Origin of the sequence: Mesorhizobium sp. M0571 (assembly GCF_040320985.1) — a bacterium.
GTDB lineage: Bacteria > Pseudomonadota > Alphaproteobacteria > Rhizobiales > Rhizobiaceae > Mesorhizobium.
Genome location: NZ_JAMYQT010000009.1, coordinates 115344 through 172478, shown reverse-complemented (window position 1 = coordinate 172478; position 57135 = coordinate 115344). Strand labels below are relative to the sequence as shown.

54 protein-coding genes and 5 pseudogenes (2 of these 59 running past the window's edge) are annotated in these 57135 nt (G+C 61.5%); 23 read left to right on the top strand and 36 right to left on the bottom strand.

Features of this window, described 5'->3' with window-relative positions:
- On the bottom strand, window positions 1-655 hold the 5' portion of the coding sequence (locus NKI85_RS13725) for an aldo/keto reductase (protein ID WP_352527355.1). It extends 173 nt beyond the left edge of the window; the window shows 655 of its 828 coding nt (coding positions 1-655); it begins with the start codon at window positions 653-655; the stop codon falls past the left edge of the window.
- Between the two features lie 146 nt (window positions 656-801).
- On the opposite strand from NKI85_RS13725, the gene NKI85_RS13720 reads away from it, so the two are divergent.
- On the top strand, window positions 802-981 hold the full coding sequence (locus tag NKI85_RS13720) for a hypothetical protein (protein ID WP_352527354.1): 180 nt from the start codon (window positions 802-804) through the stop codon (window positions 979-981).
- A 57-nt stretch (window positions 982-1038) separates the two neighbouring features.
- Window positions 1039-1497: a nuclear transport factor 2 family protein gene (locus tag NKI85_RS13715; RefSeq protein WP_352527353.1), complete on the top strand. Its 459-nt coding sequence runs from the start codon at window positions 1039-1041 to the stop codon at window positions 1495-1497.
- A 71-nt stretch (window positions 1498-1568) separates the two neighbouring features.
- Here the strand turns inward: NKI85_RS13715 and NKI85_RS13710 are convergent, their stop codons facing one another.
- Window positions 1569-2531, bottom strand: a complete 963-nt coding sequence (locus NKI85_RS13710) for a LysR family transcriptional regulator (protein ID WP_352527352.1) — start codon at window positions 2529-2531, stop codon at window positions 1569-1571.
- A 35-nt stretch (window positions 2532-2566) separates the two neighbouring features.
- Between NKI85_RS13710 and NKI85_RS13705 the strand changes: the two genes are divergently transcribed.
- The gene (locus NKI85_RS13705) at window positions 2567-3085 is read left to right on the top strand and encodes a YybH family protein (protein WP_352776820.1); all 519 of its coding nucleotides are present in this window, start codon (window positions 2567-2569) and stop codon (window positions 3083-3085) included.
- Window positions 3031-4293: an NADPH:quinone reductase gene (locus NKI85_RS13700; protein WP_352776819.1), complete on the top strand. Its 1263-nt coding sequence runs from the start codon at window positions 3031-3033 to the stop codon at window positions 4291-4293. The genes NKI85_RS13705 and NKI85_RS13700 overlap by 55 nt, the downstream gene beginning before the upstream one ends.
- Window positions 4294-4440: 147 nt before the next feature.
- Here the strand turns inward: NKI85_RS13700 and NKI85_RS13695 are convergent.
- Window positions 4441-5377: pseudogene (locus tag NKI85_RS13695) on the bottom strand (IS630 family transposase).
- Between the two features lie 653 nt (window positions 5378-6030).
- Between NKI85_RS13695 and NKI85_RS13690 the strand changes: the two are divergent.
- The gene (locus NKI85_RS13690) at window positions 6031-6834 is read left to right on the top strand and encodes a fumarylacetoacetate hydrolase family protein (RefSeq protein WP_352527349.1); all 804 of its coding nucleotides are present in this window, start codon (window positions 6031-6033) and stop codon (window positions 6832-6834) included.
- A 626-nt stretch (window positions 6835-7460) separates the two neighbouring features.
- On the opposite strand, the gene NKI85_RS13685 is transcribed toward NKI85_RS13690, so the two are convergent.
- Complete coding sequence (locus tag NKI85_RS13685; protein WP_352527348.1) at window positions 7461-8162, bottom strand: alpha/beta hydrolase; 702 nt, start codon at window positions 8160-8162, stop codon at window positions 7461-7463.
- Between the two features lie 189 nt (window positions 8163-8351).
- On the opposite strand from NKI85_RS13685, the gene NKI85_RS13680 reads away from it, so the two are divergent.
- Complete coding sequence (locus NKI85_RS13680) at window positions 8352-9902, top strand: winged helix-turn-helix domain-containing protein (RefSeq protein ID WP_352527347.1); 1551 nt, start codon at window positions 8352-8354, stop codon at window positions 9900-9902.
- Between the two features lie 671 nt (window positions 9903-10573).
- Here NKI85_RS13680 and NKI85_RS13675 read toward each other — a convergent pair.
- The 8 genes and pseudogenes from NKI85_RS13675 to iolG form a co-directional block, all read right to left on the bottom strand.
- Window positions 10574-11700 (bottom strand): annotated as a pseudogene (locus NKI85_RS13675) (Gfo/Idh/MocA family protein).
- An 82-nt stretch (window positions 11701-11782) separates the two neighbouring features.
- On the bottom strand, window positions 11783-12787 hold the full coding sequence (locus NKI85_RS13670; RefSeq protein ID WP_352527346.1) for a substrate-binding domain-containing protein: 1005 nt from the start codon (window positions 12785-12787) through the stop codon (window positions 11783-11785).
- 62 nt (window positions 12788-12849) lie between these two features.
- A complete protein-coding gene (locus NKI85_RS13665; RefSeq protein ID WP_352527345.1) occupies window positions 12850-13941 on the bottom strand; it encodes an ABC transporter permease in 1092 nt (363 codons plus the stop codon).
- Window positions 13931-14671 (bottom strand): ATP-binding cassette domain-containing protein, encoded by a 741-nt coding sequence (locus NKI85_RS13660; protein WP_352527344.1) that lies wholly within the window; start codon window positions 14669-14671, stop codon window positions 13931-13933. Before NKI85_RS13660 ends, NKI85_RS13665 begins: the two co-directional genes overlap by 11 nt.
- Window positions 14672-14946: 275 nt before the next feature.
- Window positions 14947-15933 (bottom strand): hydroxyacid dehydrogenase, encoded by a 987-nt coding sequence (locus NKI85_RS13655; RefSeq protein ID WP_352776818.1) that lies wholly within the window; start codon window positions 15931-15933, stop codon window positions 14947-14949.
- On the bottom strand, window positions 15933-16745 hold the full coding sequence (locus NKI85_RS13650) for an HpcH/HpaI aldolase family protein (RefSeq protein ID WP_352527342.1): 813 nt from the start codon (window positions 16743-16745) through the stop codon (window positions 15933-15935). The genes NKI85_RS13655 and NKI85_RS13650 overlap by 1 nt, the downstream gene beginning before the upstream one ends.
- 12 nt (window positions 16746-16757) lie before the next feature.
- Window positions 16758-18194 carry an NAD-dependent succinate-semialdehyde dehydrogenase gene (locus NKI85_RS13645; protein WP_352527341.1) on the bottom strand — a complete coding sequence of 479 codons (1437 nt, stop codon included), beginning with the start codon at window positions 18192-18194 and terminating at the stop codon, window positions 16758-16760.
- Window positions 18187-19206, bottom strand: coding sequence for an inositol 2-dehydrogenase (gene iolG / locus NKI85_RS13640; RefSeq protein ID WP_352527340.1), 1020 nt, complete (start codon window positions 19204-19206; stop codon window positions 18187-18189). Before iolG ends, NKI85_RS13645 begins: the two co-directional genes overlap by 8 nt.
- Before the next feature lie 108 nt (window positions 19207-19314).
- On the opposite strand from iolG, the gene iolD reads away from it, so the two are divergent.
- The 6 genes and pseudogenes from iolD (at window position 19315) to NKI85_RS13610 (ending at window position 26472) form a co-directional block, all read left to right on the top strand.
- On the top strand, window positions 19315-21159 hold the full coding sequence (gene iolD, locus NKI85_RS13635; RefSeq protein WP_502896094.1) for a 3D-(3,5/4)-trihydroxycyclohexane-1,2-dione acylhydrolase (decyclizing): 1845 nt from the start codon (window positions 19315-19317) through the stop codon (window positions 21157-21159).
- 127 nt (window positions 21160-21286) lie between these two features.
- Window positions 21287-22192, top strand: coding sequence for a myo-inosose-2 dehydratase (iolE, locus tag NKI85_RS13630; RefSeq protein ID WP_352527338.1), 906 nt, complete (start codon window positions 21287-21289; stop codon window positions 22190-22192).
- Window positions 22189-23004 (top strand): SDR family oxidoreductase, encoded by an 816-nt coding sequence (locus tag NKI85_RS13625; RefSeq protein WP_352494519.1) that lies wholly within the window; start codon window positions 22189-22191, stop codon window positions 23002-23004. The genes iolE and NKI85_RS13625 overlap by 4 nt, the downstream gene beginning before the upstream one ends.
- Before the next feature lie 125 nt (window positions 23005-23129).
- A complete protein-coding gene (locus tag NKI85_RS13620) occupies window positions 23130-24200 on the top strand; it encodes a sugar phosphate isomerase/epimerase family protein (protein WP_031193888.1) in 1071 nt (356 codons plus the stop codon).
- A 32-nt stretch (window positions 24201-24232) separates the two neighbouring features.
- Entirely contained in the window at window positions 24233-25366 is a 1134-nt protein-coding gene (locus NKI85_RS13615) for a Gfo/Idh/MocA family protein (protein ID WP_352527394.1), read from the top strand.
- Between the two features lie 97 nt (window positions 25367-25463).
- Window positions 25464-26472, top strand: a pseudogene (locus tag NKI85_RS13610) (Gfo/Idh/MocA family oxidoreductase).
- 237 nt (window positions 26473-26709) lie between these two features.
- Here NKI85_RS13610 and NKI85_RS13605 read toward each other — a convergent pair.
- From NKI85_RS13605 to otnC, 14 genes are all read right to left on the bottom strand, one after another.
- Window positions 26710-27912: a sugar ABC transporter permease gene (locus NKI85_RS13605; RefSeq protein ID WP_352527337.1), complete on the bottom strand. Its 1203-nt coding sequence runs from the start codon at window positions 27910-27912 to the stop codon at window positions 26710-26712.
- A gap of 39 nt (window positions 27913-27951) precedes the next feature.
- Window positions 27952-28767, bottom strand: a complete 816-nt coding sequence (locus NKI85_RS13600; protein WP_352527336.1) for an ATP-binding cassette domain-containing protein — start codon at window positions 28765-28767, stop codon at window positions 27952-27954.
- Window positions 28768-28828: 61 nt separating this feature from the next.
- Complete coding sequence (locus tag NKI85_RS13595) at window positions 28829-29905, bottom strand: ABC transporter substrate-binding protein (protein WP_352527335.1); 1077 nt, start codon at window positions 29903-29905, stop codon at window positions 28829-28831.
- A 270-nt stretch (window positions 29906-30175) separates the two neighbouring features.
- Entirely contained in the window at window positions 30176-31051 is an 876-nt protein-coding gene (locus tag NKI85_RS13590) for a MurR/RpiR family transcriptional regulator (protein WP_031193895.1), read from the bottom strand.
- Window positions 31052-31264: 213 nt separating this feature from the next.
- Window positions 31265-31981 (bottom strand): GntR family transcriptional regulator, encoded by a 717-nt coding sequence (locus NKI85_RS13585; protein WP_352527334.1) that lies wholly within the window; start codon window positions 31979-31981, stop codon window positions 31265-31267.
- A gap of 183 nt (window positions 31982-32164) precedes the next feature.
- A complete protein-coding gene (locus NKI85_RS13580) occupies window positions 32165-32584 on the bottom strand; it encodes a RidA family protein (RefSeq protein WP_352527333.1) in 420 nt (139 codons plus the stop codon).
- An 18-nt stretch (window positions 32585-32602) separates the two neighbouring features.
- Window positions 32603-33364, bottom strand: coding sequence for an SDR family NAD(P)-dependent oxidoreductase (locus tag NKI85_RS13575; protein WP_352527332.1), 762 nt, complete (start codon window positions 33362-33364; stop codon window positions 32603-32605).
- Between the two features lie 36 nt (window positions 33365-33400).
- Window positions 33401-34159 carry an amino acid ABC transporter ATP-binding protein gene (locus tag NKI85_RS13570; protein ID WP_352527331.1) on the bottom strand — a complete coding sequence of 253 codons (759 nt, stop codon included), beginning with the start codon at window positions 34157-34159 and terminating at the stop codon, window positions 33401-33403.
- Window positions 34156-34812 (bottom strand): amino acid ABC transporter permease, encoded by a 657-nt coding sequence (locus NKI85_RS13565; RefSeq protein WP_023718647.1) that lies wholly within the window; start codon window positions 34810-34812, stop codon window positions 34156-34158. The genes NKI85_RS13570 and NKI85_RS13565 overlap by 4 nt, the downstream gene beginning before the upstream one ends.
- A gap of 2 nt (window positions 34813-34814) precedes the next feature.
- The gene (locus NKI85_RS13560; RefSeq protein WP_352527330.1) at window positions 34815-35477 is read right to left on the bottom strand and encodes an amino acid ABC transporter permease; all 663 of its coding nucleotides are present in this window, start codon (window positions 35475-35477) and stop codon (window positions 34815-34817) included.
- Between the two features lie 55 nt (window positions 35478-35532).
- Entirely contained in the window at window positions 35533-36357 is an 825-nt protein-coding gene (locus tag NKI85_RS13555; RefSeq protein ID WP_352527329.1) for an ABC transporter substrate-binding protein, read from the bottom strand.
- Between the two features lie 61 nt (window positions 36358-36418).
- Window positions 36419-37510, bottom strand: a complete 1092-nt coding sequence (locus NKI85_RS13550) for an LLM class flavin-dependent oxidoreductase (protein ID WP_352527328.1) — start codon at window positions 37508-37510, stop codon at window positions 36419-36421.
- Window positions 37511-37562: 52 nt separating this feature from the next.
- Complete coding sequence (locus NKI85_RS13545; RefSeq protein ID WP_352527327.1) at window positions 37563-38072, bottom strand: flavin reductase family protein; 510 nt, start codon at window positions 38070-38072, stop codon at window positions 37563-37565.
- Window positions 38073-38167: 95 nt separating this feature from the next.
- On the bottom strand, window positions 38168-38833 hold the full coding sequence (gene otnC / locus NKI85_RS13540; protein ID WP_352527326.1) for a 3-oxo-tetronate 4-phosphate decarboxylase: 666 nt from the start codon (window positions 38831-38833) through the stop codon (window positions 38168-38170).
- A gap of 126 nt (window positions 38834-38959) precedes the next feature.
- Here otnC and NKI85_RS13535 point away from each other — a divergent pair, with 126 nt between their 5' ends.
- The 3 genes and pseudogenes from NKI85_RS13535 to NKI85_RS13520 all read left to right on the top strand — a co-directional run bounded on the left by NKI85_RS13535 (window position 38960) and on the right by NKI85_RS13520 (window position 40959).
- On the top strand, window positions 38960-39721 hold the full coding sequence (locus NKI85_RS13535; protein ID WP_502896092.1) for an NAD(P)-dependent oxidoreductase: 762 nt from the start codon (window positions 38960-38962) through the stop codon (window positions 39719-39721).
- A pseudogene (locus tag NKI85_RS13525) lies at window positions 39714-40046 on the top strand (NAD/NADP octopine/nopaline dehydrogenase family protein); the annotation flags it as partial. The gene NKI85_RS13535 and the pseudogene NKI85_RS13525, both read left to right, overlap by 8 nt.
- Window positions 40047-40416: 370 nt before the next feature.
- Entirely contained in the window at window positions 40417-40959 is a 543-nt protein-coding gene (locus tag NKI85_RS13520; protein ID WP_352527325.1) for a hypothetical protein, read from the top strand.
- 21 nt (window positions 40960-40980) lie between these two features.
- Here NKI85_RS13520 and NKI85_RS13515 read toward each other — a convergent pair.
- The 3 genes and pseudogenes from NKI85_RS13515 to NKI85_RS13505 form a co-directional block, all read right to left on the bottom strand.
- Window positions 40981-42020, bottom strand: a pseudogene (locus NKI85_RS13515) (MFS transporter); the annotation flags it as partial.
- An 89-nt stretch (window positions 42021-42109) separates the two neighbouring features.
- The gene (gene chrA / locus NKI85_RS13510) at window positions 42110-43519 is read right to left on the bottom strand and encodes a chromate efflux transporter (protein ID WP_352776817.1); all 1410 of its coding nucleotides are present in this window, start codon (window positions 43517-43519) and stop codon (window positions 42110-42112) included.
- Window positions 43520-43529: 10 nt separating this feature from the next.
- The gene (locus tag NKI85_RS13505) at window positions 43530-44510 is read right to left on the bottom strand and encodes a chromate resistance protein ChrB domain-containing protein (RefSeq protein ID WP_352527323.1); all 981 of its coding nucleotides are present in this window, start codon (window positions 44508-44510) and stop codon (window positions 43530-43532) included.
- A 433-nt stretch (window positions 44511-44943) separates the two neighbouring features.
- On the opposite strand from NKI85_RS13505, the gene NKI85_RS13500 reads away from it, so the two are divergent.
- Window positions 44944-45762 carry a DUF1259 domain-containing protein gene (locus NKI85_RS13500; RefSeq protein ID WP_352527322.1) on the top strand — a complete coding sequence of 273 codons (819 nt, stop codon included), beginning with the start codon at window positions 44944-44946 and terminating at the stop codon, window positions 45760-45762.
- Between the two features lie 286 nt (window positions 45763-46048).
- On the opposite strand, the gene NKI85_RS13495 is transcribed toward NKI85_RS13500, so the two are convergent.
- Complete coding sequence (locus NKI85_RS13495; protein WP_352517435.1) at window positions 46049-46222, bottom strand: hypothetical protein; 174 nt, start codon at window positions 46220-46222, stop codon at window positions 46049-46051.
- Between the two features lie 132 nt (window positions 46223-46354).
- Between NKI85_RS13495 and NKI85_RS13490 the strand changes: the two genes are divergently transcribed.
- From NKI85_RS13490 to NKI85_RS13460, 7 genes are all read left to right on the top strand, one after another.
- Entirely contained in the window at window positions 46355-46828 is a 474-nt protein-coding gene (locus NKI85_RS13490) for a chromate resistance protein ChrB domain-containing protein (RefSeq protein ID WP_352517436.1), read from the top strand.
- A 57-nt stretch (window positions 46829-46885) separates the two neighbouring features.
- The gene (locus tag NKI85_RS13485) at window positions 46886-47239 is read left to right on the top strand and encodes a hypothetical protein (RefSeq protein ID WP_023802351.1); all 354 of its coding nucleotides are present in this window, start codon (window positions 46886-46888) and stop codon (window positions 47237-47239) included.
- A gap of 54 nt (window positions 47240-47293) precedes the next feature.
- A complete protein-coding gene (locus NKI85_RS13480) occupies window positions 47294-48187 on the top strand; it encodes a DUF1259 domain-containing protein (protein ID WP_352527320.1) in 894 nt (297 codons plus the stop codon).
- 45 nt (window positions 48188-48232) lie between these two features.
- Window positions 48233-49027 (top strand): ABC transporter ATP-binding protein, encoded by a 795-nt coding sequence (locus NKI85_RS13475; RefSeq protein WP_352517438.1) that lies wholly within the window; start codon window positions 48233-48235, stop codon window positions 49025-49027.
- Window positions 49014-50411, top strand: a complete 1398-nt coding sequence (locus NKI85_RS13470) for an ABC transporter permease subunit (protein ID WP_352527319.1) — start codon at window positions 49014-49016, stop codon at window positions 50409-50411. The genes NKI85_RS13475 and NKI85_RS13470 overlap by 14 nt, the downstream gene beginning before the upstream one ends.
- Window positions 50395-51120, top strand: a complete 726-nt coding sequence (locus NKI85_RS13465; protein WP_352517440.1) for a LamG domain-containing protein — start codon at window positions 50395-50397, stop codon at window positions 51118-51120. Before NKI85_RS13470 ends, NKI85_RS13465 begins: the two co-directional genes overlap by 17 nt.
- Before the next feature lie 181 nt (window positions 51121-51301).
- Window positions 51302-52075: a sulfite exporter TauE/SafE family protein gene (locus NKI85_RS13460; protein WP_352527391.1), complete on the top strand. Its 774-nt coding sequence runs from the start codon at window positions 51302-51304 to the stop codon at window positions 52073-52075.
- A 213-nt stretch (window positions 52076-52288) separates the two neighbouring features.
- Here the strand turns inward: NKI85_RS13460 and NKI85_RS13455 are convergent, their stop codons facing one another.
- The 6 genes in view from NKI85_RS13455 to NKI85_RS13430 are tightly spaced (at most 28 nt apart) and all read right to left on the bottom strand, a layout consistent with a single transcriptional unit that may run on beyond the window.
- Window positions 52289-52438 carry a hypothetical protein gene (locus NKI85_RS13455; protein ID WP_502896090.1) on the bottom strand — a complete coding sequence of 50 codons (150 nt, stop codon included), beginning with the start codon at window positions 52436-52438 and terminating at the stop codon, window positions 52289-52291.
- A gap of 3 nt (window positions 52439-52441) precedes the next feature.
- Window positions 52442-53425 (bottom strand): oligopeptide/dipeptide ABC transporter ATP-binding protein, encoded by a 984-nt coding sequence (locus NKI85_RS13450; protein ID WP_352527318.1) that lies wholly within the window; start codon window positions 53423-53425, stop codon window positions 52442-52444.
- The gene (locus NKI85_RS13445) at window positions 53418-54431 is read right to left on the bottom strand and encodes an ABC transporter ATP-binding protein (RefSeq protein WP_023722128.1); all 1014 of its coding nucleotides are present in this window, start codon (window positions 54429-54431) and stop codon (window positions 53418-53420) included. Before NKI85_RS13445 ends, NKI85_RS13450 begins: the two co-directional genes overlap by 8 nt.
- Entirely contained in the window at window positions 54428-55339 is a 912-nt protein-coding gene (locus NKI85_RS13440; protein ID WP_352527317.1) for an ABC transporter permease, read from the bottom strand. The genes NKI85_RS13445 and NKI85_RS13440 overlap by 4 nt, the downstream gene beginning before the upstream one ends.
- Before the next feature lie 4 nt (window positions 55340-55343).
- Window positions 55344-56285 carry an ABC transporter permease gene (locus tag NKI85_RS13435; protein ID WP_352527316.1) on the bottom strand — a complete coding sequence of 314 codons (942 nt, stop codon included), beginning with the start codon at window positions 56283-56285 and terminating at the stop codon, window positions 55344-55346.
- 28 nt (window positions 56286-56313) lie between these two features.
- Window positions 56314-57135, bottom strand: the 3' portion of a protein-coding gene (locus NKI85_RS13430) for an ABC transporter substrate-binding protein (protein ID WP_352527315.1). 741 nt of this gene lie beyond the right edge of the window; the window shows 822 of its 1563 coding nt (coding positions 742-1563); the start codon falls outside the window, past its right edge; it ends in the stop codon at window positions 56314-56316.

Here is a 57135-nt window from a genome sequence, read left to right as displayed (position 1 = left end):
GATCCAGAAGCCAGGCGATGGCCACCTGCGCGGCGCTGCAGCCATGCTTACGTCCGAGGGCAGCGAGTGTCGCGTCGCTCGCGGCCCGACCCTGAGCGAGCGGTGCGTAGCCCGTCAAGGGGATGTCTTTGCCCCGCAGGTAGGACAGCATCGGGTCCTGCGAAAGGAACGGATGGTATTCGACCTGAACGCTCGCGATAGGCGCACCGATCTCCTCCGCGGCATGGCGGATCATGGGCAGGTTGAAGTTGCACACGCCGATCGTACGCGTAAGGCCGCGCTCTCGCACAGACATCAGCGCCTCAGCGTCGTCGCCATGTCCATGTCTCTCGACGGCCACGTGGCTCATGTAAAGATCGACATGGTCGAGCCGCAGCTTGCCCAGGCTGGCGTCAAAGGCCCGGCGGAGCGCATCCGGCGCAAGCTGGTCGTGCCAGGCCTTCGTCGTGACGAAGAGCTCGTTCCGGTTCACGCCGGACGCCTTGATGGCGGCGCCGACCGCGGCCTCGTTCTCGTACATCGCCGCGGTGTCGATATGCCGGTAGCCGACCGCTATCGCGCTCTCGACGACCGGCTGGGCGTCGCCCCCTGGCACGCGGAACGTGCCGAAGCCAATGCGCGGAATCGCAACGCCCTGTGTGGTGATTGATTCCATGATGGTGTCCTTTCGCGGATGTGGCGGCGGCAGGGCACACGCGCCCGCCGCCGCTTCGCGCCGCCGGCTGGTTCGAAAGTCCATGCGGCAAGTCCTGATCGTGTCAGGCGGCTGCCTTGGCCCGGCTCGCCTCGAGGAGTTCGGCGATGACGCTGTCGAGCGTCGTCGTACCTTTGACCGCCGACCGGCCGTGGTCGCTGAAATCGATCCATCCCTCGTTGAAGCCGTCGAGCCACGAGGACGGGCTGGCTTTCTGGGGGCCGCAGCCACCGTCGGATTTCGTCCATAACTACGAGATGGATCCGGACGCCAGACTGCCCGTCTGAACGGGCAAGCAGACATGTTCGACTTGAGACGTCAGAAAACCCGTAGGAGGAGCCGTTATGGGCATAGTTCACACGACAATGACCGACGAGCAGCGAAAGTCGGTCGCCCTTGAGTACCTCAAGTCTCTCGATCGCGGCTCGACTTCGGACGAGCGACCATTCCTTGAACTGTTTGCCGAGGACGCCGTCGTCTATTTCCCGAAATGGGGCGTAGCCCACGGCCGTAGCGAAATCGGCAAGCTATTCGGTGATGTCGGTGCGACCTTCAAGTCGATCCGTCATCACAGCCAGGACTTCAATTACATCTTCTCCGGGTCCGACACGATCGTCGTCGAGGGCAGAAGCAGCGGCGAACACCGCGACGGCCCGTGGGAGGCCGACCATCCGGCCTGGGGCGCCGGCCGTTGGTGCGACGTGTTCGAAATCCGCGATTTTCTGATCCAGCGTGTGTCCATCTATCTCGACCCAGACTATGCCGGGAAGGACACCGCTCGCTATCCGTGGATCAGTGCGTAACAGCAAATCTCCGATGTTGGTTCACCCCGGTGGGGCCAGCGGGCTCGCTGCTCTGCGTGTACGCGCACAGCTCATGAAATTTTTGCAGCGGGAAGGACAAGAAACTTCGCGACATGATGCCTCTGGCAGAAATCCAGGTAGGCCCGGACGATGCTGGAAGGATTCCGATGCGAAGGATAGAGCAGGTTGACCTGCTGTTCTGGCATCGGGTGGTCGGCAAGCACGGCGCATAGCTGGCGGCTCCGTATGGGTTCGGCGGCCAGGAACGGAGGCAGTTCCGTGACGACCTCGCCGGCCAGCGCCCGGCCCCGAAGCTGCAGATAATCGTTTGTGGTCAGCACCGCCTTCGGCTCGATGATATGCTCGCCGAGCCGCCAGATGCCTTGCGTGTTGGCGTCCCGGCACCAGGTAGCGCAAGGAAAGCGGTGCAGTGCATCGGGAGTAGCGGGCGTTCCCAATCGCTCCAGCAGTGCGGGACTGGCAACCAGCCCGTGGCGATAGGAGAGCAGTCGCCGCGCCACCATCGACTCGTGCAGGACATCTCCAACGCGCAACGCGACGTCGATTCCATCCTGGACGAGGTCGACTCGGCGGCCGGTGGTGTACACGCTCAGCTGAATGTCGGGATGTTGTCGCTGGAAGGCGCCGAGCAGTTCCCACCAAGGTTCGAAGGCCGTCGGCAGGGAGAGCCGAAGTCGTCCCCTTAGACGCGCCTGGTCGCTCCTGACCGCCTGTTCGGCCTCGACGAATGCCTCGACCCCTCTGGTCGCATGCTCATACAAACGCGTTCCGGCGTCTGTCAGCCGGGTGCCTCGAACGGAGCGCTCGAGCAGCTGCACCTTCAGTTCCCGCTCGAGTTCGCGGATCCGGCGGCTGAGCGTCGGCAGCGGAATGCCCGTCTGCTGCGCGGTGGCCGACAGGCTGCCGCGCTGTACGACACTCACGAACATCTGCAGGGCATTTAGGTCCACGGCTCGGTTCCCTATCAAATATGAGAGGGAGATTACCAGATACGTGCATAGCACACCATCCATGAGCGGACTAATTTGCCGATATCCGCAAACGGGATGTGTTCTCGGGCGAGCGGCAACAGGAGAGAATGATGTCTATAATCCTTCGCAAGAACCTAGCAGCGCTGGCACTTGCTGTGCTTCCTCTGATCGTGCTGGCGGCGCCAGCCAAGTCAAACGAACCGGTCAAAGCCGCCATAACGCAACAGCTTCAAAGCTACGAGCAGGCGCTTAACAACTCCGACGCCAAAGCTGTCGTGAAGCTTTACACGGACGATAGTGTGTTGATGCCGCAAGAGACCCCAACCGTCGTGGGCATCAAGGCAGTCGAGCAATTCTACGTTGCGACGTTCCAGGCGATCGACATCAACCTCCATTTCCAGATCGCCGAGATCCAGGTCGTTTCTGATGAATGGGCGTTTTTGCGAACGACATCCGCTGGCACCATGAAGATTCACGCCACCGGCAACGAAGTTCCGTCGCACAATCAGGAACTGTTTGTGTTGCACAAGGAGGTCGGGGCGTGGAAGCTCGCTCGCTACAGCTTCTCTTCCACCCTTCCGCCAGCGCAACGCTGATCGTCGGGAGACTTTCGGTGACTTCGCGAGCGGGTCCGAACAGTCTGTTTGATGAAAGCAGGCTCCTGATCATCGTCGGCGATCAGACACGGATCATCGCCGACGCCCGCGTGGAGAACCGGGCCGCTCGTTCAATCCGGCAGCTCACCGCCAAACGAAACACTACTTCGCGAGGAACGACGATGCGTGCAGCCTGGTATGAAAAGCACGGCTCCGCCCGAGATGTGCTTGTGGTCGGCGAGATGATTGACCCCGAGCCAACCGATGGTGAAGTTCGTATTCGCTTGGCCGTATCGGGGATCAATCCCGGCGATATGAAGAAACGGTCCGGCTGGCAGGGCGCGCCGATGCGCTATGCCCGGGTGATTCCGCACAGCGACGGCGCCGGCGTCATCGACGCCGTCGGCGCGGGCGTGTCACCAGACCGCATCGGACAGCATGTCTGGTGCTATGGCGCCCAATCCTATCGGCCGTTCGGGACGGCGGCCGAGTTGGTTGTGGTGCGTGCGGAGTTCGCAGTGCCCTTGCCATTCTCGGCGCGCAATGCGAGCGAAGTGGAGCTGGCAGAGCAGGCCGCATGTCTGGGGATCGCCGGTATCACCGCGCATAGGGCGATCTTCGCCGACGGCTCCGTCGCGGGACTTAGCGTGCTCGTTCACGGCGCGGCCGGCGGCGTTGGCTCGATCGCTGTGCAACTGGCCCGCCGAGATGGGGCCCAAGTCATCGCGATTGTCCGTGACCAGGCGCAGGTGAACGCGGTCGGCGAAATCGGCGCGCATCATGCGTTCCTCGCCGATGACCCAGACCTTGTCGCCCACATCCGCCAGGCAGCACCCGATGGCGTGCATCGAATAGCGGAGGTCGACCTTGCGTCGCATATTGAGGTCGACGCCGCGGTCATCGCTGTCGGCGGGGTGATCAGCGCCTACTATTCGTCACAGGATCGCCCGGCAATCCCGTACTGGCAGCTCGGCTTCGCCAATGTTACGCTTCGATTGCTCGGCAGCGACGACTTCAACCCGTCGGTCAAAGCGCAGGCCACCCGCGAACTCACCGACGCGCTGATAGACGGATCGCTGCGTGTGAACATCGCGGCCCGATTTCCTCTCGCAGAAATCGCGCATGCACACGAACTCCTTGAACAAGGCGCGGGCGGTCGTGTGCTTATCCAGCTTGCCGAGCGAAATTTCGCAACGTGCGAGCTCTAACAGAATTCCCTATCGCGACAGCGCCTAATCGCAGGACGTGCGCCGTCCCCACCGCAGAGTTGCTCGCGGTTCGCGGACCCGCTCCCATCAACAACGGCTCCGGATCGCCGCTCACGTAGCGATAACCGAGCCGCGGACTAGAGCCTTTCACGTTTTGATGGAAGCGTAGCCGGCGTTTGCGAAGTAGTTGTTGCATTCGGTTGCCTCGATCGTTTCAACGAGGTGGCCGATGTGGCGCCAAGTGTCCTCGACGGTACGTTTCTGAGCTTGGCGCATCCAGTGTTTGATTTTGGCAAAGGCCTGCTCGATCGGATTGAGGTCTGGGGAGTAGGGCGGTAGGTACCAAAGCCTGGCGCCGGCCGCCTTGATCATCTGCCTGATGGCCGCCGACTTATGACTTCCCAGATTATCCATGACGACGATGTCGCCGGGTTTCAGCACGGTGATGAGCTGCTGCTCGACATAGGCGCGGAAGCATTGGCCGTTGATTGGCCCGTCGAAGACGCAAGGTGCCGCGAGCCTATCGCAGCGCAGCGCGCCGAGGAAGCGTGCGCCAGTGGCCGTGCGGGGCCAAGCCGCGCAGCCGTTCGCCCTTCGGCCCCCAACCGCGCAGCGGAGCCATGTTGGTCTTGATCCAGGTCTCGTCGATGAAGACCAGATGCTGCGGATCGAGGCCGGCCTGCCAAGAGCGCCATCGCTGACGCCTGCGGGCAATATCAGCGCGCGCCTGCTCAAGGGCGAACAGCGTTTTTTTTGAAGCTCAGGCCCTCGCGCCTCAAGAACATCCAGACCGCGTTGTGCGAGACCTTGACCCCGCGTGCGGCCAACTCATCCTTCAGACCATGCAGTGTCAGATGCGGCGTCTCACGCACACGCGCCTCGATGAAGGCACGGTGCGGCTCCAGCACCCTCTTGCGATGTCCGCCCATCTTGCCAGGCGCAACCGAGCCAGTCGCCCGATGGCGCTGCAACAACTTCACCGCCGCGAAATGCCGAACCGTTTCGCGGCCGACCGGCGGCTCTCGCCACCCAAAACCGCCGCTACAACACGTTCGCGAAGATCATCCGAAAGAGGTCGCGTCATCCGATGCTGGCCTCCACTCCAGCCAGCATCTTGAATCACAAAACCGACTGATCCGGAATCCCCTTCGATTCCGTCAAATCAGGAACCGCTCTAAGCCAGGATACAATCGGACACCGTAGTTCGGCTGGCGAGCGCCGCCTGCCAGCGGCGGCTCACGAGACCTGTCGGCGGCCCCATCGCAAGAATGAAAATGGAAGTGAAGCAGAACTTTCGTGTGCAGTTTTGCACACGCACTCCAATAACTGATTGAGTTTATTCGCTTATATGTCCAATCCACCAATAGACGCGGTTAAGCTGTGTTAGACTGGACCGGCTTGCCCGAGCCTCGGTCAAGCCCTGCGTTCTTGGTTGGGCGGACTCTCCGATTTCTATCCGGCCATATCCTCAAACACTACTCACCATGGTTGACGCCTTCCATCTTCGGGCAACTGATCCCATCATTTCCGTATGGCCGCATGTTTGAGAATTCGGGAGCGTTGTCATGCATGATTGGATCGCTTGGATCGCATCGCCAAGCGGATCTGCCCCAAGAGCGCTACACTCGGAGGCACGCACGGTGGCGATAGCTGGCGATATGGATGGAGAACTCGACGGATGAGAGAAATGCCTAACTGCCGAGGAAGTCTCTGACCGTTATCGCGGGGGCGTCTCGGTTGGAACACTGCGAAAGACGCGCTCAGCTCAATCGCAGCGCCCATGTCACCGACATTGCCGGCAAGGCGCTTGACCCGGCATCGCTCGAGACATTGTCGAAGCTCGATCCGAAATCGCTGCCGGCGGTTTCCGGCAAGCCGCGGATCGGCGCCTGCGTTGCCGGCACCGGCAAGTTCATCTGCATCGGCCTGAACTATTCCGACCATGCCGCCGAGACCGGCGCCACCGTGCCGCCGGAGCCGATCATCTTCATGAAGGCAAGCTCGGCTATTGTCGGGCCGAATGACGACGTGCTGATCCCGCGCGGCTCGGTCAAGACCGACTGGGAAGTCGAACTCGGCGTGGTCATCGGCAGAAAAGCCAAATATGTCGGCGAGGCCGAGGCGCTGGATTATGTTGCCGGCTATTGCGTCTCGCACGACGTCTCCGAGCGCGCCTTCCAGGCCGAGCGCCAAGGCCAGTGGACCAAGGGCAAGTCCTGCGACACGTTCGGGCCGATCGGCCCGTGGCTGGTGACCAAGGACGAGGTCAAGGACCCGCAGAACATCCCGATGTGGCTGACGGTCAACGGCAAGACGATGCAGAACGGCTCGACCAAGACCATGGTCTTCGGCGTCGCTTATCTCGTCTCCTATCTCAGCCAGTTCATGTCGCTGCACCCGGGCGACATCATCTCGACCGGCACGCCGCCCGGCGTCGGCCTCGGCATGAAGCCGCCGGTCTTCCTGAAGCCCGGCGACGTGGTCGAGCTCGGCATTGAAGGGCTTGGCCAGCAGAAGCAGACGTTCCGGGGGGACGTGTAGAGGCTCTCCCCGTTTTTGAGACCTTGCGTCATTCGACGAGAGCAGATCATCCGATGCTGGCGTTCGCAGGGCTCTGTCGCTTTCAGCTCATATTCTCAACCGGGCAAGTTCTTAGCCGGCCAAGTGTCGGAAACCTCATAGCCGGTGGAGAACGGATCGGTTGGATCAAGCATGTGCTGGCCATGATGGACGGCAACGTCATCACAGCGCGGCGGACAGTGGCGACCTCGGCGCTCGCGGCGCGTGCCTTTCGCGCGAGGACTCGCGAAAACCGCTCGTCCTCGGCTCAGGCCGCGTCGCCAGCCCTATACCGGAGGCATATCGCGCCGTTCGTCCAATTGCCGAGGGATAGGATATCAATCCGGAGAGTGCGGACTGCATGGTTGCCGATTTGATCAACCGGGGCATGGCGCATGGCTCTCCCCTGGGATCCATGTTGACCTGATTGGAGGCTTCACACCAGCCGTCGGCTCGGGCCTTGCGGATCTTGTCGCAGCAAAATTGGTGCATTGCTCGCTCTGATGCAGCCAACAGCTGTCAGGTCCTGGTGCATCCGGTCGTTCGGCCGGCCTAGCGGTCCCAGGCGCCGCCAGGCGCCCAGGCAGCCCATCAAGGGTGATGCGCGTTCAGTGTTTGCCGACGCCGGCGGCCGCCTGTTTGATGAGGCTTGCGACAGCTGCAGGATCGGAGACGTAGACGGCGTGACTGCCAGGCGCCTCCACCGTCGTTGCCTGCGCCCGGTTCGCCATGTTGCGCTGCGCCGGCGGCGGGATCATCCTGTCGTCGGTGGCGACAAGGTACCAGCTGGGCTTTACCCTCCAGGCCGGAGCAGTGACCTTGCCTTCGAGCGCCGCCACGCCCCACGGAACCTGCGAATCCGCCATGAAGGAGGCGAGCCCGGGCCGGACATCGGCTGCGAACGAGGCTGCAAACTTGGCCTTGTCGAGCATCAGGAAGCCGTCGACGGGCGGCAGGATCGGCGGCACCGACGCTCCGGGCGGCGGGTTGGCGATCAAGGTCGAGACCGACTCGCCGGCGTCCGGCGCGAAGGCTGCGATATAAACGACACCTGCCACCTTCGCATCTGTGCCGGCCTCAGACACCACGACGCCGCCATAGGAGTGGCCGACCAGGATGACATCGCCCGGAGCGGCGGCGATGGCACGCTTGGTGACGGCGACATCGTCGGCGAGCGAAGTGGTCGGGTTCTGGACGATGGTCACGTCATAGCCGTCCTTCTTGAGGATCTGATAGACCCCGTCCCAGCCGGATCCATCGACGAAGCCGCCATGCACGAGGACGACGGACTTTGCTGCAGTGTTCGACATTTGAGTTCTCCTTTTTCGAAAACATTGGTTGAAGAGTTTGTTGCAAGAGGACTATGCGGCAAGGCGAAGTGGCGCGCTTTGACGCGGCCTTCAGGACCTCTTGATTTTGCATTGAGATCGCTTTGATTTTGCGTCAACGACGCGGTTAGAGTGTACGTCTGTTTGCAGCGTGGTCTGGAGCGAGTAATTTTGCCGTATCTTTTTGAGGATTTTGCTCTGGACTGCGATCGGCGCGAACTGCGTCGCGGCAACGACCTGATCGCCGTCGAGCCGCAAGTGTTCGACCTGCTGCAATATCTCATCCGCAATCGCGAACGGGTGGTCAGCAAGGATGACCTGGTCGATGCGGTCTGGCAGGGGCGCATCGTCTCGGACGCCACGCTCGCCAGCCGCGTCAACGCCGCCCGCAATGCACTCCACGACAGTGGCGATGAGCAGCGCCTGATCCGCACCATTCTACGCAGGGGCTTTCGCTTCGTCGGCACCGTGCTCGAGGAGGCCGGCACCGAGGCGACGACACGGGTGGAGCAACCGAAGCCTGCCTCGGGGATTCCCGCCCGTCCCTCCATCGCCGTGCTGGCCTTCGTGAACCTGAGCGGCGATCCGGATCAGGACTATTTTGCCGACGGCATGGTCGAGGACATTATCACGGGTCTGTCGCGCATAAGGTGGCTGTTCGTCATCGCGCGGAACTCCAGCTTTACCTACAAGGGCCGCGCGGTGGACGTGAAGCAGGTCGGCCACGAGCTCGGCGTGCGCTACGTGCTGGAAGGCAGCGTGCGCAAGGTGGGAAGCCGCGTGCGCATTACCGGCCAGCTCATCGACGCGGAGGACGGCAGCCATTTGTGGGCCGAACGCTATGACCGCGACCTGACCGACGTCTTCGCGCTGCAGGACGAAATCACCGTCAGCGTCATCGCGGCAATAGAGCCCAATTTGCGCCGGGCCGAGATCGAACGCGTCAGGCGCCAGCGCCCCGACAGTCTCGACGCTTATGATCTCCTGCTTCGCGCACTGCCTGATGTCTACACCTTCATGCCGCAAGGTGCCGCCAAGGGTCTGCCCCTGCTGAACCAGGCTTTAGCCATCGAGCCGACCTATGCTCTTGCCCATGGCTTTGCCGCCTGGGCGCATCAGACCCTATTTGTGCGCGGCGGCATGGACGCGGAGAACCGCGAGAAGTCGATCCGCCATGCCCATGCGGCGATCGAGCACGGTCCGGGCGACGCGATGGCGCTCGCTCTGGCCGGCTTCACCATCGGCCTCGTGGAGCATGACCGCAGGCTGGCCGACGAGGCGTTTACAGAGGCTTTGGCGCTCAGTGCTTCCTGCGCCTTCGTCTATGCCTTTGGCTGCGTGCCGGTGGCCTATGGCGGCGACGCGGCGCGCGCGATCGATTGGTGCGAGCGGGCAATGCGGCTGAGCCCCCTCGACGCCATGAGCTGCGTGCCGCAAGGCATCATCGGGTTCGGTAATTTCCTCTCCGGCCGGCACGAACAGGCCGTCGCGGCCGGCCGAAGGGCGGTGGAACTGAACCCCGGCTTCAGCATCCTGCACGGATGGTTGGCGGCACCACTTGCCAGGCTTGGGCGGCTCGACGAGGCAAAAGCGGCGGCCACGCGACTTTTGTCGCTCGACCCGCAATTCACCATCAGGCGCTGGTCTGCCGCCGTCGGAATTGCGCCTGAGATAATCGATGACGTCACCGACGCCATGCGGATGGCTGGCTTGCCGGCATAAGGGCGCACGCCGGGTCGCCGAGCGAACGCTGCTTGTGCGAGCAACGCGAATTCAGGCTTTGCGATCATCCAACGCGGCGTGGTGCCGGTCAAAAGCGGCGGACTACAAATTGCAGGCGATCTGAAACCCTCGGATGACTTTCTGGCCCGCACTAGATCCGTGGGCCAGCCTAATGGATTTCGCCTGGTCCCCAGGGCGATAGAAGGCTGGCTGGCTCGCCATTTCAACCTCAACCCTTCGATTTTCCGCTAGGGCGCCCCCCGCCTCCGCAGCGATGGCGGCGCCGTATCCATCCCAGGGGCCCGCAGTGTTCGCGGGGAATTCACCAGTGCGGACGAATTTCAGGAAGGCGCCGTTCTGACGGCGATAGGCCTCGGCATGGCGACCTCTCCAATCCGTATCATGATGAGTGACGTACTGTAGGCCTGAATCGACCATCGGTCAGAACATACTTTGCGCCAACACGGTCCGCCAAATGACGTGCCCGTTTCTCCGAGCATCGCAGATCACCTGCAGCGTCGCCCCGGAAGATCCTCGGCGAAGATGCTGGCATGGTCATTTCCCATGATCCCGGCACCGACAACGGCAAGCCGAATTGACATGAAAGGGCTCCAGTTGCTGTTGCTATCACCGAGCGGGCCCCGCTGGCCTTCGGCAGCACGGAGCAGCACCTATGCGCTGACGTCGATCCACGCTCCCTCGCCGGAGGACCTTCTTGCGTCCTCAAGGAGGGCCTGGATACGCGCGCCGGACCGGAAATTCATCGGCTCTGGCGCTCCTCCGGAAATAGCTTTCACGAAGTTCGCTATCTCAATGGCCTTGAGATCATTGAAACCCAGCTGATGGCCGGGGGCGACACAGAACAGACCGTAGGGGTCATGGTCCGGACCGGCTTCGATGCGCCTGAAACCACGACGTCCAGCTCGGTCCGCGACGCTGTAGAAGTGCAACTCGTTGAAACGCTCCTGCGAGAAGACCAGCGCGCCCGCGGTGCCGTACACCTCGAAATCGTGCTGCATCTTACGGCCCGTGGCGATCCAGTTGGCCTCGATGGTGCCCGATGCACCGTTTTCGAATCGGACGAACATCCGGGACAGATCGTCGACCTCTACATCGCGTCTGCCGCCGGTGCCGTCGGGGCGCGAACCTATCACCGTGACGCAATCGCTCAACACCGGCTTATCGGGCCAAGAAGATATTCCGCTGTGGCAAGCGCGTGGCTGCCAAGGTCTGCGAGGGCACCGCCGCCGGCTGGATCGTGGCGGAACGTAAATGGGCTTTCCGGATCCGCCATATAGTCCTCGGCATGGATACCGCGGTAACTCCAGATTTCGCCAAGCTCACCGTTCCGGATCATGTCACGCGCAAGGCGCAGCATCGGGTTGCAAAGATAGTTGAAGCCGACCTGCGTGCGCACCCCAGCCTGTTTGGCCGCTTTGGCCATCTCCCATGCGTCGCTCGCCAGCGGTGCGAGGGGCTTTTCACAGTAGACGTGTTTGCCGGCACCGATGGCTGCGAGCGCCATTTCCTTGTGAAAGGCATTCGGAGCGGTGATGTCTATCAGGTCGATTTCGGGATCTGAAATGAGCGTGCGCCAGTCGCCGCTCGACCGAGCAAAGCCTAGCGCTCGCGACGCCTTGGCTGCGATGTCGTCAGAGCGGTCGGCGATGGTATGAAGGACAATCTCAAATGGTAGATCAAACACACGTTGCGCGGTTGCGAAGCCGAACACGTGGGCCTTGCCCATGAAGCCAGAGCCGATCAGCCCAATCCGTAGTTTAGGTCTGTCTGCTGTCATGCTTCCACGCTTCAGAAGGTGTAAGTTTGCAACGGGGTCGGTCGCGGAATAGGAGGCGGGATTTCTCCCGCCCCTTTCATGGTTACTTCGCGATGCAGGTGTCGGCCGTCTCCGGCGTGCAGACGTCAAGTCCGGTGTAGGTCGGATCCGTCGGAGCCGGCTTGCCGTCCTTCATGTCCTTGAGCGCGAACATGGTCTTGTAGCCCATTTCGAAGGGACGCTGACCTACCTGGCCGAGAGAGTACCCTTCCTTCATCTGTTCAATCTGCGTGGGCAAGGTATCGGCAACGACCAGCGCCAGTTCCTTCTTGGCGATCTTGTCCTTGTACGGCTCGACCGCAGCGCGGTTGGCGTCCGGCACAAATTGCGGGAAGCCGCCGGTCGGCACGAATGCGTCAAGGTTCGGCATCTTCGCCATGTAGTCCTGGAACTGCTGCACCGACAGCGGGAAATCATCGTTGGTGTACAGCGGGCAGCCGGGCGCCTCGGTCCAGCCGTTCTGACTGGTCAGGGGATCGCCCGGCGAGGCGGCCGACTTGGTCCCGGAGAGCGTGTCGCGGATGCCTTGCATGCGCTCGTTATGGTTTGCCGCTGCCGCGCCGCCGGACTGGATGCAGATGGTGCCACCTTTCGGCTTGATCGTCTGCACGATCTTGGCGAGGTTCACGCCGATCTCGTAGTTGTGCGTTCCGACATAGGCGGCGCGCAGATCCTTGTTCTCGGGCAGCACGTCCGCGTCCCAGGTCAGCACGGGAATACCAGCTTCCTTCGCGGCCTGCAGTGCGACGGCCATGGCTGCCGCGTTCGCCGGTGCAACGGCGATGCCATCGACCTTCTTGGCAACCAGATCCTGCACGATCTGAACCTGTTCCTCACCGCCACCGTGCTCGCCGGGTCCGATGTACATGCACTCGAATGCGCCGTTGGACTCGGCCTCTGCCTTCTTGCAGCCATCACGAGCCTGGTCGAAATAGGGGTTGTTCATGTTCTTCGGCACCAGCGCGAATACGAGTTTCTGCTGGGCGTAGGCCTGCCCCGCCGTCAGGGCGGACGCGGCAACCGCAGCCGCCAAAAGATATTTCTTCATCGATGTTCCTCCGTTTGTTGTGTTCACCTCAGGATATTCCACCGGCATAAGCCGGCAGAGCTCTAGCCACGCTTGATGGTGAAGAAGGACTTCAGCGATCTGCCGGACGTCCCCATGCCAAGAAGCACGGCGAGAATGATGAAGATGCCAACGAAGGCACCCTGCCAGTTGGAATCGATGCCTGCCATCAGCAGGGCGTTGCGGACGACCTCGAGGAAGGCCGATCCGATAACCGCGCCGAACGCGGTGCCATAGCCGCCCATCAGGCTGGCGCCGCCGATCACGGTGCCGGCGATGACGCGCAACTCGTAACCTGTTCCCACCGCATTGATCGCCGAGCCGCTGTAACCGAGCAGGAGCAAGGATGCGATCGAGGCGCAGAAGGACGAGAAAACATAAGCCTGGAACTTGATCCGATCGACGGGCACGCCCGTCATGCGTGCCGCATTCTCGTTACCGCCGATCGCGAACAGATGGCGGGCCCACGCGGTGAAGATGAACACCCAGCCGAGGGCTAGCGCCATGATCACCATCACCCAGAAATGGGACGAGAACTGCGGTATCCAGCTAGGAGCCCATCCCTCCAGCGAGTGCACCGGCCACTTTGCCTGGCCGATGGCTTTCACGATCGGGGCGTCAGGCCCAAACTGATAGAGCATTTGGTTGCCTGACAGCACCACCGCCAGCGAACGCGCTATCGACAGCATGCCAAGCGTGACCACGAAGGACGGCATGCCGATATAGGCGACGAAAAAGCCGTTGAACGACCCGCAGGCAACTCCAGCGAGAAGGCCGGAGGCGAACGCCACGTACCAAGGATAATGCCAGGTCAGTAGAAGACCGGCCACGATGGCCACGAGGCCCATGACTGACCCAACGGAAAGATCGATCCCGCCCGTAATCAACACCACGGTCATGCCCAGGCCCATGATGGCGATCAGCGCGAAATTCCGGGTGATGTTGGTTGCATTTTCGGCTGTGCCGAAGCTCGGTTCCAACATGGTCATAAACGCGACAAGGAGGAAGAGCGCGACCGAGACCCAGAAGGCCTGGCTACTTCTCAACTTCTGAAGCGCAGTTTGTTCCATGATGCCGACGACGTCGGCAATCGAGGCGTGGCTTTCCTGGATCGCTTCGGGTTGACTAGGCTGCACGGATCGCTCCCGTGATTAGTCCGGTGATTTCTTCCGGAGATGTCTGAACGGTGGGTTTGTCGGCAACCTTGGTGCCGCGCCGTAGAACGACGATACGATCGCAGACGGCAAAAACGTCTGGCATGCGGTGGCTAATCAGGATCACCGCGACACCGCCCGCTTTCATGCGCCGGATCAATTCCAGGACCTCAGCAACTTGGCGCACGGAAATCGCAGCGGTCGGTTCGTCCATAATGACGAGTCTGGCGTTGGACAAACGGGTCCGTGAAATCGCAATTGCCTGGCGCTGACCGCCCGACATTTTTTTTACGAGATCGCGTGGCCGCGTTTCTGACTTCAGTTCGCCGAACAACTCCGCGGAGCGATCGATCATCGCCTGCTTATCTAGAATCCGGAAAGGCCAGACACCCTTTTTGAGTTCTCGACCCAGGAACACGTTCTGCGCAGCGGTTAGATTGTCCGCCAGTGCGAGATCCTGATACACGACCTCGATCCCCTCGGCGCGAGCATCGAGCGGCTTGTGGAAGTGGCAGGCCTTGCCGCCGACTCTGATCTGCCCTTCGGTCGGGGGAAAATTTCCCGAAATCAGTTTGACCATTGTCGATTTTCCGGCGCCGTTGTCGCCCATCAGGCCGGCCACTTCACCGGGTTCGATCGAAAAGCTGACGTCTGACAGCGCGCGGATTGCCCCGAAGCTTTTGCCAACGCCCTGCACTTCAAGCAAAGACACGTGGTCATCCTCCCATGGACACGGCGGCTCTTGGAGTCTCGCCTCGCCTCATTCTGCAATGGATATTGCGTATGAAGTTCTTGTGCAACAATGCTTATTGCAGAGTTTTATAATTTGCAACAACTATTTTCTATGCGGATTAACTAGCTGTTTTTGATAAGATATTTTTCGGCGCAGCTTGGTGCGAAATCGAAATCTGATGATTGCCGGGATGGCAGCATCGCTTTGTTGCAATGTTTCTTGTGGCGCCGGACTGACAGACCTTTGTGCGGCTTTCAATGGCCGTTCAACGACGCGGGTTGGCCCTCCAGCTCTTTGCCGTTGACCACCAGCGCCGGGTCGATCCTGCTCTCAAAGAAATCGAGCACGTTCTGCACCGCCGACATGGCCATCCGTTCACCGCATTCGATTGTGAGGCCGGCAATATGAGGCGACAGGATCACCTGATCGCATAAGAGGAGTGGATTGTCGGAAGCGGGCGGTTCCTCGTCGAAGACATCGAGGCCGGCGGTCGCCACCTTGCCGGACTGAAGGGCTGCAAGAAGTGCCCTTTCGTCAACTACGCCGCCGCGCGCTGTGTTCACGAGCCAGGCTCCCGGCTTCATGAGGGAAAACTCGTGCTCGCCGATAACAGGTTTATCGCCCTTGGGCGCATGCACGGAAATGGCATCCGCCCATCGAAGGGCCGACGCCAGATCGGAGACGGTTTTCGCAGGGCCTTCCGGCCATCCGATTTTTTCGAGATACGGATCGTAGGCGGCGATCTCCATGGAAAAGGCAGCCGCCATCTTCGCGAGATGCCGGCCGATGCGGCCGTAGCCTAGAATCAGCAGACGCTTGCCGGCCAGTTCCGAAGCTTCCAGCCTGTTTCGCCAATTCCAGGCGCCCTCGCGAACTGACTGGTCCCCGCGCACAGCATGCTTGGCACAGGCAAGGAGCATCATCATGGCGTGCTCGGCGACAGATATGGAATTGACGTCTCCGACGACGGCGAGCGTGATGCCGCGCTTGTTGAGGGACGGCAAATCAACAGAGTCGTAGCCGACACCGTGACGGGACACGATCCGGAGCCTGCGCCCCATCTCGACGGTCGCGGCCGAGAGAGGCTGTGTGCGGATCACCAATCCATCGGCCCTGTCGATCAGGTGGGCATAGCTTGGCTCCGACACTTCCTCGACATAGTCGTAGGTGACGCCGGCGGCATGATCGAGCAACGCGATTCCAGCCGGGTGCAGCTTCCCGGCAACCAGAACATGCGGCATCAGTACCCTCCCTTGGAACCGGCGCTGACGCTTGATCCGCCCGTGAGTTCCCTGAACTTTTTGACGTTCGCTTCCGCCGCACCGGCCAGCATGCGCACGTCGTTGGAGACGGTGGTCATGTTGTAGCCCCACCCGATCGCACGCGCCGCGTAAGCCGGAGTTCCACAGTGCAATCCCGCGGCTATGCCGGCTTTTTTGCAGGCCGCCACGATATGCTGGATGGCCTCGATCATCTCCGGTTCTTCGCGGTCGAAGGCAGGCGGCAAGCGGCCCTGGGTCATGCCGAGGGTCAGGTCGGCCGGACCAACGTAGATCCCGTCCAGTCCAGGGGTCGAAGCGATCGCGTCGAGATTGTCCATCGCCTCGGCCGTCTCAACCATGGCAAAGGCAAGTATCTCGCCATTGGATTCAGAAGCGTAATTGGCACCGGCCGCGAAATTCACACGTGTCGGACCAAAGCTTCGGCTGCCGAGTGGCGGATAGCGCACGTAGCTAACAAACTCGGCCGCCTGTTCGGCGGTATTCACCATCGGACAGATGACGCCGTAAGCACCTGCGTCGAGCACTTTCATGATGATGCCTGGCTCCAGCCAAGGCACCCTGACGAGCGGCACCGTAGCGGAGGCACGCATCGCCTGGAGTATTGGCAGCAGGCCGCTGTAATCGAGCGCTCCATGTTGGAGGTCGACGCCGATGCAGTCGTAACCTTGCGCCGCCATGATCTCGGCGGTGAAACTGTTGCCGATCGAAAGCCAGCCATTGATGGTCGGCTTCCCATCGGCCCAAAGCTGCTTGAGCCTGTTCTTGATCATGAAAAACGCTCCTTAGAATACGATTTGAGCCAGCTTGGTATCGAGATAGTCCCGGATACCTTCCGCGCCGCCTTCCCGGCCCATGCCGGAATGGTTGGTCCCGCCGAACGGCGCCTCGGAAGCCGCTAGCGCAAAGCTGTTGATGCCGACCATTCCGGCCTTGAGCGTCGCGACAACTCTGCGGGCGCGCCCCGCATCCCGGGTGAAGGCATAGGCAGAAAGCCCCATCTTCGAGGCGTTTGCCCGACCCAGGACCTCCTCTTCGGACGAGAAACGGGTGATGGCCGCGATCGGACCAAAATTCTCCTCGGCAAACACGGTCATGTCGTCAGCAACATCGGTAAGGACCGTCGGCTCAAAGAAATGACCGGCGTTGAACGCCGGCGAGCGGCGGCCGCCTGCGGCAATCCTGGCACCGGCCTTTTCCGCGTCGGTAACGATTTGTTCGATTTCGTCGGTCCTCCTGGCATTGATCAAGGGGCCCATCTGCACCGTCGGATCGAGCCCATCACCCAGCTTCAGGGCCTTCGCCCGCGTGACGAACCCGTCGACGAAAGCATCATGGACCTTTTCGTGGATGAAAAAGCGGTCTGGCGTGACGCAAACCTGCCCGGCATTGGCGAACTTCGTGGGCACGGACACGTTGAGCGCGCTTTCGATATCCGCGTCGTCGAAGACGATGAGAGGCGCGTTACCGCCAAGCTCCATCGACACCTTCTTCACCGTATCGGCTGCGTCGCGCAGCATTTGCTGCCCGACCCGTGTAGACCCGGTCAGCGAAACCTTGCGCACAAGCGCCGACGCCATCAGCGGCACGTAGGTTGTGGCCGTGGACCCGACGAGAAGACCGACCGTGCCTGGGGGGAGCCTGCCCGCACGCAGGCAGTCGATCATCACCATCGCGACCCCTGGCGTCTGGCTCGAAGGCCGAAGGATGGCCGAACAACCGGCGGCAAGCGCCGGGGCGACCTTGCGGGCGACGAGCGCGGCCGGAAAATTCCATGCCGTAAAGGCCGCCACGACGCCGATCGGCTCATGCAGCACTTCGAAGCGACCTCCGGGGACACGGCTCTCGACGATACGGCCATAAACACGCCGAGCCTCCTCGGCGTACCACCGGAACTGATCCGTCGCCAGAACCCACTCGCGTTCGGATTGGGCAATGGGCTTGCCCGTCTCCAGCGTAATCATGCGGGCGGCTTCGTCCTTGCGCCGGCCCATTTCGTCGGCGATAGCGTGAAGCGCGTCGGCGCGCTCGAACGCGCTCTTTGCTCGCCAGGCAGAAAGGCCACGTTCGGCGGCCGCCAAGGCAGATTGTGTATCGTCCAGCGTCGCGGTTGGAGTGTCGCCCAGTGAGCGTTCGGTGACGGGACTGGCTACGGTCGCCGTGCTTCGGTCGGAAGCGGCGCGCCATTCACCGTCGATGAAAAGTCCGTATTTGTCATACATTGCCGTCACCGATCTCGCTGGTGCTGACCACCCGACGCTCTGCGACAGATTTGATCGCTGCTTCGGCGAGGACCAGCGCAAGGCGTCCGTCCTCGAATACGACCGACGGCTGGCGTCCATTTTCGATGGCGTCGACGAAGTCGTCGATTTCAGCGTTGAACGCTTCCCTATATCGCTCGATAAAGAAGTGAAGGTATGGCTGCGCCCGATCGCTCAGCCCATCGGCATAGATACGGGCCTCATGCGCGCGTCGGTTCTCGGAAATCGCCATGCCGGCCGATCCGAAAGCCTCGACGCGCTGATCGTATCCATAGACCGCGCGTCGTGAGTTGTTGATGATGCACTGCTTGCCGCTGGCGGTGCGCAAAACCACGGTCACCGTATCCCAGTCATTCGTCTCGGCCATCAGGTCCGGGTCGACCAGCCGGCTGCCGGTCGCAAAGACCTCAACGGGCTCTTCACCGAGCATGAAGCGAGCCATGTCAAAATCGTGGATTGTCATGTCGCGAAATATGCCGCCGGACACGCGTGTGTAGGCAGCTGGCGCCATGCCAGGATCCCGCGACGTGATGATCACCTGGTGGAGCTCGCCGAGCTCGCCACTCTGGATGGCCGCCCGCACCGCAGCATGCCCGGGATCGAAGCGGCGGACGAAGCCAATCATGATGGGCAGCTTGCTTCCACGGATGTTTGCGGCACAGCGATCGACACGCATCAGGTCAAGGTCGATGGGCTTCTCGCACAACACTGGCTTTCCGGCCGCCACTGCCCGCTCAATGTAGTCGACATGGGTATCGGTGGCCGTCGCGATCAACACGGCGTCCACATCGTCCGTGTCAAACATGGCGTCGGCCGAGTCCAACGCGGGAAGGCCGAGCATGGCTGACACTTCGTCGGCGGCGGCGCGATTGACGTCATACACCGCCGCCAGTTTCGTTCGTGGGTGTGCAGCGATATTGGCCGCATGCATGCGCCCGATGCGCCCGCAACCGAGCACGCCAATTCTCAGCATTGCATTCCTCCGCAACAATATTTTTGCAATGATCGTTGCAAAGAGGTTGATTTGTCAATGGCTATTTCGTAATAGTCTGCACAACGGAAATTCGCTAGGGAGGTAGTGATGACGAAGACCATTCGTCTGACCATGACGCAGGCGCTTGTGCGCTATCTGAGCAATCAGTTCACCATCGTCGACGGCAGCAAGGTTCCGCTGTTTGCGGGCGTGTTCGCCATTTTCGGTCACGGCAATGTCACGTGCCTGTCCGAGGCCCTGGAGGCCGCGCAGGACGTCCTTCCCACATGGCGCGGCCAGAATGAGCAGTCGATGGCACTGGCCGCGATCGGGTTCGCGAAGGCGAAGCGCCGGCGCCAGATCATGATCGCCGCCACCTCCATAGGCCCGGGGGCTCTGAACATGGTGACCGCCGCGGGCGTCGCCCATTCAAACCGGCTTCCGGTACTGATGCTGGCCGGCGACACCTTTGTCAGCCGCCGGCCCGATCCGGTCATGCAGCAGGTCGAGCACTTCGGCGATCCTACAGTCAACGTCAACGACGCGTTCAAGGCGGTGACTCGCTACTGGGACCGCATTGTCCATCCCGAACAGATCGTTTCCTCGCTGCCCCAGGCGGTCGCGGTTCTGCTTGATCCGGCCGACTGCGGGCCAGCTTTCATCGCCCTCCCGCAAGACGTGCAGGAAGTCGCTTGGGATTATCCCGAGTCCTTCTTCGAACCCACGGTCCATGCGATTCCGCGCCCCCGGCCGGATCGCGCGCGTCTCGAAGAAGCGGTGCGTCTTCTCAAGGCGGCAAAGCGTCCGCTGATCATTTCAGGCGGCGGCGTGCGTTACTCCGGTGCGGAGGCCGCTCTTGCGAAATTCGCCGAGGCGCGCGGTATTCCGCTTGCCGAAACCATCGCCGGCAAGGGCACGGTGACGCACGACCATCCTGCCCATATCGGGCCCATTGGCATCGTCGGCTCGACATCGGCGAACGCGCTTGCGGGTGAGGCCGATGTGATCCTGGCCGTCGGCACGCGGCTCATGGACTTCACGACGGGATCGTGGAGTGCGTTCAGCCCCGACGCCAAATTCGTCTCGATCAACGCCGCGCGGTGGGATGCCACGAAGCACCGGGCTCTCGCCGTGGTCGGCGATGCGCTGGAAACCATCAACGAGGTCGAGGCCGCGCTCGGTGACTGGAAAGCCGAAAGCGGCTGGACCGAAAAGGGCAAGGTCGAATTTGCCAACTGGAACACCGCGCTCGACGGATTCCAGAAGCCTACGAATGACCCGGTTCCGACCTACGCGCAGGTCGTCGGCGTGGTCAACGCGAAGGCCGGCGAACGGGATCTGCTGATCACCGCGGCGGGCGGGCTTCCCGGGGAAGTCATGAAGAACTGGCGCGTGAAGGAGCCGAACACGTTCGACTGCGAGTTCGGATTTTCCTGCATGGGCTATGAGATCTCGGCCGGATGGGGTGCGGCGATGGCGGATCCGACCCGCACGCCGATCGTGATGATTGGCGACGGCACCTACATGATGATGAATTCCGACGTCTACTCATCGGTTCTCGTCGGCCACAAGATGATCCTGATCGTCTGTGACAATGGCGGCTATGCGGTGATCAACCGGCTGCAGAATGCCAAGGGCGGCGCGTCCTTCAACAACATGATCAAGGATTGCCGGGTCAAGGAGCCGTTTTCGGTCGACTTTGCAAAACACGCCGAGGCCATGGGCGCCCTCACGCGGCGGGTTGAGAGCCTTGCGGATCTCGGCCAGGCTGTGGAGTGGGCCAAAGGGACGGATCGCACCACGGTGATCACCATCGTCTCCGATGGCTATACCTGGACACCCGGCGACGCCTGGTGGGATGTCGGCGTGCCGCAGGTCAGCGAGCGGGCCGAGGTGCGCGAGGCCCATTCGGTTCAAGCCGAAGGCCGCAAACGGCAGCGCATAGGAGTCTAGGTTTTTCGGACGCCCCCCGGGGCGTCCTCTGCCGGAACGATGCCACACTCCCTGAGCATTGTTCCGGCAGTTTTTTTCGCGGCGCCAAAAGTTGGCGGCGGCAGCTGGAATGATGATGGAGATCAAGATGAGAGCCAAGCTTGGCATCGCGCCGATCGCCTGGTGGAACGATGACCTCGCCGAATTGAGCGACGACGTTTCGCTGGAGGAGTGTCTGCGGCAGGCCCGCGAGGCCGGCTTCACCGGCATGGAGACCGGTCGCCGTTTCCCGATGGACGCGGCGGTGCTCGAACCCACTCTGAGGCAGCACGGTATGAGCGTCTGCGGCGGCTGGTTCTCCGGTCTGCTGCTTGACGGCGATATCGAAGCGGAGAAAGACCGCATCGCGCAGCAGATGCAGCTCTTCAAGGCCGTCGATGCCCCCTGCATCGTCTACGGCGAAACGGCAGGCACCATACAGGGTGATCGCTCCGCGCCGCTTTCCACCAAGCGGCGGCTCTCGGAAGACGAGATCAGAATCTATGGTCGCAAGATGACTGCCTTCGCCGAATGGTGTTCGGGCGAGGGCATGCCGATTTCCTACCACCACCACATGGCCGCGCCGATCGAGACCGAGGAAGAGCTCGACTTCCTGATGAAGCATTCCGGCGAGGGTCTGGCCCTGCTCTACGATGCCGGCCACATGGCCTTTGCCGGCGGCGACGTGCTGCGGGTGGTCGACAAGCACCACGCCCGCATTTCGCATGTACACACCAAGGATATCCGCCAGGCAGTCGTAGACGGGCTCGACCGCACCCGGGAAAGTTTTCTCGACGCGGTGGTCAAGGGAGCCTTCACCGTGCCCGGCGACGGCTCGCTCGACTTCGAGGCGATCATCAAGCGCTTGGCGAGCCACGGCTACGAAGGCTGGTTCGTCGTTGAAGCCGAGCAGGATCCCGTCAAAAGCCCGCCGCTCGAAATGGCGAAGATAGGTCACAAGGAATTGCTGCGCGTCATGGCCGCGGCTGGCTACACAGTGGAGGACAAGGCATGAACCGGATGGATGGTAAGATCTGCGTCGTCACCGGATCGACGCAAGGACTGGGCGCGGCTATCGCTCGCCAGCTCGCCCGAGCCGGAGCCGCTGGCCTCGTCACACTTGGTCGTAACGAAACCAAGGGCCGCGCGGTGGCCGCAGACATTTCGCACGCCACGGGCGTGCCCGTGCACTATGTCAACGCCGATCTTGGCAATGTCGAGGATTGCCGCCGCGTGATCGCGGAAGCGGAGCGCGTTTTCGGAAGAATCGACGTGCTGGTCAATGCCGGTGCCCGGACGGACCGAGGCACGATCCTCGACACGTCGCCAGAATTGTTCGACGCCCTGTTCGCCGTGAATGTACGCGGACCTTATTTCCTCATGCAGGAAGCCATCCGGCACATGATCGGCCATGGCATCGAGGGTGCGATCTGCAACATCGGCTCGATTTCGCAGCAGGCCGGCCAGCCGTTCATCAACGTCTACTGCGCCACCAAGGCGGCACTGGCGACACTGACCCGCAACACGGCATTTTCCGTCATGAAGAACCGCATCCGCGTCAACCAGCTGGATATCGGCTGGATGGCGTCCGACCACGAGCGGGAATTGCAGGCGAGCGAGAAGGGCGATCCCGACTGGGAAGCGAAAGCCGTTGCACACCTGCCCTTCGGACGCCTGATCGACCCCCGCGAGGCGGCACGAGCGGTCAACTTTCTCGTTTCGGACGATGCGGGTCTCATGACGGGTGCGGTGGTGGATTACGACCAGACCGTGCTTGGCGCCGCACCCGGTCCCATGGCCGTGCCTGAGAAGGCGATGGCGCTCTGAAGCCATTGGAACCGTCGAAGCGGATACGGAAAAGAAAGCAGCTGCCCTGTGAGGACCCACATCACTCTTCTGGGCGGCTCCGATAACGGATGAACCGGCGGCCCTGCCGCCAGAAGGAGAGCAAGATGCGGACCATTAAGGGGCCAGCTGTGTTTCTGGCTCAATTCGCGGGCGACGAAGCACCGTTCAACAGCATCGAGGGATTGGCCGGCTGGGCCTCGGCCAAGGGCTTCAAGGGCGTGCAGATACCGACCTGGGACAAGCGCGTCATCGATTTGAAGCAAGCGGCTGAAAGCCAGACCTATTGCGATGACTATGCCGGCAAGCTCGCCGAACACGGCCTGGTTGTCACCGAACTGGCGTCGCATCTGCAAGGTCAGCTTGTGGCCCTGCATCCCGCCTACGATCATCCGGCGGATTCCTTCGCCGCACCCGAGGTGCGGGGCAATCCGGCCGCACGGCAGGCGTGGGCAGTCGAGCAGCTTCATCTCGCCGCCAAGGCGTCGAGGCGTTTCGGCATAGACCGCCATGTCACCTTCTCAGGTTCGCTGCTGTGGCCGTTCCTCTATCCCTATCCGCAATGGACGGATGGGCTGATCGACGACGGTTTCGATGAGCAGGCTCGGCGCTGGCGGCCAATCCTTGATGCCTTCGACGAGAGTGGCGTGGACCTGTGCTACGAAATCCATCCTGCCGAAGACCTGCATGACGGGCTGACCTTCGAGATGTTCCTGGAGCGCGTCGGCAACCATCCGCGCTGCAACATCATGTACGACCCCAGCCATCTCGTGCTGCAGGCGATCGATTATCTCGCCTACATCGACCACTATCACGAGCGCATCAAAATGTTCCACGTCAAGGATGCCGAGTTCCGGCCGGACGGCAAGACCGGCGCCTATGGCGGCTTCCAGCCCTGGATCCGGCGTGCCGGCCGCTTCCGCTCCCCAGGCGACGGACAGATTGACTTCAAGGCGATTTTCTCGAAACTCTCCGGCTACGACTTCGACGGCTGGGCGGTGCTCGAGTGGGAATGCTGCCTCAAGAATTCAGAGGACGGCGCGGCTGAGGGAGCCCGCTTCATCGCCGATCACATCATCCGCGTTTCCGAACGCGCCTTCGACGACTTCGTCAAGGCCAGTGCGGACCGCACGATCAACGATGCCATTTTAGGTATCGACAGGGGGGCACGCTCGTGACTGCTGATTTTCGGCGACCGCTTCGGCTTGGCATGGTCGGCGGCGGCGAAGGCGCCTATATCGGCAACATCCACCGCATCTCCGCCCGGTTCGATGGCGCCTTCCAGCTTGTCGCCGGCGCGTTCGACGCGGACGCGGCAAGCGGCCACCGCTTCGCGGCCACGCAAGGCATCGATCCCACCCGGTCCTATGACGACTTCAAGGCCATGATCGCCGCGGAGAACAATCGCGAGGACCGTATCGACGTGGTGGCGATCTGCACGCCCAACCACACCCATTTTCCGATCGCCAAGGCTTTTCTCGGGGCCGGCTACGAGGTGATCTGCGAAAAGCCGCTGACCAACACACTCGAAGACGCGATCGCGCTCGAGCAGCTGGTGCGCGAGACCGGACGTTTCATGGGCGTGACCTATACCTATTCGGGCTATCCGATGGTGCATGAGGCGCGCGAGATGGTGGCAGCAGGCAAGCTCGGCGCGATCCGGGTCGTGCAGGTGGAGTATCCCCTGGAATGGATGGCGACGGCCATCGAGGCGGCAGGCAATGTCCAGGCCGCCTGGCGCACCGACCCGAAGCGATCGGGGCGTGGCGGCTCGATCGGCGACATCGGCACGCACGCCTATCATCTGGCTGGCTTCGTGACCGGGCTGAAGCTGGAGGCCCTGACAGCAGACCTCGCTTCCTTCGTCGAGGGACGCGTGCTTGACGACAACGCCCATGTGCTGCTGCGCTACGAAGGTGGCGCGCGAGGGCTGCTTTGGTCGTCACAGGTCGCACTCGGCTGCTCGAACGGGATTCGACTGCGTGTCTTTGGCGAGAAGGGCAGTTTAACCTGGTTCCAGGAGCAACCGAACGAGCTGACGTTCTCACCGCTGTTCAGCCGCACCGAGACTATGAAGCGGGGTGCTGACGATTTGAGCGAGGCAGCGAAAGTGCGAACCCGCACACCACCCGGCCATCCCGAGGGCTATCTGGAGGCCTTCGCCAACCTCTATCGCGGCTTTGCCGAAGCCATCCACGCTCGTCGTGAGGGGCGCAAGGCAACGGCAATAGGGTTGAATGTGCCGACCGCCTATGACGGGCTGAAGGGCGTGGCATTCGTCGATGCAGTGGTCGATAGCGCCGAAGCCGACGGGCAACCCTGGCTCAAACCCTACGCCGTCTGACAGGTCATTGGAGCGGTTTGCCGGACGTGATCGTTGTCCTTGCGGCATTTGGAGACAAGTCTCTTCGCCAGTCGGCTCTCAGAAAATAGGGCAATAGATGTCGATCAGAATAGCAATCATCGGCGCGGGCATCATGGGCGCCGACCATGCCCGGATTGTCGCCGAAGACCTGCCGGCGGCAAGCCTCCAGGTCGTATGCGACGCCTCACCGGAGCGAGCCCTAAAGGTGGCACAGGACTACGGCGCGACCTATGCCGCCACGGACCCGTTGGAAACCATCCGGCGCAGCGACGTTGACGCCGTGGTGATTGCCAGCCCCGACGAGACCCACGCACCGCTGTCGCTCGCCGCGATCGAGGCCGAAAAGCCGGTGCTCTGCGAAAAGCCGTTGTCGCAAAGCTCGAAGGAGTGTCTGGGCGTGATCGAGGCGGAAGTGTCGCGCGGCCGACGGTTCGTCCAGCTTGGTTTCATGCGCCGCTTCGATCCGTCCTATCGCGACATGAAGGCGTCGCTCGACAACGGCTCGCTTGGCCGGGCGATCATGATGCATAACTTCCATCGGAACGTGGAAGCGCCGGCCAACTTCACCGGCCAGATGGCGATCACCAATTCCGCACCGCATGAATTCGACGTCGCACGCTTCGTACTGGGCGCCGATCATACGGCAATCTCGGTTTTCCAGCCGGGGGGTGTCGACGCATCGAAGACTGGCGCGCCGGTCTCATGGTTCTCGAAACAGACAGGGGTCAGCTCGTCAACATCGAGATCACAACAACGCCGCCTATGGGTATGACGTGCGTGGCGAACTCGTCGGCGAACAGGGATCGATCTTTCTAAATGTGCCTGCCACAACGCGCCAGAACGGCGCTCTCATGGCCTTCGAGCGCTATGCATCGGATTGGCGCCCGCGTTTTGCCGAAGCCTACCGGCTCCAGGACAAGGCCTTCCTTCACTTCGTTCGCACAGGAGAATTCCCGGCGGTCGCCGCAGACGTCTGGGACGGCTACTGCACGGCTCTGGTCGCCGAAGCCGGTGTCAAAGCACTTCACGAGGGTCAGCGTGTCGCCATAGCGAGGGCGGAAAAGCCGTCCCTGTATGACCGGTAGATGATAGCGAGATGAAACTGGCTTTTGTCTCCGACAGCTTTGGCGGCATGACGTTCGATGCACTTTTCGACCATGCCGCACGCCTTGGCGTCGACTTGCCTTGACCATCGCATGACGGATCGAGCACCTACGCTGAACGCAATACCGGATTTTCATAGCAGCCCAGGTAAGCCGGCGACTACTGCCTTCCAGTTTCCGCCGATCGTTTCAGCGTGATTGGGTCGAACCCAACGCAAATCAGAAATTCTGCTGACCCATGGCCTTTTCGATCAGCTTGTCGATCGATACCGCCAGCACGAGAAGCAGTCCCGTCACGATGAGGCGAACGTAGTTCTCGACGCCCATCAGGTTGAGCCCGTTCTGGACTGTTCCGATAACAAGCGCGCCCAACAGGGCCGCGTGAATGGAGCCGCGGCCGCCGAACAGGCTGACGCCGCCGATGACGGTGGCGGCAATTGATTCCAGCAGCAGCGTGCCGCCCCCTACTCCGCCACCGGAGAAGACGCCAACGCCTAGTGCCCGCGACGCGCCCAGTACGCCAGCCAGCGCAGCGATAGCGCCGGCAATAGCGAAGGCCGCCATCTTGATGCGCGCAACCTTGACGCCGGCCCGTCGCGCAGCCTCGTCATTGTTGCCGACCGCATAAAGATAGAGGCCGAACCGGGTTTCCTTGAGGATATACCCGCCTATCCCGAGCAGGATCGCAAAGATCAAAACCACAACTGGTATGCCCTGATGTGCGTTGAGGATCATCACGACGATGGCGCCAAAAATCGCGGCCGCGCCGAGCGGCAGCACAAAGCGGCTGAACAGGGAAGCTTCCAGACCGGCGCGCTTTCTGCGGGCAATGCCCGACAGGACCAGAGCGGCAAACGCGACGAGCCCAATCGCCAGCGCGCTCCATGACGTGATCCCCGAAATCTTAGTCTCTGCAATCTTGTCGATACCGGTTCCCATCAAACCGTAGCGGGCGGTCGGAGGCAAAAGCACGAGTTGCAAGCCATTGAGAGCCAGTCCGAGCCCCAGCGTCACCACGAAGGACGGTACGCCGACAAACGTGACCCAGCGCGCCGAAAAGCTGCCGATAGCAGCACCCATTACGATTGCGACCGTCACCGCCAGCCAGGGCGAAACGCCGTAGTCGACAACCAGCTTGGCCATCAGGACTGATGTCACGCCGTTGATCGCCGCGACCGACAAGTCGATTTCCTTGACCAGCAGCACGAACATCAGACCGATCGCCATGATGCCCACAACCGTGCTCTGGACGAGCAGGTTCGACAGGTTCTGCGGTGTCAGGAAGACATTGCTCTGGAGCGCGAAGAACACCCACAGCGCCACGAGCCCGATTATGACGGGCAGCGCACGCATGTCGCTGTTGAGCACTTCGCCGAAAGTGCGGTGTTTGACGTCACCGGAAGCGGCGGCCGAGTTTGCCATTTTTGACGTATCCTTCTGATACTTTTCGCCCCAGGGGGCTCAGCCAGCGAGGTTGACTGCCTCGTTGCCACCGACCATCGCGTTGACCACTTGCTCGCCTGTCACTTCACTCGATTTGAAACTCGCGACGTTCGCGCCTAGGCGCATGACCTCGATGCGGTCGGTGGCGTTGACGACGAAATTGTGGATGTCGTGGCTGACCACGACGATGCCGAGCCCATCATTGGCCAAGGTGCGAACCAGGGCCGAGACCTGCTCGGCGGCGGAGTGGCTGAGTGCGGCTGTCGGCTCATCGAATATGACGACCTTCGGCGTCCACAGGATGGAACGTGCGATGGCAATGTTCTGTCGCTGGCCGCCGGACATTGCTCCGACAGGACGCGTCAGTGACAGCTGGCCAAGTCGCATGCGCGTCAGCACCTCGCGGGCACGAACTTCGCATTCGGCGCGACGGATCCGTCGGCCGAACCATGCCGGACCAGTCAGCTCGCGCCCGAGAAACAGGTTCTGCACGGCGTCCAGATTGTTGCAGAGCGCGAGATCCTGATAGACGGTCTGGATCCCAAGGGCGGTGGCGTCGGCTGGGCTGGCGATCTTGGCCGGTTGGCCCTCGATGCTGTAGTCACCGGAGTCGAAGCCGAACACGCCGGCCATGATCTTGACGAGCGTGGACTTGCCGGCGCCGTTGTCGCCGACAAGCGCCACCACCTCGCCGGCGTGGACGTCCACCGAAGCTCCCTGAAGAGCATGGACCGACCCAAACGATTTACGGATGTTGCGCATCGATATAAGCGGCGTGGATTGGTTCGCCGCATGAACATCGGCGCCGCCGCGGGTTGCTTCCGCTTTGACCATCAGGCTCCTCCCATCAGGTAGCCGAAGGACAGCGAGCGCCGCTGTCCTTCGGTCGATCTCGCTATTTGTTGTTCTTCTTGCAGACTTCGGTGTCTTCGATGCCCTTGCAGATTTCTGGCCAGGTCCAGACGCCTGCAGTGACGACGTCCGAGAGATTGTCCAGGGTGATGTTCTTCACCGGCAGGAAGACAGCCGGCACATCCATGAACTTGTTGTTCACCTTGCCGTTGATCAGATCCTTTGGCACTCCTTTGCCATCCAGGATCGAAGCCACGACGTCCGCCGCATAGGTCGCCTCGACCTTGAGATCCTTGAGCACGGAGTTGTCCTGCCATCCCTGCGCGACGTACCGCAATGCCTCGACGGTCGCGTCCTGCCCGCCCGTCACCAGCTTATCGCCAGGCTTGGCGCCCTGGCTGATCAGCGCGGCAACCGAACCGCCGGTGGTGCCGTCGTTCATGCCGAGAAAGACATCGACATCACCGCCATTGCGGGTCAGGCAGTCTTCGGCGAAGGATTGAGCCAGCGCCGGATCCCAGTTTTGCGTGTACTGCTCGCAGACGACCTTCACCTTGCCGGAATCGATCAACGGCTGAAGAAATTCGTTCTGGCCCTTTTCATACTGGCCTGTACCGTATTCGCCCTCATTACCCTTCACACGCGCAACCTTGACCGGCGACTTCTTCATTGCGCTGATCAGCTCGGCGGCGCGCTTGCCTTGCGCTTGTCCAACTGACAGCGAGTCGAAGACGACGTGCGCTTCGGCCTTGCCGCCGACCGCATCGTGATCATAAAGGACCACCGGCACCTTTGCATCGGCTGCCGCCTTGAGACTGCCAGCGGCAAGGTTTGCGTCCGTCGCCGCAAGCACGATCACGCTGGCACCCTGGGTGATGGCGTCTTCGACCAGCCGCTGCTGCCGCGCCGGATCCCCTTCGCCATTCTGCACCGTCACGTGAGCGTTCGGCGCCTTCTCCTTCATCGCCGCGACAAAGAACGGCGCGTCCCGGCTTGTGAAGCGAATTGTCGTGGTATTCGGCAGCAGAAAGAACACTTTCTTGGCATCTTGAGCATGTGCCGTCGCCAAGGCGCCGGCCATAGCGGTTGCCGTCAGAAATGCAGTCAGAAGTCGCTTCATTGTTTCCTCCCAAGGAACATTGAGTTCGTCTCCTCCTTCATGACGGCGCGGGACAACTCCCGATCCGGATTGAGGACGAGCTGCAACGAAAATTGCAAAATATAAATATTCGGCAATGAATGATGTGTCAACGATGCGACAATGAAATCTTTGCATCGTGCGGAGTGCGCAATTTCTATTGCGAATCGCAGACTCGAGTGCACCTGCTGCGCTTGCTTCGCAACCGGAATGCCAAGGACGCGGAACGCCTGGGTTGTTGTCGGGGAACCGCTACTGCCCGGTGACGGTGGGTATGCGCGGACTGACAGCGTTGTTCTGCAGTCGCGCCGCGAGCGCAACTGTCAGCGCCTGGGCGAGGCACATTGGGGCGGCAAGCGATCGGGAAAATGTATATTCATGCTCCGGTACGGCGAAGAGGACACTGGCGTTCTTGGCCAGCGGGGACAGCGTGCTGTCGGAAATGGCGATGATCGGAACTTCGCTGCGCGCGGCTTCCTCCACGACGTTGACGACTTCATTGGCGTAGAAGCGAAAGGACACGGCAAACAAGACATCGGTCTTGCGGATCATGCGCGCCATATGCGTGGCAAGTCCGCCGCCCGGATCAAGCAGCACGCAACGTTTGCCCAACATCGTCAGGATATAACGGAGAAGTTCGACCACAGGCGTCGACCTCAGCTGCCCGATCAGGTAGATCGCGTCGGCCTTTTCGAGAAGGGTCACAGCCTTGGCCAGGTCCTCGGGCGGTATTTGCGTCAGCATGTCCTGCAGCGAGGCGATGTCGCGGACCACGAGGTCGCGCATGAATCCGACTTCGCTGCGATCTGTTCGCGCTCCCAATTCGCCTTCCAGCGCCTTGATACGGGCCTCGAAGCCGGGCGCGGCGGTCGACAGACGCTTCTGAAAAAGGGACTGGAGCTCCTTGAAGCCTTCATAGCCGAGCGCCTGCGCAAAGCGTACGAAGCTCGAGGCATGCACTCCGCTGCTATCCCCAATCGCATTCACCGACCTGACAGCGACGTCGTTGGGATTCTGGGTGAGATAGAGCGCGATCTTCTGGTAGGATTTGCTCATTTCGTCGTAGCGGTCGTGGATGAGCCGGATGAGCTCTTCATAGTCACGCGGCGCTTCAGCGGTCGGTTTCATGTTGCACTCTTTCGCAATATTCATTGCACAATGACGCGTCTGCGTCGATTCTGCTAGTGAAATCAGGTGCAACATTGTTTAAGCAAAAGCGCGTGCAGCTCAGATGGAAATTGGCAGGTCACACCTAGCTCGACGCCCTATGGCGGCGATCAAGCCCGAGCCGCATCATGACCTAGATGCCGAAATCGGGAGGACGTGCAAGGCAGTGCCTTGCTACCGCCTTGAGGGTCGACTGGCCTTCACCCCAACGCTGTTGCGGGTCGCCCCATCTGATTCACTGTCGGTAATCAGCGAAAGGTAGCGCTGAAGAGCCTTCGAGAACTTGGCATTCCAGATCTCATGCGCAGTATGCAGATCTCCGTCCCGTAAGCTTTCGAATAGCTTGACAACATACTTCTCGGCATCGCCCCTTCGGTCAGTATAAACGACCCCGAGTTGATGGTTGAAGCGCCTCACGTCTGCGGTCAGCTCAGAAAAGTAGCGAATGGTCCGCTGTAATCCCGTTGCATCAATGATCGCCTGCTGGAACTCAAGATCGTTGCGAACGGTCTCGACCTGGCTATCGAGGTTAGCGAACTTGACGGCATTCTCAGCCAATTTTTCGAGGCGCTTGAGGTCAACCGAAGCCAGGCGACCTGGCTCGGCGAGCAGATGGTCTAGGGCAATTTTTCCCAGAGCCATCCGGATATTGTAAACTTCGATGACGCTGTCTGCGTCCACCGCCCTGACAGATGCTCCCTTGTTCCGCTTGATCTCGACGAACCCCTCGCGAGCAAGCAGGCGCAATGCTTCCCGGACCGGATGCCGGGAGACGTTCAACATGTCGGTAAGCTGTTGCTCGACGAGACGGTCGCCGGGCTTGAAGTGCCCAGCAATGATCGCGTTCCGGATTTGCTCCGCAGCGAACTGCGTGCTTTCCATCTGCGTCATGGGAGCCAGAATGGCGCCTATTTGATTTGCGTGTCGCATCAAGATCCTCATAAGCCGACCGCAGGAGATCGGCTGCACAGGCATTCGGAATGTAGACTATATACGAATGCGATAATGAGAAGCCTGCCACTAAGCTATCCTTACGGAATAAGTGGAAAACATTCTGTCTCGCCTGGCTTGCCGTTAGAGCGAGACCGACAGGTTCTTCGCCGGAAGGGCGCCTGCACCACGATACGCAGTGAGCTCTATTTCGAAGAGATACTCAGGTCCGCCCAACGGACCACAGCTGACGCAGCTTGCCGGAGAGATGTCCCGGAACTTTTCGCCCATATAGGCCATGACTTCCGGGACGTCTTCCTGGCGCGGAATGAAGATGCGTCGCCGCACAACATCCGCAAGGCTGCTGCCGACCGCCGCAAGCGCGCCTTCGACGTTCTTCATCGCTTGCCTTGCCTGCTCGACGGCCGTCTCAGGCATCACACGGGTCTTGTAGTCGCGTCCTGCGGTCAGGGACATGAAGATCCAGTTGTCGAGGGCGACGATCCGCGAATAGCCTTCCTTCTCTTCCAGGATGCTGCCGGACTTTAGCTTCACGAGTTCCATGGCGTTCTCCATTGCTGATCAGATCGAGATGCCGCCGTCGATCGCCACCGTCTGACCGGTGATCAGCGCGCCGGCGAAACCGAGGAACACGATAAGCTCCGCGACATCCGCCGTGGTGCAGACTTTCTTCAGAGGTGTGCTGGCGAGGGTGCTCTGGCGACGCTCCTCCGACCATTCAATCGCCCACGAACTTTCGACGACGCCGGGCGCCACCGCGTTGACGCGCACATCGGGCGCGAGCGCACGCGCCAGGTTCTTCGTCAGGTTGATGACGGCGGCCTTGGAGCCGCTATAGGCGATGGTGCTGGCCACGGCGCCGAAGCCGGCGATCGAAGCGGTGTTCACGATCGAACCTTTGGCCAGCTTGAGAGCAGGCGCCGCGGCCTTCGAGCACCTGAAAACGCTCATAAGGTTGACGTTCAGCAGATTTGCCCAAAGCTCCTCGGTTATGCTGTCCAGGTCGTTGATCGGCACCGGGACCTTCACGCCAGGTATTCCCGCGTTGTTGACAAGCAGATCGAGACGGCCGAGCTTCGCCACCGCCTCGAGCACCATTGCCTTGGCCTGCCCGGCGTCGCCGACATCGCCTGGAGCACCGATGACGTCGAGCCCCTCCTTTTGGAGCTCAACGAGAGCAGCCTCGCCCCGCTGGTCCGCCAGCAGATAGTTGATTGCGACCTTGGCGCCTGCCTTGGCTATCATGCGCGCGGTTTCGAGGCCGATGCCCGACGCGCCCCCGGTGACGAGCGCCGCCTTTCCCGTGAGATTGAACGAGATCATGAGTTACCCTCCGATGCTGCGTTTGGATGGAATTCGCTAGGCGACTGAGCTTCTGACGATTTCAAGGGGCTTGCGATTCTCGCGCCGCAGGAACTTCTGTGTCTGTTCTTTGCGGGGATTGTCGATCACCTCTTCGGCCGTGCCGATTTCGCAGACTTCGCCCTGGCAGAGAAAGGCCACGCGGTCCGCCGATTCCCGAGCGAAATTGATATCGTGCGTGACAACCACCATCGTCATGCCTTCGCTCTTTAGGAGACGCATGGTCTCAAGCACTTCGCCGACAAGTTCGGGGTCGAGCGCGGAGGTGACCTCGTCGAAGAGCATATAGCTCGGCTCCATCGCAAGCGCTCGGGCGATGGCGAGACGCTGCTGCTGGCCGCCTGAGAGCTGAGACGGCAAGCTGTCGCCCTTGTCGCCGAGCCCCACATGCTCGAGGTGCTTCTGCGCAAGTGCGCGCGCCACCGCGCGGCTTCGCTTTGTGACCACCCGGGGTGCCAGCGCGACATTTTCCAGCGCCGTGAGGTGCGGGAAAGCGTTGTACTGCTGGAAGACGATGCCCAGCTTGCTGCGCAGCTTGTTGATATCCGTCTTCGGATCGTGGACGCTGATGCCGTCGACGAGAATCTCGCCACCCTGGATCGGTTCGAGCCCGTTGATGCATTGCAGGAGCGTTGATTTTCCCGACCCGCTCGCGCCGATGAGGCACACGAGTTCGCCCTTTTCGACCGTGAGATCGATGCCCTTGAGCACGATCACCGATCCGAAGGCCTTCTGGACGTTGCTGATGCGGATCATACGCGGACCTTTCTTTCGAGGTGCCGGCTGTACCGGGAAACAGGATAGCAGATAAGGAAATAGAAAAGCCCCGCACCCATCAGCAGCAGCCAGGTCTCATGTGTCCTGGTGATGAGTATCTGCGTGGAACGCATATATTCGATGTAGCCGACCACGCCTGCGAGAGCGCTGTCCTTGATCAGGCTGAGGACGAGCCCGATCCACGGAGCCAATCCCGTCCTGAATGCCAGGGGCATGGATATGTACAAGAGCTCCTGGTAGCCGTTCATGCCGAGCGAGCGAGCGCTCTTGCGGTATTGAACCGGGACTGAGAGGAGGCTCGCCCGGACCACCTCGGCAGTTACCGCCGACATCCAGGCACCAAGCGCGACGGTACCGAACCAAAAGGGTGAAGTGCCGAAGCCCAGGATCGATAGGAGGCTGTTGGCGAGTATCAGCTGGATGATCATCGGCACGCTGCGCAGGATGTCGATGAAGGGGGCCGTGGCGATCCTCACGGTCATTGACACGGTGCGCAACCAGCCAAGGACGATCCCGGCAAGGGTGCCGACAAGGGTTGCTGCGGCGGCCAGCCTGACAGTGTTGAGCAGACCCTGAGCCAGGAAATAAGCATCCGACCAGGCGAGCCCTTGGTTTGCGAACTGAAACTGCACGCCTAGCTCCTGTATATGAGGCGGAAGGCCAGGTGGGACGAGAACTGCAGCCCTTTGGCGATGAGGTAATAGATCAGCGCCGTGACCAGAAAGAACTCGAATGTCCGGAAGGATGCGGACTGCGCGTACTGCGTGGCGCCCGAGAGCTCCTGCAGTCCGACCAGCATGCCAAGCGAGGTGTTCAGCATTCCCCAGATGCCTTGTGTGACATAGGCAAGGAAGATCACCTTGAACATCTGCGGAAAGATCACATGAATGAAGCTCTGCGGGCTGGTCATGCCGAGTGAGCGCGAAGCCGACAGCTGCTGTCGCGGGATGGCGTTGAGGCCACCCCTGAAAATTTCTGTCATGTATCCGGCGTTGTTGAAGGAGACGGAGATGAGGACGGCGGCGTAGCTGGGGATGTTGATGTGGAAGGCGCCCAGCCCGAAATAGAAGAGATAGAGCTGAAAGACAGCAGGCGTGTTGCGCGACAGCTCCACCCACCAGGTCGAAAACCGGTAGGCCCATCCCTCGCCCTGCTGGCGCGCGACAGCCATGGGCATCGCAATGAGCGTGCCGACAATGAAGGCCAGAATGGTGATCTGGATCGTCACCCAGGCTCCGGCCAGCAGCAGGGGCAGTGAATCCCAGACTATGGACCAGTAGAACTGATAGCCGTTCATGCCAAACATCCCATGCTCATGCCGGCAGGTTTTCCTGCCGGCATGAGCCCTATGGTTAGAAGTTAATGCCTTCAGCTGTCAGCGGCGGCAGCGGGCCATTGCCGTAGTACTTGTGGTACACCTCGGCCCAACGCCCATTCGAAACCTGAGTGAACACGAAAACGCGCGCCCAGTTGAGGAACTGCTGGTCGTCACGTTTGACGGCAATCGACCCGAAGTCGGCGAGAGGGGCAAGTCCGGCCATCACGAACTCCGGAAACTGACCACTTTGCGATAGCGAGTTGAAGACGGCGACATTAATCACGATGGCGTCGATCTTGCCCTGCTGCAGAGCCAGGAAGGTTTCCGCATCGCTCGCAAAGCCGGTGTAGGTCGCACCCGTACCCTCCCAGCCCTTGCCCAGCTCATCCTTGAAGAGTTGCTCAGGCGTGGTGCCAACGACACCACCAAGCTTCTTGGATGCCAGTTCGGAGTATTTGGCGATGCCAGTGTCCTTGCGGGTCACGACTGCCATGACGTTGTTGGTGTATGGCTGGGTGAACGCCACGGTCAGCGCACGTGCCGGGGTCGGCGTAGTCGAGGCGATAAGGACGTCGATGCGGTTCGAAACCAGCGCCGGGATACGATCCGGCGAAGGCGTCTCGATGATTTCCGGCTCTGCGCCAAGCGCCTTTGCCATGTCCTTGCAGTACGTCACGTCATAGCCGTCGGGCTCGTTGTTCGAGTCGCGGAAGCCGGCAGGCGGACTGTCCAGCATGATGCCACAACGCAGCTTTTTGTTCTTGATGATCGTGTCGAGGGCCGAGTCGGCATGCGCCTGAGCGGCAAGCGTGAAAGTAGCGACCGCTGTCGCCAGCAGAGCCTTTACAATCGTTTTCATTTCATTCCCCTTTCTTGTATTGCACACTAGTTTTTTGTTGGCTGAGCATTTGTGAGGCCGCTCAACTCGCCTTTCTCGCCAGCCCGGGTGACACGCCGAGAGCTTCGATAGGTCCCACTTCCTTCTCGATCAGCGGCACGACTTCGTTCTTGAATCGAACGAGCGAGCGATGCGCCAACTCGATTGGCATGCAGCCGAAGGAGAAGTTGCAGGTGTAGTTGCTTGGATTGAGACGTTTGATGTCCGCGACCATCTTCTCGGCAACGGCATGCGCATCGCCTACCACCATGTTGTCCGCATATTGGTCGAGCGTGTACTCGCCTTCGTACGCCTGGTTGCTGATGTAGCTGTTGTCGTCCAGCGGCGGTGAAGCCTGGCGAAGATAATGTGCCATACGCCCCACGTACCGGGCCCGCTCCGCCACGACCAATGCCTCGCTGCGGCTGTCGGTTATGGCCAGGTACTGCATGATCGCCAAGGGCTTGGTCGAAGGCTGCTCGCCGATGGACGTCCAGGCGTCGTTGAGCCCGTTGACCATCTTGTAGAGCACGGGCGATCCGAGCGTGCTGGCTGCAAGGAACGGAACCGCCTTCCACTTCTTGAAGCGCTCGAGGAGCTTGGGGTGGGAGGAGGTCACAAAAATCGGCGGAAGGGGCTTCTGCTGGGTGCTGATCGCGAAATGGGTCTTGGGGAGGGAAATGTACTTTCCCTTGTACTCTACCTCGCCATCGACAAGCGCCTTTTCGATGACGTCCCAATACTCGAGGAAAACGTCGACCCGATCGTCCAGCACGATGTTGTAGCGGTCGAACTCATAGCGCTGATAGCCGGTACCCATGCCGATGATGAGGCGGCCTTCGGTCTGTGTGTCGGCGACAGCGATCTCCTGGGCCACACGGAGCGGGTTATAAAGCGGCAGCACGATTACGCCCGGGCCAAGCTTGATCCGCTTGGTCCACCCCGCCGCGTAGGAACACATCATCAGCGGCGACGGCGAACTCGAATAGTTGGCGAAATGGTGTTCGGCGAACCACGCGACATCGAAGCCGAGCTCATCAGCGGTCTCCACCATCTTGCGGGTATCGCGCATCACGCCCTGGGCACCGTCGGGATGATCGCGAAGCGTCATCAGGTTAAAAAGGCCAAGCTGCATTCATTTGCTCCTAAGATCCCTCGGCGACGGCTGTCGACGCTGGCAAACAGTCCTATCCAGCCTTCTGCAGGACCATGGGTGAAGTCAGCGCGTAGGCGCCGTTCTGGTAGATCAGGGGGTCGACATCGGAGGCAAATGCCACCCCTGCGACCCGTCCGATGATGATGTCGTGCGTGGCATAGGAGATCGCCTGATCCATTTCGCAGAACAGGTTCGCCTGGGCGCTTGCCAGGTACGGTATGCCGTCCTTTTCGGTCCACTCGCCAATGTCGAAACGCCTCTCGGCTGGCCGTCCGCCACTGAAAGAGTTGGATATGTCGGCCTGCGAGGCCCGAAGCACGTTGATGCAGTATTGCCCCTCTTCCTTGAGCGGCACGTTGATCGACGAGTTGCGGTTGACGCAGGCAAGGATCGAAATGGGAGCGAAGCTGAGCGGCGTGACCGACGTGACGGTGATGCCATATCGGCGCCCATCGTGCCTGCACGAGATCACGCAGACCGTGGACGCCACGCGCCGCATCGATTGCCGGAAATGCTCGGTACTCAGGTCCTGCGAGAGCATTATTTGCTTCCTTGTTCCCAGCTTCAGAATTGCAGATTATCTACAATACGTCAACGTATTTTTGGACCACCCCGCTCCAGACGAAACTGCCTTGTTTAGTGGTGGTCGTGCGCTCCGTCAGGGCCCGGAAGCGGGAATTGCCTGGCCAGATCCGCGACTTGCTCCGCAGAAAGATATCGCGGGTTGAGACCGCGAAGCAGAAGGTACAGCTTCGCCGTTTCCTCGAGTTCCTCGATCGCGAACACAGCGCCCTCGAGATCCTTGCCGGCCACGACCGGCCCATGGTTTGCCAGCAGGACCGACGTATAATTGCCGGCCAATCCCTTGATCGCCTCGGCGACCGCCGGATCGCCCGGCCTGAAATACGGCACCAGCGCAGTTCGGCCAGCGCGCATGAGATAGTACGGCGTCATCGGCGGCAGCACCGACTTCGGATCGATTTCGGGAAGCATCGTGACGGCGACCGAATGCGTCGAATGCAGATGCACGACAGCCCGAGATCCTTTGACTGTGTCGTAGAGCGCGGAATGCAGGGGGATCTCCTTCGTCGGCTTATCGCCCGAGACCAGATTGCCCTTTGCGTCAATGCGGGAAATGGACGCCGGATCCAGAAATCCGAGCGACGCGTTTGTCGGGGTCACAAGCCATCCGCCTTCGTCGAGCTGAACAGAGATGTTTCCCGAGGAACCGGGGGTGAGTCCGCGATCGAACAGCGACCTGCCGAAGCGGACAATCTGTTCACGGAGCTTCGTCTCTCGCATCCATATCACCCGAGATTCTAGGCGCATGGCTCCGAAGCCAAACGCACTGAGCCCACCACGGACGCCAACCTGAAAATCTCAAAAAGTGCGGCGACGGCCCGTTGCAGATTGTAGATAATCTGCATTATGATTGGATTGAAAGCAAGAGGTTGGATACGCATGTCTGCTGACAAAAGCGCGGGAAAATCAAACGTCGCCGTCATCGGGTTGGGATCGATGGGGTTTGGTATGGCGAGTTCGCTTGTGCGATGCGGACACGCGGTCGTGGGCTACGATCCCTCCGCGACGGCTACGGAAAGGCTGGTTGCAACCGGCGCGCGGATAGCGGTATCACCGAGTGAAGCTGTTGCCAATGCGAGCGTCGTCCTCTGCGTCGTCGTGAACAGCGCGCAGACCGACGCGGTGCTTTTCGGCGATGGCGGCATTGGCCCCGCAATGGCGCCGGGGTCGGTGTTCATTTCGTCGGCGACCATGGCGCCATCGGAGGCGAGACGCCTGTCCACGCGCCTCGCGGAGCGCGACATCCTCTATCTCGATGCCCCGATCTCGGGCGGCGCAGAAAAAGCTGCGAGCGGCGCCCTGACGATCATGGCGTCGGGTAGCCCGAATGCCTTCGCACGGGCGCGGCATGTCCTGGATGCGGTCGCGGCGAAGGTTTATCACCTGGGCCACGAACCTGGCATCGGCGCTTCGGTGAAGATGATCAACCAGCATCTGGCAGGCATCCATAATATCGGCCTTTCGACGCTGAGCTATCTACTCGAGGGCGAGATGGTTCATCGCGACAGCGCCGGCAATGTCGAGACAATCCGGCCCGGCGACGTGAACTGGATGACGGCGGGCAGGGGCATCGTCCATTCGGAGCGTTCGCCTGCGAAATTCAGTTGAAGAGCATTTTTCATTGTCGTTTCACGTCCCCATGGCCACCGTTTCGGAAATGAACCAGGAGATGGATCGCCAAGGCCGCGGCGGCTTCGGCCCGTCAACCATCGAAAGCCGCTATATTCTCGAGGACGTTCCGTTCGGGCTGCTGCCGACCGTTTTGTTGGGGAAGATCAGCGGAAATTCAGCGATTCTCCATGAATCTGGAATTGCCATATTCTCGGCGGCTTACGGTCGCGATCTTAAGGGAGATAATGATATTCTTCCCGCGCTGGGCTTCGAGGGAATGGCAAAAGCGGACCTCGAAAACCTTTGCCGTAAGGGATTTTAACAAGTTTCCACAGTGGACTGGGACATAGGCCAAGTGCCCGAAAAACCACCGGGGCTGGTTGCCGGCGAGCACGACATGCAGGTTCCTCGGCGAGCGCCGGGAGATGTCTCCAGGAACTCAGCACGAGATCAAATGGTCCCGCCCGGCGGTGTGAGTGGGTCTGTAGCAGGGTCCGTCATCGAAACCCAGTGCGGCATGGTTCCATCAGTTGCCAGATGCCTGAACATTGCATCAACTGCGCAGGCGCTTCGCGCCTCCATCAAGCCACCAGATCAATACCGGCCATGCAGGCGCCGACAGTCCGGAACAACGAGTGTCGTAGCCCGTTCAGGATAAGTGGTTCGTCCACAATCAGCTACGCGAGATAGACATGTTCCGATTTCTAGCGTTGGCAGGGACCATCTTGGGTCTGACGATGTCGCCGGCGCAGGCCGCCAGTGATGCGGATCAGGCTGTCGAACAATTTCACCGTACCTGTCTGGCCGAGGGTCCCAATTTCGAGCGCATGATAGAGACCGCGCACGAGCGCAGGTGGACACTTATTGCCGAAGCAGGCTTCGCCGAACTCGCGCCAATCGCTAATCCAACCTCAGTGGAGGCATGGCTGGTGGCCGAAGCGGAGGAAGGATTGCCAGCAGGAACCATCATCGGCACCACCAAGGCAACGATGAGCGGCAAACCGGTGCAGACGTGTACGCTGGCATTTCCCGATATCGATCAAGAGGCATTTCGGAAGAGTTTCTTCACCCGTACGGATGCCGAGAAGATTGCCGAAGATCGCGATACGGAGGAGTTCTCGCGTCTCTACATCTTCGTTGCCGGCGGACGTAAGCAATTTGTCCGGCTGGTGGTCGTGCCTTCAACGCCACCAGGAAACCCGCGCGTCGTTGCCAGTTCGATCATGGCCGACTGACATGTCATTCCTCCCGCCCCCGTGCTCCTCTGGAGGGCGAACACTGCGAAATGTCGCGAGCAGCAGAAGGTCGTAGATAATTTTCAGCCCACCGGCGATGATCAGGGGCCAGCCGAAGCTGGAGACGGCAAGGAGAGCCCCTGCGAGGACTGGACTGGCGGCCGCCGCGAGGCTGCGCGGGACGGCGGTGATGCTCGCCGCGGCAGCCCGCTCTTCGGGCGTCACCACGGCCATGACGTACGATGTGCGAGTCGGCACGTCCATCTGCGACAGCCGGTCGCGGCGAGCGACAGGCCGAACCGTTGAAAGAGCCAAAGGGCCAACAACGACTGGACGACGAAGCCGCCTGCGAAAGCATCGAGGCTGAAGAGTGCGGCGAGCGTTAGAACGATGGAGCGAGACCTGCGCAATGGCTGTGCCGACACTCTGTTTGTGTCAGGCGCGTCACTCGGCAGCCGCCGATAGAGGAGCACCGCCGCCAACCCAAGCGAGGCATAAAATAGAAAAGCTGCCTGGAGGGCCTGTTTCATTTCCAGGCCGATGGCGTCGCGGAGAAAGTCGGGCGCTCCTGCGGCCAGCGCTCCGACGGCGCCGGCGAGAGAGCCGATGAGGCTGTAGCGCGCAAAGAGCGCCGTGCGGTCGCGGTCGGTGACGCTCTGCGCAAGCTGCGCATGTTCGAGCGGTAGAAACACGCTGACGTCCCCTGAAGATGGGTTCAGCGTGCCGACGAACGCGATGAGAAGCAGCGGCCAGAAATCGTGAACCACAGCGAAGACGATCCCCGTGGCTATCATCAGGACGGCCGCTGCGGTCAGCAGCGCGCGACGGGAGAAGCGATGCGCGACGATCCCAACAGCCAGGGTGAGAACGGCTGAACCCGCGAGCGTCGCCGTCGACAGGGTTCCGATCTCGAAGGCGTCGAAGCCGAGCGTGGCCAAATAGGCGGGAAGCAGGATGCTGACCAGACCGTCACCGAACGCCCGGAGTCCCCTGGATGTCAGCAGGTTCGCGGCCGTCGGCTCAGCACCCGCAGGAAGGAGCCTGAACCGTTGCTTCGAAATAGCTTTGCGCAAGCCATGTGCCAGCCACTGTAACGTCAACGATGCCTCCACCTCCTCACCCCACGGGTCAGGGCGCTGGCTGCACGGGGTTAGATCGCTCCCGTCGCCATCCCGTAGAGCAGCCCGAGGATCGAACAGCCGGCGAGCACCGGGAGCATGCCGATCTTGAAACGGAACACCGCCAGCAGCGCACCCAATGTCAGGACGAGCGACGGGATATTGACGGAGCTGAATGCGGGCACATCGACCGTCATGCCGAACCCTTTGACCTCGCGCAGTGCTCCAAACAGAACGTGAAGGGCGAACCACACCGCCAGGTTCAGGATCACGCCCACCACGGCCGCCGTGATGGTCGCCAGCGCGGCGGACAAGGCCTTGTTGCTGCGCAGCGTTTCCACGAACGGCGCACCGACAAATATCCAGAGGAAGCAAGGTGTGAAGGTGACCCAGGTGGTGAGCAGGCCGCCCAACGTTCCAGCGAGCAGCGGATTAAGCGATCCCGGCGCTCGATACGCGCCCATGAAGCCAACGAACTGGGTTACCATGATCAAGGGGCCAGGCGTCGTCTCCGCCATGCCAAGGCCGTCCAGCATCTCGCCTGGCTTCAGCCAGCCATATGTATCGACAGCCTGCTGCGCCACGTAAGCGAGGACGGCGTAGGCGCCTCCGAAGGTCACGACCGCCATCTTCGAGAAAAACACCGCGATATCGGCGAAGACATTGCCGGACCCAAACAGCACGAAAAGGCCGAGGACAGGTGCCAGCCATAGCACCAGAAACACACCGCCGATCTTCAACGACCAGCTGACCGGCGGGCGAGCATGAGCAGGAATGCCTTCGCCGAGCGCCGATTCCGCATCGGCGACCTGCTTGCCGCCGACCTTGCCATGGCCGTTGCCCGCCATGAAAGGTGCCAGCCCGGCCCGCCCGCCGACATACCCGATCACTGCAGCCGTCAGGACAATGAGCGGGAACGGGACATGGAAGAGGAAAAGCCCAATGAAAGCGGCGGCAGCGACCGCTACCATGACGTTGTTCTTGAGCGCCCGCTTGCCGACGCGGATAACCGCCTCGAGCACGATGGCGAGGACGGCGGCCTTCAGGCCGAAGAAAAGCGCCTGCACCGCGCCAACATTGCCGAAGATCGCATAGATCCAGCTCAGCGCCATGATGGCGATCACGCCCGGCAATACGAACAGCGTGCCGGCCACGAGCCCGCCTCGGGTTTTATGCAGGAGCCACCCGATGTAGACGGCGAGCTGCTGGGCCTCCGGTCCTGGCAACAGCATGCAGTAGTTCAGCGCATGCAGGAACCGCGTCTCGCCGATCCAGCGCTTCTCCTCAACGAGGATGCGATGCATTACCGCGATCTGGCCGGCCGGGCCACCAAAACTCAACGCCGCCACACGCGCCCAGACCCGCACTGCTTCGCCGAAGGGGATGCCATGCGAAGGGTCATCGCCGAGCGCATTCGGATGGACGGCACGAACGCTGGTCATTGGTTCCCCTTCACCCGCGCTTCTGGCGGAAATATCGATAGAGGTTGTCGAACACCGAAGCACCCTCGGCGATCCGTTGCTCGTCTTCCGCATTGGCCATGGCGATCCCAGCGATCAGGCTGGCGATGCCGGTGGTTTCCTCGCGACTGAACTTGCCGTCCTTGAGGTCGATGTCATGGACAATCTCGGCGATGGCCTGCAGCGCCGGGTCGACTAAGCCACTACGATTGAGCAGTACCTCGAAGCTGCAGCGGTCCCCTTCATGGGTGATTTCGCCTTCGAACATGTCGAAGCGCAATTCGCCCTCCTTTGGCACGTGTCCCTTGCCCGCCACGAAGCGGATCGTTGCATCGGCATCGATGAAGCGATGGATCAGCCAGCTGCAGGCGATGCGGTCGACATGCACGTCCAGCCGCGTGACCCAGGTCCGGCCCTTGACCTCACCCAGCTCGGCCGTCTTCTTCGGTTCCTTGGTCATGGCCTTGTCCTCTATAAGCTGAGCCTCGAGCTCGGCGATCAGTCCCTCGGCGGCGAGCCGCCCGCTGGCGCCGAAGAAGTCGATCGCCACGACTTCGGCAAGCCGCTTGCGCATTCGACCGAGTTGCGCGCGGGCATCCGCGCGCCGATCCTCGGTCTTGTCGGAGTCGATAGCCGCCGTTAGATCGCGCGCTGCCTTGGCGATCTCTGCATAGTCGATGTCCCGCGCGGCATCGAACAGCGCCCGAACCTGTGCGTCCGTCAGGCCGTCGATCAGACGCGCCTCACACACCATCGCCTCACCGCCACCGTCGATAATTTCCTTCAGGAGCCATTCGAAATCCTCCTGCGTTTCTGCATCGGCGGGCAGCGCATAGACTGTGCTTTTGACCGCAACTGCGCCGATACCCTGCAGCCGCCGCCAGATCTTTACCCGGAAATAGGCTGGTTTGGTCGGCAGCTGATGGATCAAGAGCAGCCAGCGCTGCTCGGTCCCAAGTTCCCCTTCGCTCATCAGCACACCGTATCACCGAGAAAGGCAAATGCAACACTTGTATCATATTATATTCAGGCGTAGCGTTGACGTCTCGCAGACTGTCTCGCTGATGCCTGACAGGAGGTGCCGAAATGACAGCCTCGGGTGGGGCTAGCCAGTCAGGATCATCCGCGACTCGGGCCGTCGGACGCACCGCAGCTACGCTCATGACTGCCGGCATGATCATCGGAACGGGTATTTTCGGTGCCCTTGGTGCGACCGCCGAGCGGGCCGGTCCCGCCCTTCTGCTGGCAATGATCCCAGGTGGGCTGGCTGCTTCGTACTGCTCTTTTTCATACCACCCCTGCACCTATAATGGTGACGCTGGCGTTGGCGTTCGGCACTCGATTCATTGTGTGGCGCCAACGGAAATCTGGTTCGGTTAGTGCTCGATGAAACGAGGAGGTCTAAGATGCTCGATACCCAAGCTATTGAATCCCTTACCGGACTGAAGGGACAGACCACGGGTGACGTGCTCAAGTTATCGGTCCCGCGCAGTGAAGTGAGAATGACCCTGGACGGCTTTGAGATCATTCCGTTTATGGGCCTCACCTCCTGGGTTAGTTTTAAACAGGGGGCACATCATGCCACGTTGATGGGCGACATCGTCGTGCTCGAAGATGAAATCGAGGACGCGATGGCCGCAGCGATCCAGGCGAACCTTTACGTAACAGCCCTACACAATCATTTCGTCCGCGAGCAGCCGCGCGTGATGTTTATGCATGTCGAGGGTACGGCTGATGAAACTGCGTTGGCGACAGGAGCGCATAGGATTTTTGAAGCGATAAAGATCGTGCGCCAGAAGCATCCTGTCGAACCCGCCATCAAGAAAGTGAATAGTAGCTTGGACGCGCCGCCGCTTGAGGCGATTGTCGAGCACAAGGGCGAGAGCAAGGACGGCGTGCTCAAGTTTGTCCTGGGGCGCCCATCCGTGCCCGTCGTCTGCACACGCTGTGGCGAGCTCAATATTGATGCCGCAATGGGCTATAACACATGGGCAGGCTTCCAGGGCACGGACGAGCGCGCCGCGGTCTGCGGCGACTTTGCGATGCTCGAAAATGAAGTCTCTTCGGTCATCCGTGAACTGCAAGCTGGAGCGATTGGAGTAATGGCGGTGCACAATCACATGTTCTTTGAAGACCCGCGGATCATCTTCTTGCACTACTGGGGCATCGGCAATGCTCAGGCGTTGGCACAGAGCTTGAGGCGGGCACTCAACACGCAGCAATAGCCGGTCGCAGTCGCCACAGGAGTCATGCGACCGCCGCGCGCTCGCGATACAATGGCAGCGGAAATGTGTCGAAAGCCAAGAACTTCGGCGCAGCGCGCTCGGGTTGGCGGCGCGACGGCGGTGGGAAGGTCGGCCTGGGTGGCGGTTCCGTCGAAGTTGCCATATTCGTCGATGCTGGCAGGGCCGAACGGCACATCTCTTCGGGACAGCCGTTGGCATCGATCCAGTCGATGTCACGGCGGACCCCAAACATGGATGTGCGGCGGGGTGGGCCAAGATCGAAAACCTATCTCCGGATCAGCGGCCAAACGCCGAGCAGGATAACCGCCAGCGCTGCGCCGATGTCCAGAACATGTCCCGTCTTGGCCCGCAAGATTTCGGTGCGCGCCATCAGATCTTCACCCGGAGAGGCCGGCTTGCTCGGCAGCTGATGGATAAGGAGCAGCCAGGGCTGTTCCATTCACTCATAAGTGAACCGTATCACGGGTAAGATAAATGTAACACTTGTATCATTCTTTAACCAGGCGTAGCGTTGGCGGTCTCGCAGCAGTAGGCCGCGCTGAGTGGCGCCAACCTAAAGGGAGACAAGGCCATGAAATGGGTTACCCGCGAACGTCCGGTGATCGACCGTATTGCTTGTCCCTGGCTGATCGCCCGCTTCATCGACACGGAGCCAGAATTCCTGTTCGTGCCGCCGGATCGGGTGATCCCAGTTGCCCAGGAGACGGGCGCTACACCCTATGACGTGCCCGGTGTCGAGTTCACGCATGTGGGTGACGGCTGCAGCTTCGATACCTTCGTCTCGAAATACGGCCTCGAGCGCGATCCGGCGATCGTGACGATCGCCTCGATCGTGCGCGGCGCCGACACCGATCGGCACGATCTCATGCCACAGTCGGCGGGACTGCTTGCGATCTCCATGGGGCTCCGGGACGTCACGCCGGACGACCATGAGGTGCTGAGGCACGGCTTCGTCATCTACGATGCCCTTTATGCCTGGGCCTCGCGCCGCAAAGCGGAGACGCACAGCTGGCCGCCGGCCATGAAGCCTACGGCGGCGGCCTAAAAGATGATTACCCTCGAAAGAAACAGCCCGGGAACTGCTACGGTTGGTCGGCGGCTGATGGCCGCCATCGCCTTTGGCTTCAGCCTGATTGCTGTGAATGCCGCGGACGCGGCGGACACGTTCCGGCACCTCAAGGGCAAGGAGATCAAGGCCAAGTTCGCCGGCATGGATTTCACGGACGACGTTCATTGGGCGGATGCGTTCGGCCGCGACGGACGGATCGTGCGCTACGACATGGGCAAGAAGAACGCCGGCAAGTGGCGCGTCGAGAAGGGGCAGCTCTGCATTTCCGTTGAAGGCGAAGAGACCTGCTATCAGGTATGGATCTCAGATACCGCAGTACAGCTTCGTGACCCGGATGGGACGTTCTTCCTGGAGGGCGTGCTGCAGAAGCCCTCTGCACGCGACTAGCGTCTCGGATTGAAAGTCATTGGGCATATTGGGGCAGACCACAAGGAGAAATCCATGCGTGCAAAACACATCACCGGCGCAATGCTGATAGCGATGTCGGCGCTTCTCCAACCGGCGTCAGCGGCACCCGATTGGCAAACTGTCGCGCAGACACTTGGCAAATCCGGATCGGAAATGCCTGGCGGCGTTTATAGAGTTGGCTTGCCACGAACCGACCTGAAGGTATCGCTCGACGGCATGTCCCTGAAGCCAGGCTTTGCGCTCGGAGGCTGGATCGCCTTCGATCCCATGGGAAATCAGGCAATGGTCATGGGCGACATCGTTCTGACGCAGGACGAGGTGAACCCGGTCATGAAGAAGCTTGAAGAAGGCGGCATCGAGATCACCGCGGTGCACAACCACCTGCTGCGCGCGCAGCCGATGACGCTCTACATGCACCTCTTCGGCCAAGGTGATCCCGTAGCACTCGCCACAGCGCTTCATGCCGGCTTGGCTCTGACGAAGACGCCGATGGCTGCATCCGCCGGTTCGCAGGCGGCGGCCGCTTCGAAGATCGAGTTCGACACGGCGGGTGTCGACCAAGCTATTGGCTACAAAGGCAAGGCCAACGGCGCGGTCTACCAGTTCACTATACCGCGCGCAGAACCGGTCGAAGAAAATGGCATGGATGTGCCGGCCGCCCTGGGCTCCGCCATAGCGATCAACTTCCAGTCGACTGGCGGCGGCAAAACGGCGATCACAGGTGACTTTGTGCTGACTGCCAAGGAGGTCAATCCGGTTATCAGGGCGTTGCAAGGCAACGGCATCGAGATCACGGCATTGCATAGCCACATGCTCGATGAGCAGCCGCGGCTCTTCTTCATGCATTTCTGGGCGAACGACGATGTGCAGAAGCTGGCGAAAGGCCTGCGCGCAGCCCTCGACAAGGTCGCCGTCAAAAAGAGCTAGATTGGGCGTCCGCGCGCGCGTCCAACGGCGGAGTTCGGCCGGGCAATGCCCAATCGCACGCCGGGAGGGAATCAGCCGATGTTGATGCGAAGCCGGATGCCTGACAAGGCGCAAATCGCAACACCGCCAGCGAGCGGAGTCGCCCTTCGGGTCGACGCCTTGACAAAGCGCTACGGCCCGCAAACAGCGTTGGCGGACGTTGCCTTCACGGTCGAAGCCGGCGAAGTTCTCGGTCTCATCGGACCGAACGGAGCCGGCAAAACCACGTTGCTCGAAGCAGTTGCCGGCGTTCTTCCCGCCGACTCGGGGACGATTTTCTGGCACGGCGCCCCTCTGCCACCTGCATTGCGCCGGAGATCGATCTTCTACCTCCCCGACGGCCTCCGGCCGTGGCGCGACCAGTATGTCGAACGGGTGCTCGCGTTCTTCGCCGGTGTTTACCGGACATCGGACCTCGACGTCGCGGACACAGTTAGGGCGGTCGGACTTGCACCGGTGCTGAACAAGCGGGTGCTTGCATTGTCCAAAGGGTATGCCCGTCGACTGATGTTGGCGCTTGCCCTGATTACGCCGCATCCACTGCTGCTGATGGACGAGCCCTTCGACGGCTTCGACTTGCGACAGACCCGCGAGATCATGGACGTGCTGCGCAAGGTTGCGGCGCAGGGGCGCAGCCTCGTCCTCGCCATACACCAGCTGCTCGATGCCGACCGCATATGCGACCGTTTCGTCTTGCTCGCAGAAGGCCACGTGCGCGGCGTCGGGACCTTGGGCGACTTGCGGGAGCGTGCGGGGATCCTCTCCGGTGGGTTGGAGGAGGTTTTCCTTGCGCTCACCTGAGGCAGCGGTACCGCTCGACGCTCCCTTCGGCCCCTTGCTGGCCAAGGAGCTGCGGGAAATGGCGAGCGGCCGGCCGCTCTGGACAATGCTGCTGATGCTCTGCCCTCTCGTCGGCTTCAGCTTCTTTCAGGCCGTGTCGCTCTACGGCGAAACGAGCGCTACTGCCCTCACCTCGCCTGGGCTCGCGAGCGCACTATCCCCGCTGGACGGCGTACTGGTTCCGACGTTCGGCGGCTTCTACGTCGCCGTTACGCTGCTGTTTCCCTTTGTTGCCATACGCGTGCTCGGCAACGAAAAGGAGTCCGGCGCCTTGCGGCTCCTGATCCAGCTGCCCTATCGACCGCCGACTTTGATTGGCGCCAAGCTGGTCGCCGTCTTCGCAGCTTGGCTCATTGCCAGTATCCCTGCGCTCTCTGCGCTCGCGATTTGGGAGTTCATGGGCGGACATCTGTTCGTCGCCGAGACCCTGAATCTTGTTCTCGGACATCTCCTCTACGGCCTGTTGGTCGGCGCCATCGCGTTATTCGCAGCTGCGCTTACCGAGAGCGCGGCAACCGCGGCGATTGTCACACTCGGCTTCACACTCGGATCGTGGGTCATCGACTTCGCGGCGGCCAGCCAACCCGACCTCCTTGGCTGGTCGTCGCGGCTGTCGCTCACGCAAACGCTGCACACCTTTGAGCTCGGATTGTTGTCGCTCAGTTTGGTCGTCGGGGTGCTTGCGGCGATTCTTGGATTTGCCGCACTCGCTGCCATCTGGCTCCCCATGGGTGCTACCGTGCGCATCAAGCTTGTCCGTTCGCTCATCTGCCTCGTGGCGACCTGTCTTGTGATGGTCGCGGCTACCCAGATCAGATGGTCGGCCGATGCGACCGAGGACCGACGGAACTCTTTCTCGCTTGCCGACCAACAGGCCCTGGCGCACCTCAGCGATCAGTTGACCGTCACCGTTCACCTGGCGCCCGAAGACCCCCGGTACGCCGATTTGCGAACAAGCGTCCTATCGAAGCTCGAGCGGGTCATTCCACGGATTGTCATCCGTTTTGCAGGCGACCAGCAGAGTGTTGTCGGCAGCGCAAGCGATGAGTCGTATGGCGAAGTCGAGTACAGCTATGGCGGCCGGTCGGCCGTCAGTCGATCGACCGGCACCGAGGAGGTACTGCCGCTCCTTTATGGGCTCGCAAATGTACCCCTGCCCGTGCCGGCGACCGGGGCCGGCGATTATCCCGGCTATCCGCTCGTCGCGGCTCCGTGGATCGCGCTTCCCTGGTTCGTCGGCGGCCTGCCGCTGCTCGTCTGGGTTGCTTGGTGGCGGAGCCGCCGCGCACCGGCCATCAAATACACTTCAAGCCAGAAGGAGATCAGCCGTGAACATCTTACATAGCCTCAAGACAATTGCCGCGGCAGGTGTCGGCTTGGTGGCCTTGCTGCTGCCCGCTTCGGCGGGTTCGCCGGACATCGTCAATTTTTCGGACGAGGAAGTTGGCACAGATTCGAAGGCGATGCCCGGCGTGGTAGGCATTTGGCGGATCGAAACGGAAGGCGACAACAAGGTGTTGGCCGTCGACGGGCGCCAATGGAAGGAGGGACAGACTTCCGCTGGTCTCGCAGACAAGGCGCGGGCCCTCTATGGGGAGCGGTACGCCGAGTTCCTCGACCGCGTCCAGGCCTATGCATACTTCCCCTATGCTGTTCTTGAGGGCGTGCCGGATTTCCGCGATGGAGAGATCGCCGTCCGTTTCGAGGGCATCAGCGGCCGCATCGACCAGGGTGCAGGGATATTGTTCAACCTTAAGCCCAATGGCGACTATCTCACGATTCGCGCCAACCCTCTGGAGAACAACCTTGTGTTGTGGAAGTTCGAAAAGGGGAAACGCTCGTCGGTGACCTGGGTCAAGAACACCCCAACCTCAACCCATGAATGGCACGACCTGAAGGTGCGCATCGCCGGCACCAAGGTCGAAGGCTATGTCGACGGCAAGCTCTACCTGCAGGACACGCTGCCTGAGCCGGTGACCGGGCGTGTTGGCTTGTGGTCGAAGGCCGACAGTCACGTGTATTTTGATGACTTCACCGTAACTCCGGCTGGTTAGGCGGTACGCTTTCAACCAGCTTTCAAAGCTAGTACGGTGCGCCGGAGTCCGGTCTTCCGGGCGCCCGCGTTTGGCCCGGTAACGGGTGATTATTTCCATTGCACACGAGACTCAAAGGCGGGCCGGGTTTTTGCGAACCGATGCGTTCGGAACGATCGAAGGCCCGCTTCGTTCTGATCCGATGGACTGGATTAGACTAGGCCTCCTGGCGTTGGCGGGGTTCCTCACCTGGGCGCTGAACACCCTCTCGGCCGGAGGCGGAGGTCTATTGCTGATCCCCGCCGTGACTTTCATCACAGCGAGCGCGGCGGTTGCGCCGGTCATCACCTTGACCGAGCTCATCGGCAATCCCATTCGCGCCCTGGCCTTCCGGCGCGACATCGATTGGAGCCTGGTCCGTTGGTACCTGCCCGGCGCCATCGCCGGCGCCGCTGCGGGCTCCTGGCTCTTCGCCAACAGTCGGGCGGAATGGCTCCAGATACTCATAGGGATCTATCTGATCAGTGCAGTCTGGGAATTTCGCGGCGGCGCGCGCGAGCGGAGCTACCGAGCCCGCCGCTGGTGGTTCCTCCCGGCCGGCCTGATCGTCGCGCTGTTGTCGGCGCTGATGGGCACGGTGGGACCCGTCTTGAATTCGCTCTATCTGAACTACGGTTCGGAGAAGGAGACGTTGGTCGCCACGAAATCGGTGAACTCGTTTGTGACAGATGTCATCAAGATCGCGGTATTCACCGGACTCGGCGCGCTCGGTGGTCAGGCGGTCATGTACGGCGTAGCCGCGGGTTTGGGCGCTGCCCTTGCCAATCTGCTGGCCAAGCCTTGGCTCGAACGCCTGAGTGGACGACAGTTCCGCGGCCTTGTGGTCGCGCTCATGGCTGTGAGTGGAGCGCTGATGATCTGGAACCAGCACAGCTTCGTTGTGCAGGCCTGGCGCGCGGCCACAGGAATGTCTTAACAATGTCGCTGTTGGCTGGAGCGCTGCGCCGTAGCTTGGTTGACCGGTCGCGCGATGCGCAGAAGCTGGCGAAGGCCTGCGCGCAGCCCTCGACAAGGTCGCCGTCAAAAAGAGCTACTAGGCTTCCCGTCCGCCTATATCAGACGGGGCTCTTCGGCTGGTTTCTTCGAACCAGCCGACCTAACCAGCTCAGCTTCGAGAAGATTCGCGACGTCAGATGACGCTCTGCGTCACGGCGGCAAGAACAAGATAATGGCCGACTTTGGCGGCAGTGACCAACAAAACGAAAACCCGAAAAAGCTCGCGCAGGACACCGGCAATGACGGTCAGCTTCGCGAAACGCGTTGGGCGCAGAAACGCCATCTTTCAGATAACCGGGCGGCGGCCGCTATCGGCCAGATGACAGGCTGCAACGCCGCCATGCGGCACGGATCGCAGCATTGGTTCCTCGACCCGGCAGACATCGATCGCCACCGGACAGCGCGTGTTGAATCGACACCCCGGAGGCGGCGCGCTCGGGCTTGGCGGATCGCCGGCGAGAATGATCCGGCGGCGTCCCGCTTCGATGCGGGGATCGGGAGAAGGAACAGCCGACAGCAGCGCCTGGCTGTAGGGATGGGCCGGCTCGCGAAACAGCGGGCGGGTCAGGCCGGCTTCCGAGATGCGGCCGAGATACATCACCGTCACGTCCGAGCAGACCTCGCGGACGATCGCCAGATCGTGCGCGACAATGACAATGGTCAGACCAAGCTGCTTCTGCAGCGACGTGAACAGGTTGACGATCTGCGCCCGGATCGAAACATCGAGCGCGCTGAGCGGTTCGTCGCAGACCAGTATGGACGGCTTCAGCGCAAGCGCGCGCGCAATCGAAACGCGCTGCCGCTGGCCGCCGGAGAGTGACCTTGGCAAACGGTCGAGCACCGTCGCAGGCAGCGCAACCAGGTCCAGAAGCTCGGCGATGCGGCGGCGGCGCTCGACTGATGAGCCGAAGCGATGGATCTGCAGCGGCTCCTCCAGCGTCTGGTAGACGCTCTGGCGGCGGCTCATCGACCCCAACGGGTCCTGAAAGACGAACTGGACTTCGCGGCTGAACGACTTCCTGTCCGATTTCAGCCATTCGGCGCGATCCCTTCCCCCAATCAGGACGGTGCCTTCGCTCTCCTTCTGCAAACCGACGATGGTGCGGGCCAGCGTGGTCTTGCCGCAGCCGGACTCGCCGACGATGCCGTGGAACGCGCCGCGCGCGACCGTCAGGTTTATGCCATCGACCGCCCGCACCGCGCCGACACCCGAACGGTTGGCGAAATGGACCTTTAGTCCCCTGACCTCGATCGCCGCGACATCAGACATGGACGGCGATCCCCTCTCGTTTCAGCACGACCGGGCAAGCCACACGGTGCGGGCTCGTCGACGCGGATATCGTCTGCAACGGCGGCCGGTGCTGCCGGCAACCGGCTTCGACCAGTTCGCAGCGCTCGGCAAACCGGCAACCCGGTTCCAGCCGGATCTGGTTTGGCGGCAGGCCCGGTATCTCGCGGGTCGCCGCGCGTTCGTCGGCGCGAAAATCCGGCACCGATGCGAGCAGCCCGCGCGTATAGGGATGGACCGGCCGGGTCAGCACATCCATCGCCGTCCCCTCCTCCGCCACTTGGCCGGCGTAAAGCACGATGACGCGGTCGGCGACGGAAGCGACCACGCCGATATCGTGCGTGATCAGCACGACCGCGATGCCATCCTCGCGCTGGATCTGACGGATGAGCTCCAGGATTTGCGCCTGGACGGTGGCGTCCAGCGCCGTGGTCGGCTCGTCTGCGATCAGCACGCGCGGCCGGGCCGCCAGCGCCAGCGCGATCATCGCCCGCTGCAGCATGCCGCCCGACATTTCGTGCGGATAGCGGTTGTAGCGATCCTCAGGGTCCGGAATGCCGGAGCGTGCCAGAAGCGAGACCGCTTCCTTGCGCGCGGCCTCATGCGACAGGCCGGCGAAGCGGCGCGCCTGGCGGGCCAGCTGCGGGCCGATTTTCAGCATCGGGTTCAACGCGCTCATCGGGTCCTGGAAAATCACGCCGAAATAGCGCCCGCGCAGGTCCGACAATTGCCGGGAACCGATGCTGAGCAGTTCGCTTCCGTCGGCTCGCGCCGATCCCTTCATGTCCACGGTCACGCCCTCGGGCAGCAGGCCGAGCGGACCGAGCGTCATTACGGTCTTTCCCGAACCGCTTTCGCCGACGACCGCGACCGTTTCTCCGGGACGGACGTTGAACGACACCCCGTCCACCGCCCGCACCGAAACGGTGGTGGCGTAGAGGTCGATGACCAAATCTTCGATGGAATAGATCGGCTGAGCGTCGCTCATGCTGAAGTCGTTCCCGTTTCGACGGCGTTACGCTCGGCTTCTTCGCGAGCGCGCGCCTTTCGGCGTCTGCGCAAGGTCGCGCCGCGAACCGGCCGCGGCACCTTTTGCAATGCGAAGGCTTCGCCCAGAAGGTTGAAGCTGACCACGACCAGCGTCAGCGCCAGACCGGGCAGCACGACGAGGCGCGGCACCTCCTCGATGTAGCTCATGCCGTCGACCAGCATCTGGCCCCATTCCGGTGTCGGCGGTGCGACGCCAAGTCCGAGAAAGCTGAGCGTGGCGATGGCCAGCACAAGCGCGCCGGCGTCGGCGCTTGCATAGACCACGACGAGGGCAAGCACATGCGGCAGGATATGGCGAACAAAAATCCACAGATGACCGGCGCCCATCACGCGGGCCGCCTCGATATAGGGCTGCTGCAGCTCGGCGGTGACGACGGCGCGGCTCATGCGGGCATAGTTCGCCCACCACGCCAGGGTGAGCGCCGTGATCATCGACCAGTAGCCGGTGCCCAGAATGCCGATCAACGCCAGCGCGATCACCAAGCTGGGAAGTGCCAGCGCAATGTCGATGATGCTGATAAGGACGAGCTCGACACGGCCGCCGACATAGCCGGCGAAGGAGCCGATCGTGACGCCGATCGCCAGCGCGGCGACAAGCACGATCACCATCGCCACCAGGGAAATGCGGGCGCCACCGACGATGCGGCTGAAGACGTCTCGGCCGAGATAGTCGGTGCCGAGCCAGTGGTTCCAGCTCATGCCCTCCAGTGTCGCCGAATAGTCCTGCGCACTTGGATCGTAAGGCATGATCGCAGGAGCGAAGATGCCGATCAGCACAAAGCCGATTACGGGGAGCAGCACCAGCCACGGCCAGTCCTTGATGTCCCTGATAGCGGAAATGTTCATCGCCTCATGCTCCCCGCGCCCGGCGCATTCGCGGATCCGCGACGATGCAGATCATGTCGACGATGAAATTGACCATGACGAAGAAGACGACAAACAGCAGCAGCACCGACTGCATGCCGATGAAGTCGCGGAAACGTATCGCCTCGATGAAAAAGGCACCGACGCCGCGCAATGCAAATACCGTCTCGACGACGATCGATCCGATGATCATCAGCGTGAATTGCGCGCCGAATGTCGTCAGGAACGGAATGGCGATGTTGGGCAGCGCCTCGCGCAGCAGCACCTGCGTTCTGGTAAAGCCTTTTGCGAAGCCCGTTGTCGCAAACGGCCGCGACATCGCTTCCTGGAGGTTGACCCGAACGACGCGGCTGAGAACGGAGGCCGGGAACAGCGCGATCGTCACCCACGGCAGAAGCCACGAGGTGAAGCCGCTGGTGCCGAAGGTGGGCACCCAGCCGAGCATGACCGAAAACACGATGACCAGCAGCGCCGCCACGAAGAAGTTCGGGGTCGACGCGCCGATCAGCGAAAATGCATGGAGGAACCTGTCCATCACGCCACCATTGCTGACGGCGCCGGCAATGCCGAGCGCGATCGAGAAAATGAAGGCGAGAATGCCGCCGCCGGCAAGCAGAGCCGCCGTCATCGGAATGCGGGCGGCAAACTCCGAAGAGATCGGCTTTCCCGTTCGCAGCGATATGCCGAAATCCCCGGCCAGCGCGCCGGAAAGCCAGCGTCCGTAGCGGATCGGCAACGGGTCGTAGAGACCGAGCTCGTTGCCAATCTTGGCGATCATTTGCGCGTCAGCGCCAGGACCTGCCGCACGCTCGGCAATGAGCGCCGCAACATTGCCCGGAGCCGCCGCAACCAGGGCGAATGTCAGCGCGGATGCCGCCAGGATCAAAAGGCAGGCAAGCAGCATCCGTCGCAGGATCGTGCGTTTCATCGTCAGGCCTCACTCGGGCTCGAACTCTTCAGGCCTTCAGCGTGATCGCCTTGAACGGCAGGTCATAGTCGGTCGCCGGAAGCGAGAAATTCTCCGCGCGCGGATTGTGGGCCCACAGCCGCTGGCTGACGACGAGCGGACAGATGGCGGTGTTGTCGTAGAGCCAGTCGTAGAGGGCCTGCATCTTCAGGTCGCGTTCGGCGCCGCTCGCCTCGAGCGCAGCCTTGACTACGCCGTCGAGCGCGTCCGAGACATAGATCTTGCCGTCGGGCCCGCTGTCCGCCGTCGAGACGAAGGCATTGCCCAGCGTGCCGTGCGGATCGTAGGGCGCGCCATAGGTGGTGAAGAAAGCGAGATCATAGTCGAAGGCCGGACGCCGTTCATGCATGGTGGCATTGTCCACCGAGGAGACTTGGACCTGGAAACCAACCTCGGACAATTGACCCTGGATCATTTCGGCGATGCGCCGCGATCCCGGCAGGGACTCTTCGGAAACCAGAAAGTCGATGGTCAGAGGAGAGCCAGCCTTGGTCCAGGCGCCGCCGCTCTCTGCCCAGCCCCCGTCGGCAAGTATCTTCTTGGCCGCCGCCACGTCACGCACCGGCACGTCATGCCGCTTGCCCGACGACGGCACGTTCGCCGGGAACAGATCGGCGGCCGGGTCGGCAAAGCCCTCGAACAGGACCTTGGCGATCGCCGCCCGGTCGACCGATGCATAGACGGCATCGCGAACGGCCTTGTCGGCGATGATCTTCGACTTCGGCGAATAGCCGAGCAGCATCGTCGCGGTGCCCGGCTCGGCAACAACCTTCATGCCGTCGCTTTCCAGCGCACGGGCGCGGCGCGGCGA

Bases quoted from the DNA above. Each gene is read 5' to 3' on its own strand.
- NKI85_RS13720 (WP_352527354.1), top strand. From the start codon at position 802: ATGACGCTGTCGAGCGTCGTCGTACCTTTGACCGCCGACCGGCCGTGG.
- NKI85_RS13715 (WP_352527353.1), top strand. From the start codon at position 1,039: ATGGGCATAGTTCACACGACAATGACCGACGAGCAGCGAAAGTCGGTC.
- NKI85_RS13710 (WP_352527352.1), bottom strand. From the start codon at position 2,531: ATGGATGGTGTGCTATGCACGTATCTGGTAATCTCCCTCTCATATTTG.
- NKI85_RS13685 (WP_352527348.1), bottom strand. From the start codon at position 8,162: ATGTCGAACACTGCAGCAAAGTCCGTCGTCCTCGTGCATGGCGGCTTC.
- NKI85_RS13670 (WP_352527346.1), bottom strand. From the start codon at position 12,787: ATGAAGAAATATCTTTTGGCGGCTGCGGTTGCCGCGTCCGCCCTGACG.
- NKI85_RS13655 (WP_352776818.1), bottom strand. From the start codon at position 15,933: ATGCCGCATGTTCTGGTTGCCGGGAAGCTGCACCCGGCTGGAATCGCG.
- NKI85_RS13650 (WP_352527342.1), bottom strand. From the start codon at position 16,745: ATGATCAAGAACAGGCTCAAGCAGCTTTGGGCCGATGGGAAGCCGACC.
- NKI85_RS13645 (WP_352527341.1), bottom strand. From the start codon at position 18,194: ATGTATGACAAATACGGACTTTTCATCGACGGTGAATGGCGCGCCGCT.
- iolG (WP_352527340.1), bottom strand. From the start codon at position 19,206: ATGCTGAGAATTGGCGTGCTCGGTTGCGGGCGCATCGGGCGCATGCAT.
- iolD (WP_502896094.1), top strand. From the start codon at position 19,315: ATGACGAAGACCATTCGTCTGACCATGACGCAGGCGCTTGTGCGCTAT.
- iolE (WP_352527338.1), top strand. From the start codon at position 21,287: ATGAGAGCCAAGCTTGGCATCGCGCCGATCGCCTGGTGGAACGATGAC.
- NKI85_RS13625 (WP_352494519.1), top strand. From the start codon at position 22,189: ATGAACCGGATGGATGGTAAGATCTGCGTCGTCACCGGATCGACGCAA.
- NKI85_RS13620 (WP_031193888.1), top strand. From the start codon at position 23,130: ATGCGGACCATTAAGGGGCCAGCTGTGTTTCTGGCTCAATTCGCGGGC.
- NKI85_RS13615 (WP_352527394.1), top strand. From the start codon at position 24,233: ATGGTCGGCGGCGGCGAAGGCGCCTATATCGGCAACATCCACCGCATC.
- NKI85_RS13605 (WP_352527337.1), bottom strand. From the start codon at position 27,912: ATGGCAAACTCGGCCGCCGCTTCCGGTGACGTCAAACACCGCACTTTC.
- NKI85_RS13600 (WP_352527336.1), bottom strand. From the start codon at position 28,767: ATGGTCAAAGCGGAAGCAACCCGCGGCGGCGCCGATGTTCATGCGGCG.
- NKI85_RS13595 (WP_352527335.1), bottom strand. From the start codon at position 29,905: ATGAAGCGACTTCTGACTGCATTTCTGACGGCAACCGCTATGGCCGGC.
- NKI85_RS13590 (WP_031193895.1), bottom strand. From the start codon at position 31,051: ATGAAACCGACCGCTGAAGCGCCGCGTGACTATGAAGAGCTCATCCGG.
- NKI85_RS13585 (WP_352527334.1), bottom strand. From the start codon at position 31,981: ATGACGCAGATGGAAAGCACGCAGTTCGCTGCGGAGCAAATCCGGAAC.
- NKI85_RS13580 (WP_352527333.1), bottom strand. From the start codon at position 32,584: ATGGAACTCGTGAAGCTAAAGTCCGGCAGCATCCTGGAAGAGAAGGAA.
- NKI85_RS13575 (WP_352527332.1), bottom strand. From the start codon at position 33,364: ATGATCTCGTTCAATCTCACGGGAAAGGCGGCGCTCGTCACCGGGGGC.
- NKI85_RS13570 (WP_352527331.1), bottom strand. From the start codon at position 34,159: ATGATCCGCATCAGCAACGTCCAGAAGGCCTTCGGATCGGTGATCGTG.
- NKI85_RS13560 (WP_352527330.1), bottom strand. From the start codon at position 35,477: ATGAACGGCTATCAGTTCTACTGGTCCATAGTCTGGGATTCACTGCCC.
- NKI85_RS13555 (WP_352527329.1), bottom strand. From the start codon at position 36,357: ATGAAAACGATTGTAAAGGCTCTGCTGGCGACAGCGGTCGCTACTTTC.
- NKI85_RS13550 (WP_352527328.1), bottom strand. From the start codon at position 37,510: ATGCAGCTTGGCCTTTTTAACCTGATGACGCTTCGCGATCATCCCGAC.
- NKI85_RS13545 (WP_352527327.1), bottom strand. From the start codon at position 38,072: ATGCTCTCGCAGGACCTGAGTACCGAGCATTTCCGGCAATCGATGCGG.
- otnC (WP_352527326.1), bottom strand. From the start codon at position 38,833: ATGCGAGAGACGAAGCTCCGTGAACAGATTGTCCGCTTCGGCAGGTCG.
- NKI85_RS13535 (WP_502896092.1), top strand. From the start codon at position 38,960: ATGATTGGATTGAAAGCAAGAGGTTGGATACGCATGTCTGCTGACAAA.
- NKI85_RS13520 (WP_352527325.1), top strand. From the start codon at position 40,417: ATGTTCCGATTTCTAGCGTTGGCAGGGACCATCTTGGGTCTGACGATG.
- chrA (WP_352776817.1), bottom strand. From the start codon at position 43,519: ATGACCAGCGTTCGTGCCGTCCATCCGAATGCGCTCGGCGATGACCCT.
- NKI85_RS13505 (WP_352527323.1), bottom strand. From the start codon at position 44,510: ATGAGCGAAGGGGAACTTGGGACCGAGCAGCGCTGGCTGCTCTTGATC.
- NKI85_RS13500 (WP_352527322.1), top strand. From the start codon at position 44,944: ATGCTCGATACCCAAGCTATTGAATCCCTTACCGGACTGAAGGGACAG.
- NKI85_RS13495 (WP_352517435.1), bottom strand. From the start codon at position 46,222: ATGGAACAGCCCTGGCTGCTCCTTATCCATCAGCTGCCGAGCAAGCCG.
- NKI85_RS13490 (WP_352517436.1), top strand. From the start codon at position 46,355: ATGAAATGGGTTACCCGCGAACGTCCGGTGATCGACCGTATTGCTTGT.
- NKI85_RS13485 (WP_023802351.1), top strand. From the start codon at position 46,886: ATGGCCGCCATCGCCTTTGGCTTCAGCCTGATTGCTGTGAATGCCGCG.
- NKI85_RS13480 (WP_352527320.1), top strand. From the start codon at position 47,294: ATGCGTGCAAAACACATCACCGGCGCAATGCTGATAGCGATGTCGGCG.
- NKI85_RS13475 (WP_352517438.1), top strand. From the start codon at position 48,233: ATGCCCAATCGCACGCCGGGAGGGAATCAGCCGATGTTGATGCGAAGC.
- NKI85_RS13460 (WP_352527391.1), top strand. From the start codon at position 51,302: ATGGACTGGATTAGACTAGGCCTCCTGGCGTTGGCGGGGTTCCTCACC.
- NKI85_RS13455 (WP_502896090.1), bottom strand. From the start codon at position 52,438: ATGGCGTTTCTGCGCCCAACGCGTTTCGCGAAGCTGACCGTCATTGCC.
- NKI85_RS13450 (WP_352527318.1), bottom strand. From the start codon at position 53,425: ATGTCTGATGTCGCGGCGATCGAGGTCAGGGGACTAAAGGTCCATTTC.
- NKI85_RS13445 (WP_023722128.1), bottom strand. From the start codon at position 54,431: ATGAGCGACGCTCAGCCGATCTATTCCATCGAAGATTTGGTCATCGAC.
- NKI85_RS13440 (WP_352527317.1), bottom strand. From the start codon at position 55,339: ATGAACATTTCCGCTATCAGGGACATCAAGGACTGGCCGTGGCTGGTG.
- NKI85_RS13435 (WP_352527316.1), bottom strand. From the start codon at position 56,285: ATGAAACGCACGATCCTGCGACGGATGCTGCTTGCCTGCCTTTTGATC.